Annotated in this window: 33 protein-coding genes, 17 tRNA genes, 3 rRNA genes and 2 riboswitches; of the genes, 4 read left to right on the top strand and 49 right to left on the bottom strand. The window is 37.8% G+C overall.

Features of this window, described 5'->3' with window-relative positions; translation table 11 throughout:
• The 14 genes from ACH6EI_RS27035 to ACH6EI_RS26970 all read right to left on the bottom strand — a co-directional run.
• Nucleotides 1-219: ribosomal RNA gene (locus ACH6EI_RS27035) — 16S ribosomal RNA — on the bottom strand; the annotation flags it as partial.
• 374 nt (nt 220-593) lie between these two features.
• Nucleotides 594-1,607 carry a C40 family peptidase gene (locus ACH6EI_RS27030; protein WP_028412667.1) on the bottom strand — a complete coding sequence of 338 codons (1,014 nt, stop codon included), beginning with the start codon at nt 1,605-1,607 and terminating at the stop codon, nt 594-596.
• A gap of 32 nt (nt 1,608-1,639) precedes the next feature.
• A complete protein-coding gene (locus tag ACH6EI_RS27025) occupies nt 1,640-2,713 on the bottom strand; it encodes a dipeptide epimerase (protein ID WP_028412668.1) in 1,074 nt (357 codons plus the stop codon).
• 59 nt (nt 2,714-2,772) lie between these two features.
• A complete protein-coding gene (locus ACH6EI_RS27020; RefSeq protein ID WP_028412669.1) occupies nt 2,773-3,939 on the bottom strand; it encodes a DUF819 family protein in 1,167 nt (388 codons plus the stop codon).
• Nucleotides 3,940-4,032: 93 nt separating this feature from the next.
• The gene (locus tag ACH6EI_RS27015) at nt 4,033-4,356 is read right to left on the bottom strand and encodes a DUF3870 domain-containing protein (protein WP_028412670.1); all 324 of its coding nucleotides are present in this window, start codon (nt 4,354-4,356) and stop codon (nt 4,033-4,035) included.
• A gap of 223 nt (nt 4,357-4,579) precedes the next feature.
• Nucleotides 4,580-5,317, bottom strand: coding sequence for a glycerophosphodiester phosphodiesterase (locus tag ACH6EI_RS27010; RefSeq protein ID WP_028412671.1), 738 nt, complete (start codon nt 5,315-5,317; stop codon nt 4,580-4,582).
• Between the two features lie 86 nt (nt 5,318-5,403).
• Nucleotides 5,404-6,744 (bottom strand): ABC transporter substrate-binding protein, encoded by a 1,341-nt coding sequence (locus tag ACH6EI_RS27005; protein WP_028412672.1) that lies wholly within the window; start codon nt 6,742-6,744, stop codon nt 5,404-5,406.
• A 13-nt stretch (nt 6,745-6,757) separates the two neighbouring features.
• Entirely contained in the window at nt 6,758-7,570 is an 813-nt protein-coding gene (locus ACH6EI_RS27000; protein WP_028412673.1) for a carbohydrate ABC transporter permease, read from the bottom strand.
• Nucleotides 7,567-8,502: a carbohydrate ABC transporter permease gene (locus ACH6EI_RS26995; RefSeq protein ID WP_028412674.1), complete on the bottom strand. Its 936-nt coding sequence runs from the start codon at nt 8,500-8,502 to the stop codon at nt 7,567-7,569. The genes ACH6EI_RS27000 and ACH6EI_RS26995 overlap by 4 nt, the downstream gene beginning before the upstream one ends.
• Entirely contained in the window at nt 8,499-9,614 is a 1,116-nt protein-coding gene (locus tag ACH6EI_RS26990; RefSeq protein WP_028412675.1) for an ABC transporter ATP-binding protein, read from the bottom strand. Before ACH6EI_RS26990 ends, ACH6EI_RS26995 begins: the two co-directional genes overlap by 4 nt.
• A gap of 20 nt (nt 9,615-9,634) precedes the next feature.
• On the bottom strand, nt 9,635-10,213 hold the full coding sequence (locus ACH6EI_RS26985) for a glycerol-3-phosphate responsive antiterminator (protein WP_028412676.1): 579 nt from the start codon (nt 10,211-10,213) through the stop codon (nt 9,635-9,637).
• A 244-nt stretch (nt 10,214-10,457) separates the two neighbouring features.
• Nucleotides 10,458-11,453, bottom strand: a complete 996-nt coding sequence (gene bioB / locus ACH6EI_RS26980) for a biotin synthase BioB (RefSeq protein ID WP_034264346.1) — start codon at nt 11,451-11,453, stop codon at nt 10,458-10,460.
• A gap of 412 nt (nt 11,454-11,865) precedes the next feature.
• Complete coding sequence (locus ACH6EI_RS26975; RefSeq protein WP_099330598.1) at nt 11,866-14,091, bottom strand: alpha-galactosidase; 2,226 nt, start codon at nt 14,089-14,091, stop codon at nt 11,866-11,868.
• A 19-nt stretch (nt 14,092-14,110) separates the two neighbouring features.
• On the bottom strand, nt 14,111-14,656 hold the full coding sequence (locus ACH6EI_RS26970) for a hypothetical protein (RefSeq protein ID WP_223546639.1): 546 nt from the start codon (nt 14,654-14,656) through the stop codon (nt 14,111-14,113).
• A gap of 321 nt (nt 14,657-14,977) precedes the next feature.
• Between ACH6EI_RS26970 and ACH6EI_RS26965 the strand changes: the two genes are divergently transcribed.
• Nucleotides 14,978-16,291 (top strand): APC family permease, encoded by a 1,314-nt coding sequence (locus tag ACH6EI_RS26965; RefSeq protein ID WP_028412680.1) that lies wholly within the window; start codon nt 14,978-14,980, stop codon nt 16,289-16,291.
• A 334-nt stretch (nt 16,292-16,625) separates the two neighbouring features.
• Here ACH6EI_RS26965 and ACH6EI_RS26960 read toward each other — a convergent pair whose 3' ends face one another.
• From ACH6EI_RS26960 to ACH6EI_RS26940, 5 genes are all read right to left on the bottom strand, one after another.
• On the bottom strand, nt 16,626-17,417 hold the full coding sequence (locus ACH6EI_RS26960; RefSeq protein ID WP_028412681.1) for an EcsC family protein: 792 nt from the start codon (nt 17,415-17,417) through the stop codon (nt 16,626-16,628).
• Nucleotides 17,418-17,441: 24 nt separating this feature from the next.
• On the bottom strand, nt 17,442-18,047 hold the full coding sequence (locus ACH6EI_RS26955; RefSeq protein ID WP_013055189.1) for a DedA family protein: 606 nt from the start codon (nt 18,045-18,047) through the stop codon (nt 17,442-17,444).
• 159 nt (nt 18,048-18,206) lie between these two features.
• Nucleotides 18,207-19,238, bottom strand: a complete 1,032-nt coding sequence (ytvI, locus tag ACH6EI_RS26950; RefSeq protein ID WP_013055188.1) for a sporulation integral membrane protein YtvI — start codon at nt 19,236-19,238, stop codon at nt 18,207-18,209.
• Nucleotides 19,239-19,451: 213 nt separating this feature from the next.
• Entirely contained in the window at nt 19,452-20,711 is a 1,260-nt protein-coding gene (locus tag ACH6EI_RS26945) for a glutamate/proton symporter GltT (protein WP_028412682.1), read from the bottom strand.
• A gap of 106 nt (nt 20,712-20,817) precedes the next feature.
• A riboswitch (cyclic di-AMP (ydaO/yuaA leader) is annotated at nt 20,818-20,957 on the bottom strand.
• A 273-nt stretch (nt 20,958-21,230) separates the two neighbouring features.
• On the bottom strand, nt 21,231-22,055 hold the full coding sequence (locus ACH6EI_RS26940; RefSeq protein WP_028412683.1) for an undecaprenyl-diphosphate phosphatase: 825 nt from the start codon (nt 22,053-22,055) through the stop codon (nt 21,231-21,233).
• Nucleotides 22,056-22,513: 458 nt separating this feature from the next.
• Between ACH6EI_RS26940 and ACH6EI_RS26935 the strand changes: the two genes are divergently transcribed.
• Entirely contained in the window at nt 22,514-22,804 is a 291-nt protein-coding gene (locus tag ACH6EI_RS26935) for a hypothetical protein (RefSeq protein WP_014461804.1), read from the top strand.
• A gap of 81 nt (nt 22,805-22,885) precedes the next feature.
• A riboswitch (TPP riboswitch) is annotated at nt 22,886-23,000 on the top strand.
• A 112-nt stretch (nt 23,001-23,112) separates the two neighbouring features.
• Complete coding sequence (gene thiC / locus ACH6EI_RS26930) at nt 23,113-24,882, top strand: phosphomethylpyrimidine synthase ThiC (RefSeq protein ID WP_028412684.1); 1,770 nt, start codon at nt 23,113-23,115, stop codon at nt 24,880-24,882.
• A 167-nt stretch (nt 24,883-25,049) separates the two neighbouring features.
• On the opposite strand, the gene ACH6EI_RS26925 is transcribed toward thiC, so the two are convergent.
• From ACH6EI_RS26925 to queG, 11 genes are all read right to left on the bottom strand, one after another.
• Nucleotides 25,050-25,505, bottom strand: a complete 456-nt coding sequence (locus ACH6EI_RS26925; protein WP_223546307.1) for a VanZ family protein — start codon at nt 25,503-25,505, stop codon at nt 25,050-25,052.
• 198 nt (nt 25,506-25,703) lie between these two features.
• Nucleotides 25,704-26,816, bottom strand: coding sequence for a Ger(x)C family spore germination protein (locus ACH6EI_RS26920; RefSeq protein WP_099330597.1), 1,113 nt, complete (start codon nt 26,814-26,816; stop codon nt 25,704-25,706).
• Nucleotides 26,806-27,897 carry a GerAB/ArcD/ProY family transporter gene (locus tag ACH6EI_RS26915; protein WP_099330596.1) on the bottom strand — a complete coding sequence of 364 codons (1,092 nt, stop codon included), beginning with the start codon at nt 27,895-27,897 and terminating at the stop codon, nt 26,806-26,808. Before ACH6EI_RS26915 ends, ACH6EI_RS26920 begins: the two co-directional genes overlap by 11 nt.
• Nucleotides 27,890-29,416: a spore germination protein gene (locus ACH6EI_RS26910; RefSeq protein WP_099330595.1), complete on the bottom strand. Its 1,527-nt coding sequence runs from the start codon at nt 29,414-29,416 to the stop codon at nt 27,890-27,892. The genes ACH6EI_RS26915 and ACH6EI_RS26910 overlap by 8 nt, the downstream gene beginning before the upstream one ends.
• Before the next feature lie 105 nt (nt 29,417-29,521).
• Complete coding sequence (locus ACH6EI_RS26905; RefSeq protein ID WP_226313313.1) at nt 29,522-30,418, bottom strand: cation diffusion facilitator family transporter; 897 nt, start codon at nt 30,416-30,418, stop codon at nt 29,522-29,524.
• A 143-nt stretch (nt 30,419-30,561) separates the two neighbouring features.
• A complete protein-coding gene (locus ACH6EI_RS26900; protein ID WP_028412690.1) occupies nt 30,562-31,593 on the bottom strand; it encodes a DUF3231 family protein in 1,032 nt (343 codons plus the stop codon).
• A 104-nt stretch (nt 31,594-31,697) separates the two neighbouring features.
• Nucleotides 31,698-32,876 carry a sporulation protein YhbH gene (gene yhbH, locus ACH6EI_RS26895; RefSeq protein ID WP_028412691.1) on the bottom strand — a complete coding sequence of 393 codons (1,179 nt, stop codon included), beginning with the start codon at nt 32,874-32,876 and terminating at the stop codon, nt 31,698-31,700.
• Nucleotides 32,877-33,200: 324 nt separating this feature from the next.
• Nucleotides 33,201-35,096 (bottom strand): PrkA family serine protein kinase, encoded by a 1,896-nt coding sequence (locus ACH6EI_RS26890; protein ID WP_013055179.1) that lies wholly within the window; start codon nt 35,094-35,096, stop codon nt 33,201-33,203.
• Nucleotides 35,097-35,554: 458 nt separating this feature from the next.
• Nucleotides 35,555-36,028, bottom strand: coding sequence for a tRNA (uridine(34)/cytosine(34)/5-carboxymethylaminomethyluridine(34)-2'-O)-methyltransferase TrmL (trmL, locus tag ACH6EI_RS26885; RefSeq protein ID WP_016762878.1), 474 nt, complete (start codon nt 36,026-36,028; stop codon nt 35,555-35,557).
• Between the two features lie 64 nt (nt 36,029-36,092).
• A complete protein-coding gene (locus ACH6EI_RS26880) occupies nt 36,093-36,980 on the bottom strand; it encodes an amidase domain-containing protein (RefSeq protein WP_028412692.1) in 888 nt (295 codons plus the stop codon).
• Between the two features lie 72 nt (nt 36,981-37,052).
• Nucleotides 37,053-38,189, bottom strand: coding sequence for a tRNA epoxyqueuosine(34) reductase QueG (gene queG, locus ACH6EI_RS26875; RefSeq protein ID WP_033580873.1), 1,137 nt, complete (start codon nt 38,187-38,189; stop codon nt 37,053-37,055).
• A gap of 129 nt (nt 38,190-38,318) precedes the next feature.
• Between queG and ACH6EI_RS26870 the strand changes: the two genes are divergently transcribed.
• Entirely contained in the window at nt 38,319-38,984 is a 666-nt protein-coding gene (locus tag ACH6EI_RS26870) for a B3/B4 domain-containing protein (RefSeq protein ID WP_028412694.1), read from the top strand.
• 115 nt (nt 38,985-39,099) lie between these two features.
• Here ACH6EI_RS26870 and ACH6EI_RS26865 read toward each other — a convergent pair.
• The 19 genes from ACH6EI_RS26865 to ACH6EI_RS26775 form a co-directional block, all read right to left on the bottom strand.
• A tRNA-Gly gene (locus ACH6EI_RS26865) sits at nt 39,100-39,173 on the bottom strand.
• Nucleotides 39,174-39,245: 72 nt separating this feature from the next.
• Nucleotides 39,246-39,327: transfer RNA gene (locus tag ACH6EI_RS26860), tRNA-Leu, on the bottom strand.
• Nucleotides 39,328-39,357: 30 nt separating this feature from the next.
• Nucleotides 39,358-39,446, bottom strand: a tRNA-Leu gene (locus ACH6EI_RS26855).
• Between the two features lie 14 nt (nt 39,447-39,460).
• Nucleotides 39,461-39,534, bottom strand: a tRNA-Cys gene (locus tag ACH6EI_RS26850).
• A gap of 37 nt (nt 39,535-39,571) precedes the next feature.
• Nucleotides 39,572-39,646, bottom strand: a tRNA-Gly gene (locus ACH6EI_RS26845).
• Nucleotides 39,647-39,651: 5 nt separating this feature from the next.
• Nucleotides 39,652-39,726 (bottom strand) — tRNA-Gln (locus ACH6EI_RS26840).
• Nucleotides 39,727-39,754: 28 nt separating this feature from the next.
• A tRNA-His gene (locus ACH6EI_RS26835) sits at nt 39,755-39,830 on the bottom strand.
• Between the two features lie 30 nt (nt 39,831-39,860).
• Nucleotides 39,861-39,934 (bottom strand) — tRNA-Trp (locus ACH6EI_RS26830).
• A gap of 5 nt (nt 39,935-39,939) precedes the next feature.
• Nucleotides 39,940-40,023 (bottom strand) — tRNA-Tyr (locus ACH6EI_RS26825).
• 10 nt (nt 40,024-40,033) lie between these two features.
• Nucleotides 40,034-40,109 (bottom strand) — tRNA-Thr (locus ACH6EI_RS26820).
• Nucleotides 40,110-40,134: 25 nt separating this feature from the next.
• Nucleotides 40,135-40,210, bottom strand: a tRNA-Phe gene (locus ACH6EI_RS26815).
• A gap of 15 nt (nt 40,211-40,225) precedes the next feature.
• A tRNA-Asp gene (locus tag ACH6EI_RS26810) sits at nt 40,226-40,301 on the bottom strand.
• 3 nt (nt 40,302-40,304) lie between these two features.
• Nucleotides 40,305-40,381 (bottom strand) — tRNA-Met (locus ACH6EI_RS26805).
• Between the two features lie 11 nt (nt 40,382-40,392).
• Nucleotides 40,393-40,468, bottom strand: a tRNA-Val gene (locus tag ACH6EI_RS26800).
• 23 nt (nt 40,469-40,491) lie between these two features.
• Nucleotides 40,492-40,566 (bottom strand) — tRNA-Glu (locus tag ACH6EI_RS26795).
• A 21-nt stretch (nt 40,567-40,587) separates the two neighbouring features.
• Nucleotides 40,588-40,679: transfer RNA gene (locus ACH6EI_RS26790), tRNA-Ser, on the bottom strand.
• Between the two features lie 3 nt (nt 40,680-40,682).
• Nucleotides 40,683-40,757, bottom strand: a tRNA-Asn gene (locus ACH6EI_RS26785).
• A gap of 9 nt (nt 40,758-40,766) precedes the next feature.
• A 5S ribosomal RNA gene (rrf, locus tag ACH6EI_RS26780) occupies nt 40,767-40,882 on the bottom strand.
• A gap of 110 nt (nt 40,883-40,992) precedes the next feature.
• Nucleotides 40,993-41,114 (bottom strand): 23S ribosomal RNA (locus tag ACH6EI_RS26775); the annotation flags it as partial.

Genomic DNA, 41,114 nt, shown 5'->3' with positions numbered 1-41,114 from the left:
AAACCATCTTTCAATCATCTCCCATGAAGGAGAAGATCCTATCCGGTATTAGCTTCGGTTTCCCGAAGTTATCCCAGTCTTACAGGCAGGTTGCCCACGTGTTACTCACCCGTCCGCCGCTAACGTCATAGAAGCAAGCTTCTAATCAGTTCGCTCGACTTGCATGTATTAGGCACGCCGCCAGCGTTCATCCTGAGCCAGGATCAAACTCTCCGAAGAAATGTTTGACTTGCTCAATTAAAAAATAAAAATTAACGTTGACGTTTGTCGCTTTGTTCAGTTTTCAAAGTTCAACCGCCGCTCTTAAGCGACTTTATTATCTTATCAAGTTACCGACGTAATGTCAACAACTTTTTAAAATTCTTTTTTTTAGCTTCATTGTTACTGTTATGTCTCAACGACGCTTTATAATAATATAATGCCCTGCACATAAAGTCAATATGTTTCGAGAAGAAAAACGTTTTTTTCTTACTTTACTTCTTCCCCTACTGAGAAGTAGTTAAACATAAATAATCTAAATTTTCTAATTTTTATTTATACCTATATTAAAAAAGAAGCCCTTCACAAAAAGAGCTTCTTTCTTATCTTACTAATTAAGGTAAATAACGACGTGCACCTGCATACTCTTCAATATACCCCTTCGTGTTTAAAGGAATAATCTCTACTGTCCGCTCGGAGTTCGGCGAATGAATCATCATACCATCTCCCGCATACATTGCTACATGGTGGACGCTTCCTTTTCCTTGGTTATAGGCAAAGAATAATAAGTCTCCGGGTTGAAGATTGTTCATCTCTACTGGTTTCCCTGCTCTAGACTGTGGGCCTGAGTCACGTGGAATTGTAATACCATGGGACTGGTACATCGTAAACGTAAATCCAGAGCAGTCAAATCCAAAACCACTCATGCCAGCCCATAAATATGGAAGGTTTAAAAATGCCTTTCCGCTTTCAACAAGCTCCGTGCCAGTTGGTACAGGAATATCTTTTTGAGAAGCGTAGATTTTTCCTGCTTTTGCAGAAACCCATGCTGTCTTTCCATTTGGTTTTAATACTTTATATGCACTCTTTGATTTTACCAAAAGAGGTAAGCGCGTATTATAGCTAACTTCAATACCTTTCTTTTTCAAAGAAGGCGAATGATATAAATAAGTAGTCGGAGCCGTCACCATTATAAAAGGCTTCTTTGCATACTGTTCGTACCTTTTGCTATAGGTTAATTGTTTAGTAGGCATCCACCCGGGATATCCTAATTCATTTCGAGAAGTAGGCTGTCCGTCTACAGCTACTTTGACCCAATCTCCTTGTCTCTCTAAAACCGTTACTTTGTTTCCATATAACGCTTGTGTCTCAAGCATCCCGTCACTAGATAACTGCTGCTTCTGTTTCAAATTCATCGATGTGGTCCACTTCTTCATATCTACAGGATTAGTAGCTGACGGAGCGTCCACTTCACGCAAGATGTTTGGTGCTGTCCAAAGAGTAGCTGCTGCGACATCTATATAAGCAGTTTCTTTTTCTTCAGAAGCATGAACAGAAGGAACTGCACTGACTCCAAATGTAGCTAAAATAACTGTTGTTACCGTCAAAAGCCAACGTTTTATATTCATCGTCTCTCTCCTTCTACTATATTACTATCTTTTTATTTTGAGATAGGAACGGTGATTTCTCCTATTCCAGGAAGATCTGATAAGAAAACCTCTTGACCGCTGTACTTTAACACATCCAGTTCAGTTGAAAGCCAAAGAGGAGCATCTAAGTCAAAATACGTGATATTTGGATGAGCGGCTGCCAGATGAGCAGCTGCTCCCACGGAAAGTGATGGTTCCATCATGCTTCCAATCATACACGCAACACCGTTCGCCTCAGCAATACTCGCGATTTTTCTTGCTTCATTAATGCCTCCGCACTTCATTAGCTTAATATTTAAAAGATCCACGTACCGCCCGCTTACAAGCCTTAATGCATCTTTGGCAGAAAATAGACTCTCATCTGCCATAATGGGTATGTTTACTCGTTCAGTCACAAACTTTAACCCTTCCCAATCATGAGCAACGACAGGCTGTTCTACCAGTTCAATACCGAAATTGAGAGCTTCCATTTCATTAATTAATTGCACTGCTTGTTTTGGAGTCCATCCTTGATTTGCATCCAACCGAAGTTTTACATGATCCGGAATGACAGATCGAATATGTTTAATACGCTCAAGGTCTAGCTCAGGAATTGAACCTACCTTCACTTTTAAAATGTCAAATCCGTCCGCTGCACTTTTTTGTGCGTCTTCAGCCATTTTTTCAGGTGTATCAACACTTATCGTCATACACGTAGAGATAGGCTGCTTATCGCCCAAGAAAGCATATAAAGGAATGTTGAGAAACTTTGTATAAGCATCATGCAAAGCGATATCAGCAGCCGCTTTAGCACTTGAATTGTGAATACAGCAGCTTTGAATTTTTTTTAAGAGTTTTTGAAACTGACGTATATCCTCCCCTATTAGCGCTAGTTTAATAGGTCCTTGAAGTGCAGCTTGAATGCCTTCTAAAGAATCGCCTGTAATAACATATGTTGGCGAAGCCGCTCCTTTTCCTTTTATTCCGTTTTCTAACTGAATCTCTACACTTATGCTGTCTATCTCTGTTGCTGTTCGAAGCGCTGTTTTAAACGGAACGAGCAGTGGAACGGTTTGATGCTTTACAGTTATGTCTTTAATTATCATTTCAATCGCTTCCTTTCGATTCAGCACACATGTTCTTTTATACCTATTTTGGTTTATTCTTAGATCGCCCCTAAAATTTTGGCGATCATCATACCAAAATAAGTACCTAAGAAGGAACCCATCAGAGCCATAATGACTCCTACCGGAATCAGTGCACGGTTATAAGCAGCTGCAAGCATTGGAGCAGACGCCATTCCGCCAATATTAGCTAAACTGGCTACCCCGAGCGTAAATAAATCATATTTAAATAGTTTAGCTAGCAACAGCATGATCACTAAGTGGACGAACATAATGAGAAAACCAGATACTAAGTAAATAGGAGCCTGAACTAAATTTGAAAAATCTGATTGAGAAGCAATTAACGCTACAACGATGTATAACATAACGTTTGATACATCGAGCGTACCTGGAATTTTTGCCGCTGGAGTTACAGCAAGCACTAAACCAACGACAGAAGCAATCATAATCGTCCAGCTCGTTGCATTAATAACGGCTCCCACTTCAGGCAAACGCCCTCCGATAAATGTAGACAATGCCGAAACGAACAAACCTAGCCCAAGCAAATAAAGAAGATGCTGAAACTGAGGACCTTCTTTTTCGCTTTCAGATGTTGCTGCGACTTCATCTATACTATTCTCAATAAAGCTGACGTCTGCTTTTGTCCATTTATTAAATTTAGATGCAAATGGTACAAGCCAAAACATAAACATAACCCATACGGCATAGTTAATCGTATCCATCATAAGAGCGTAGCCAAATATATTTTCTGGAACATCCAAAATCCCTTGAAGGGCAACCATGTTAGCTGACCCACCGGTCCAACTTCCTGATAAAGCACCAAAAGCTTTCCACGTATCCTCTACATAGAAATTCTTAAAGATGGCATAGACGAGGAAAAAGCCTATCATTATACTAAAAACCGCAACGATGAATCCTCCCAGCATTCTTGGACCAAGTTTAATTACACTTCGAACATCACACTTTAACAGCATAAGCATCAGCATAGCAGGAAGAAGTGCATTTTTAACGCCTGCATACATGGCGGCATTTGACTCGCTATCCCCAAATAATCCTGCCGTTTGCATAAGAGCCGCTCCTATATAAATAAGTACAATACCTGGAATAAACTTAAAAAATCCATTGGCTTTAAATCGTTTTTCAATCCCTACCATGAGCGCAGCAAAGGCAGTTAACACACTCACATACATAAATCCATCTTGAATCATTTATTCTTCCCCCTTCATCTCCCCGAAAATGTTTTTATGCAAAACAAAATCCAGCCCAACGTTTGAAAACGTCAGGCTGGATTTCGTCTAGGTCTATGTAGACAAAGCAGCTGTTATTTGCTGATATTTTTTCTGTGCATCATGAAACGCTACCACCAGCGCTTTTTGGGAAGACCCGAAGTAGCGGCTGTTAATGTCGTCTATAAGGGTGGGATCACTTATATGACGTCCAATAAAAATTGATTGAACAAATCGAACGGTTAACTCAATCGTCGCTGAGCATTCCACATCAATAATTTTTCCATTTGTTTTATCAACTACCAATCCTAGAAAATACTGATTGAACTTTTTAGTAATCGGATTGCTTTGAGGAGCTTTGGCATCTCCAATAATATAGATAGTATCTTGATCATACATGATTTTTTATTCCTCCTAAAAGAGATAACAGACGATGCTAGGGACCGGCAAATGAACGTTTGCGGAGCTACGCAACATGTATTCGCTTTCATAAGGAACATTATAATCTACTCTCAATATATCATCTATAAAACAATTTCACAATATAAATTTTATACTATTCAGAATAAAATAATATTTACTCTATAAAAAAGGCCGTACGAATACATACGGCCTTTCTTCGTCATCCTTTGAACATTGTAGAGGAAAAACGGTTAGGGTAATCTGTCATCACTACTTTTACTGAAGCCTGCTGGAGCTTCAAAAAGTCATTCAGTTCATTAATTGTATATACTCGTAAGTCTAATCCTTCTTGCTTTGCTTTTTTCCCGTACGAAGAAAGAGCAAACGACATATCACAGTGCAGGTGCGCACCTATCGATTTTGCTTTTCCAATCGCATCTTCACTCACCCCTTCAAATAAAAATCCTGTTGGGATATATGAATGGAGAGATCTCACTTTAGCCAAGCTATCATAGTTAAAAGATGACAAAATAACTTGATCTTCTAAATCAAACTCATCGATTAGACGAAGAACTTTTTCCTCAAGTTTTGGATAGTAAATTTGGTCATTTTTTAATTCAATGTTCACGGTCATTTCTGTCTTTTTGTCCATCATCCACTCAAACACTTCTATTAACGTGGGAATTGATTGTTTAGAAAAACGAGAATCATACCAGCTTCCAGCATCGAATAACCGCAGCTGTTTATATGAAAATTCTTGAACATATCCCATTCCATTCGTCGTTCTGTCAATTCGTTCATCGTGAATCACTACTATTTCTCCGTCTTTGGTTAGTTGTACATCCAATTCAATACCTGAAACTCGCATTTTTCTAGCTTCTTCAAATGCAATCATTGTATTTTCAGGATATCGTCCGCTAAAGCCGCGATGCGCATAAAGATCAATTGAATTATTCATTGTCCTCTATCTCCCCTAACTAGTCATTCACTAAATAAAAAGCTCGTCCTCAAAATAACTTGAAAGACGAGCTTCGTAATCATACGTTATTTTTGATTGGCTACTTCTAATGCTCTATTCGTTTCTTTTGCTGCTTGATCAAGTGCTTGTTTCGGCTTTACTCCCTGGTACAGGCTCTCCATTCCTGTTACTACCTTTTGGCGTGATTCCGGAAATACCGAAATTAAAGCGCCTTGTGTTGCCGGAGTTGATTTAGTTTTATGAAGCTGATCAACCGTCACTTTTAGTTGAGGATATTTTTTCCATTCTTTCTTTACGATTTCTTGATCATATGCTTTAGGATTAACCGCAAAATAGCCACTTTCCACGTGCCATTTTGCCTGAACTTCTGGTGTTGCTAAATATTTCATGAAGTCCCACGCCGCTTTAGATGTTTCATCACTAATTCCTTTAGACATCCATAAAGATGCTCCCCCGATAGCTACTCCTTGGCGATCCTCTTCTTTTGGCACAGGAAGATCTGATACACCCACATCAAATGGAGCATTGTCTACTAATGTTTTAATACCTGCTGATGAATCTAAAAACATTGCAATTTTTTTAGATTGAAATGCTGCGCGCATATCGTCCCAGTTTTGCCCTACATTGTAGAAAGTACCTTCTTTGTACATGTCATTGATTAAATTAAATGCGTTTTGTCCTTCTTTTCCATTAAATACTGCCTTCTCGGCATCCCCTTTACGACCGTTTTCGTGATCTACATACAAACCGCCTTGAGAAGCAACTAGCTCTTCAAAGAACCATCCGTAATTTAGAATTGAAAAACCGTATTGTGATGTTTTATTTCCTTGTTTCTCTGTTAGTTTCTTTGCAGCTGCCTTTAATTCATCATACGTTTTTGGTGGATTTTCAGGATCTAACCCTGCTTTTTTAAAGGCATCTTTGTTGTAAACTAACACAGGTGTTGAAGAGTTAAACGGCATTGAATATTGCTTTCCATCTACTTGGTAATAGCTTGAAATATTTTTCTCCCACTGTGAAGTATCGTAGTGGTCTTCATCAATGAATTTTTGAACAGGCTGAACCTTACCACTGTCTATCATGAATTTCGTTCCTACTTCGAACGTTTGCATGATAGCCGGTGCATCTTTAGTTCCTGCTACCGTATTAAATTTTGTTTGTGCTTCCTCATACGTTCCTTGGAAAACGGGCTTTACTTCAACTTTATCCTGAGATTTATTGTACTCATCGACTATTTTATTGAGTGATTTTTCAAGGTCACCGCTCATGGCGTGCCAAAAAACGACTTCTGTTTTACCTGATGCTGTTTTTTTAGTTTCTTGCGCTTCCGAAGAACCAGTTGAGTTTGAGCAAGCGCCTAGAATGACTAGCAAGCATGCCGTTACGATAGCCAATATCTTTTTCATCACATTCACTCTCCTATTTAATTGCACCTTGTGTTAATCCTTTTTGAAGACGTTTTTGACCTAGGAATAATAGTAATAATGTCGGTATAATAACAACTACGACAGCGGCCATAACCACTCCCCAATCAGTTGAAATCTCCTGCGTTTGCATTTGTTTTAAACCAATCTGAACGGTACGAACATCTTCTGTATTTGTAACTAACAGTGGCCATAAATACATATTCCATGTTGTTAAAAAGCTATATACGCCAAGCGTAACTAGACTTGTTTTAGAAACAGGAAGCACAACATTCCAAAAGAAACGAAAGCGGCTGATCCCTGCGACTTGAGAAGCTTCATACAGCTCGCCCGGAATGGTTTTAAACTGTTGACGCAATAAAAATGTTCCAAATGCTAAGGCGAAAAAAGGAATTGTTAATCCCAAATAGTTATTAATCCAGCCTAGCTTTTGTGCTGTTAAAAAGTTAGGAACCATCGTTGCTTCCCATGGAATCATCATCGTAGAAATAAAGAGAAAGAAAATAGCATCTCTTCCTTTAAATTTAATAAATACAAATGCAAAAGCAGCCAAACTTGAAACTAACAGCTGCCCAGCCATGACAAAAATAGATACAGCAAAACTATTAATTAAATAATGAAGCAGCGGAACTTTTTCAAAAGCATCCCGATAGTTTTCAAATGAAAAAGATGATGGCCAAATCTTCCCTTCCAACACTTCCGCTCCACTCATAAAACTAATGGAAAAAGCGTATAGAATAGGAAACATCAATACTAAAGTAGCTGCAATGAGTAACAAATAAGTTGTCCATTTTCTCGTGATGCTCATTGATAATGTACCTTCCTTTCTCCAAGCTTAAATTGAAGAGCCGTAACCAGTAGAATACAGAAAAACAAAATTGTAGCTTGAGCACTTGCAGAGCCAACATTATAGTTTACAAATGCATCTTTGTAGATTGAATAAACAATGACATTTGTGGAATCTGTAGGCCCGCCTTTTGTTAAAATGTCAATTTGTCCAAACGTTTGAAACGCGTTAATAAACGAAACGGTGATAATAAAAAACAGCGTTGGCGAAAGCATAGGAAGCGTAATTTTACGGAGCTGATACCAATAGCTAACTCCAGCAATACGCGCGTTTTCATACAGCTTTTCATCAATATTTTGTAACCCGCCAAGTAAAATTAAAAAGGTAAACCCAATGTTCATCCAAATCGTAGAGATGGACACAGCAATCAGCGCATACTTAGGATCTAATAACCACTGCACATCATGAATGCCTACAAGATTTAATACTTTATTAATAACACCGATTGTCGGGTTATACATAAACATCCAAATTACAGAAGAAGCCGCTACGCTCATTCCCATCGTAGATGAAAACATTGTTCTGAAAAAACCAATTCCTTTTAGCTTTTCATTTGCGATTAGCGCTAGGAATAATGCAATAATTAAGCCAATAGGCACCGTGTATAGTACAAATAAAAAAGTGGCTTTCATACTTTGTAAAAAGTTTGGATCTGTAAATAGATAAAAGAAATTTTGTAATCCTACAAATTTCAAGGGATTTCCCTGTGTGTCTGTAATAAAAAGACTTAAATATAAGGTCTTAATCATTGGGTAGAAAAGAAATACACCAAATAACAATAATGATGGCAGCAAGTAAGATAATCCTACCAATAGGTTAGGCATTGACTTCTTTTCTTGTGGATTTGATGAAACAGAAACAGGCGAGTTTGCTGTTTTGGTAACAGCACTCATACAAATGCCCCCTTTACAGTTAAATCTTCCGTTGATGGTTCATAGTGCAAGCATGAACCTGTATCACTATCAAATAAAAACAGGTGTTTTGGATCGATAAAAATAGGGACGCGCTCTCCCACTTTTATATTCCATTGACCGTTCCACTTAGCCATCCACTGTTTGTCTCCCATTTGAAATGTAAGCAGTGTTTCCGTTCCTAGAATTTCGACATTATCTACCTCTACGATAAAGCTGGTGTTGTCGTTTGTCGCAAGCTGAACGTGCTCAGGTCTTACTCCAACCACAACTTCCTTTTTACCGCTAAGGTTGTTGTATGATGCACTCATAGAAATAGCTCTTCTATCTTCAAAAACGAGTAAGTTATTTTCTATAGAAACGTTTGATAAGTTCATAGGGGGAGAACCTATAAACGACGCTACGAACGTGTTTGCCGGTGCATTGTAAATATCGAGCGGACGCCCAACCTGCTGAATATTACCTCCATTTAAAATCATCATTCGATCCGCCATCGTCATCGCTTCCGTTTGATCATGCGTGACATAAATCATCGTAATACCTAACTTACGCTGAATCTGGCGAATTTCTGATCTCATCTTTGCTCGCAGCTTCGCATCCAAGTTGGATAACGGCTCATCCATCAGGCAAATAGGTGAATGAGTAACTATAGCACGTGCGAGTGCTACACGCTGACGCTGTCCTCCCGAAAGCTGTCTAGGCTTTCGTTTTAAATATTCACTTAAACCAAGCATTTCTGCTGCTTCCCTGCAGCGCTTGTGCTGTTCTTGCTTTGAAATCTTCTTTGTATGCAGACCAAAAAGAATATTTTGTTCTACTGTCAAATGCGGATATAAAGCATAGTTTTGAAACACCATGGACAAATCGCGCTGACTTGGAAGCAGTTTATTTGCTTTTACATCCCCGATTAGCAACTCTCCCTGTGTGACTTCTTCTAATCCGGCAATCATTCGCAGCATTGTACTTTTCCCGCACCCTGAAGGACCTACTAATACGAAGAATTCTCCAGGTTCAATTGTGACATTAATATCTTGAATGACATTTGTTTTTTGATCGTATGACTTTCCAACGTTAACTAACTCTACTTTTTTCATTAAAAACGCTCCTTTCTCGCTCATTCATATTTTTTCCATAGCCATGATTTTCCTGTAGAAACTGCCGTAGCCCCTGCTTTTAAAGCAGCTTGGATATGGCTTTCATTTTGAATGAGTCCACCTGTAATAATAGGGATACTTGTTTTTTTAACGATTTTCTCTATCATCTCCGGAATCAATCCTGGCATTAGTTCTAATGCATCCGGTTTAATATCTTGAACGGTTTTTAACCCCTGTGCTACTGCGTCTGTATCCACTAAAAACAGCCGCTGAATAGCAACCAGCCCTTCCTGTTTTGCGTAATTAATGAGTGAACTTTTAGTGGTTACGATACCTGTGGGCTTTACAAACTTAGCGAGAAATTTAAGCCCTTCCCGGTCATAGCTAATTCCCGGAATTTTTTCAATGTGTAAGAAAACCGTTCGATTATGCTGTTTGAGTAAATCTACATAGCGTTTAATTACACTGATGTTTCCCGTTAATAAAAAGGCGGCCTGGATCTCTGTTTCTAAAAATTGCTCTAAATTTTTCGGACTTTTAATGGATGCAATTAAACGATCTTGTCCAAGCTGTTGTAAGAAATCTGCTTCCTTATTCAAAACGATTCCTTCCTTTCATTTATAAAAAAACCACAAAAAACGCATAGGATGTTTATATAGACCTATTGTTTTTTGTGGTTTCTCAATTTCATAACCTTAGTAACTATTCACTTATCGTTCACATGTTTTATAATAATGGTTATTTGTGAAGGCAATATAAAGAAGCTGTTGAGTTTTGTAAAGTAAACGTATAGTTCCTGTAAATCTGCTGAAGATAAAAAAAGCCGTTGATTTCTCAACGGCTTCACAGTGCACATTCTTCGATTTCAAATCCTAAATCTTCAATTAATCCCCAGTCAGCTGTAGGTTCTTGACCTTGAGTCGTTAAATAATCGCCTACAAAAATTGAGTTTGCAGCAAACAAACCAAGCGGCTGAAGTGATCTGAGGTTAACTTCTCTGCCTCCTGAAATTCGAATTTCTTTGGTTGGATTTACAAAACGCATCATCGCTAACAGCTTTAAGCATTGCATTGGCTTTAACGCCTTTTTGTCTTCTAGAGGCGTTCCTGGAACGGCAACAAGAAAATTGCATGGAATAGAATCTGCATCTAACTTTTTAATTTGAAAAGCTAATTCAACGGCTTGTTCATTTGTCTCGCCCATTCCAAAAATTGCACCGGAACAAGGTGACAAACCTGCTTTTTTAGATGTAGTAACCGTATCGACTCGATCTTCATAGCCATGCGTAGAACAAATATTGTCATAGTTATCAGCGTGAGTATTTAAATTATGATTATAGCGATGAACACCCGCCTCGACTAGTTCGTGTGCTTGATCATCTGTTAAAAATCCTAGACAGGCACAGATTTTCAAGTCTGTCTTTTGACGAATTTCCTTTACCGCTCCAACTACGTGCGCTACTTCTTTATCAGTAGGGCGGCGGCCTGACGCTACGATGCAATATGTACCTGCTTTTCTTTTTTGAGCTTCAAAAGCACCTTCTACAATTTTCTCTTTTGTTAACCACGCATACTTATCAATCGGCGCTTCTGATACAATCGACTGCGAACAATATCCACAGTCTTCTGGGCATAAACCCGATTTAGTATTAATAATCATATTAAGCTTTACTTTTTTTCCATAATGATGATGACGAATTAAGTACGCGGCATTCATGACCTCTAACACTTCTTCATCCGGTACATAAAGAAGTTGAAGCGCTTCTTTATATGTAATTTCTTTCCCTTTAATAATAGACTGAGCAAGTGCTTTCCAATCTCTTAAACTTGTGGTTTCCATCGATTCCCCTCCACTTTAGTAAACTAAAAAAATATAAAGTTAACAATTATAACTAAAAGTTACCATTATCACGCCTTTTATGTCAACACTTCATAAATAATAGTTAACTTAAAGAGGCTGGGACAAAAGTAGTTGAGCCCAAGTAAAAAACGAACCATTCATCAACCTGTTTGATGAGTGGTTCGTTTTTTTTTGATGATGCATATCGTTTTATTTGTTTCGTTCCTTCTAGCAGTTGATTGGAGGGCAAGGCGAAGACTCCTGCGGGAAAAGCGGAACAGGTGAGACCCCGCAGGAGCGAAAGCGAAGCCTTGCACGGAAATCAATTGCGGTGTCATAAGCAGTCCAGCTCATGTATCTCATTTGTTCATCTTTCGATTGGATTTATTTCGTTATGTCCCAGCCTCTTTGCTTATTGCGCTTGCAGTGTGTAAATAACCGATACAAAGTCTCCAGATTTTTTATCGTATGCTTCAACACCCGGATATTCATGAGTTAGAGCAATTCCTGCGTACATGAGCTCATCTCCATAAGCTGTTTGGTCTGTTTCCATCACTGTATATTCATAATCAGGATGAAGCCCTTTTAGCTCAATGCGTTCATAAGAAGGATTTGATCTAGCTAATACTTGATAATAACCGATGATTGCCTGCTTTTGATCGGATGAAACAACCATCCAGCTCGTCACATTTCCATCTTGTTCAAACGGACTTTTTAATCGATAGAATCTTCCATTTTGAATAAGAGATCGGTATTTTTTATAATACTGAATTTGTTTTTTTACCGTTTCTTTTTCATCTTCTGTCATCAGCGTAACATCTAACTCATAACCGAATGCGCCAAAATACGCAACGTCTCCTCTTGTTTCTAGACTTGTTACTCTGCGTACTTGATGATTTGGTACGGCTGATACGTGTGCTCCCATTGAACTGATTGGATAAGCAAAAGAAGTGCCGTACTGAATTTTTAGACGTTCAATCGCGTCCGTGTTATCGCTCGTCCAAGCTTGAGGAGCATAATAAAGCATTCCCGGATCAAATCTAGCGCCCCCGCTTGCACACGATTCAAATAAAATATCCGGAAACTTCTTTGTTAGTCGCTCATACAAATCATATACTCCTAAAATGTAGCGATGTACTACTTCAAACTGGCGATTCGCGGGTAGCCCAACAGATCCAATCTCCGTTATATTTCGGTTCATATCCCATTTTATATACGAGATAGGTGCTTCACTTAAAATAGCTTCCATTCGTTCATAAATATAATTCACTACTTCTTCTCGTGAAAAATCAAGCACATATTGATTTCGTCCATGAGACTGATGACGATTTGGCACATGAATCAACCAATCTGGATGCTTTTCATACAAGTTGCTTTGCTTTGAAATCATTTCAGGTTCAAACCATAATCCAAAGTCCATACCTAAATCCGTTACTTTTTGAGCCAATGATTTCATACCGCCCGGAAGCTTTTTTTCATCTACAAACCAGTCTCCAAGAGAAGTTGTATCATCATTACGTTTACCAAACCAGCCGTCATCCAATACAAAAAGTTCAACGCCCAGCTTTTGTGCTTCTTTGGCAATGTGTACAATTTTCTCTTCGTTAAAATCAAAATACGTCGCTTCCCAGTTATTAATTAAAACTGGTCGCTCTAAATCCCGCCATTTTCCTCTAGCGAGACGCTTGCGATAAAGCTCATGATACTCTTGGCTAAGACCGTTTAGCCCGTTATTTGAATAAGCCAATACTAGTTCTGGTGATTGAAAAGTTTGTCCACTTTCTAGTCGCCACTGAAAATCAAAAGGATGAATACCCATCGTTATTCTTGATACATTATAGTGATCTACTTCCACTTGTCCAAGAAAGTTTCCGCTGTATACAAGACTAAAACCGTACGCTTCTCCACTGTGTTCAGTTGCAGCTGGATTCTTTAAAATTAAAAATGGGTTTTGCTGACTGCTGCTTGTACCTCTCGCACTAGAAATACTTTGAATACCCGGCTGAAGCATTCTTGTTTTCACGTGTCTCTCTCGAATCCAAGCACCGGAAAGCTGAACCATTTCATAGTTTGATGTGGGCAAATCAATGCTGCCGCTCATGATACGCAAAATATCGACTGGTTCTTCTCCTCTATGTTCAAATCGTGCGTGACGCGTAATAATATTTCGGTCTTCGTAAACGGTATACGTTAAAATAAGTGATGCATTGAGCAATTTATCAATCAGTTCAACTTCTACACTCGTGGCTTCACTCTCTTCTTCTACGTATGTAGCAGGTAAGCCGTTTAATGACTTCTTGCCCTTGTAAATTTTATGGTTATCGTATTCAAAATTGGTGACTCGGCTTCCGTTTTGCTGAAGAAGTTGGTAGGCTGGCTCTCTGAAGTCTGTTGTCCCATAAGAAGGATACTCTTGTTTGATTGTTTCAAGAGAAAATGCTAGTTCTCCTTCATAGACCGAAGCGCTAGCTCCTCTTGTTTCCACACGTAAAAAATGCTGAAAAGACGGACGGTGCTTAAGCTTTTTTCCATAGTATAAGTGACCAAGCTGCTCGTTTCTCAACACTGAAAAGATATAACTTACATCGCGGCCCTGCAGGTGAAACTCCTTTGTACGTTCATTAAATAAGATCCCCACTTTATCTCTCTCCTCACCATCAAATATCTAACGAGACATTTCCTTTTTCATCTATTGCCGTTGCATGCTCAACAGCAGATGCTAGATTAATCTCTTTTCTTTCATACCATTTCGCTAAATCTTTGAATAACTCTTCTGTTTCAATCATTCTTGTATCTACTCGCAGTTCAGTTTCGTAGCTATGAAGAGACCAAGTGCTTTCACTAAATAAGTTCATCTCCACATCTAGACACATTTCCTTCCAATTGGGGGCACACCGAATAGGGTGAAGTATGTCTGAACATGCAATAGTGTAGCGGTTAGAGCCATTTTTATTCATAAAACAATGAACAGAAGAGGTACTCACATCTCCCTGACTAGTTTGTATAGATTTATATAGCTGGATATCTAACAACGGAACGCTCCATTTTAACGCCATTTTTGGAAGACTTCTTTTTTTAATCGACTTGACCGTTAATTTAATAAAATAAACACCATCTTTTTTTGTTTCATCCAATACAACATGCACACCTGGTCCCTTGTTTATCTCCAAGTTTATATAGGGTGTAGCAATCACTTCCTTCATCTCCTTTATCATCATTATAAGTTTATACACCCGCAAAAATGTAACCGCATTCAAAAGTTTGTTTTCGTATTTATTACAAGTAGATCATACTAATCGAAAGCTTTTTTACTTTCTTTCATTTTATGTAAAATGCTTTCTAGACTCAATGGTAAAAATCAAAGTGAAAAAAAGCATTTTTTTGCTTTATCTAGTAATTAACTAAACGCTCTTTATCTCTTAGCGCGCAATTTTCTCTTCTTTTTCAAAAAAAGATGACAAATCTAACAATATAGTATAATAATAAATATTGCAGAATGATTATACACAGAAAGGATGACAAATATGAATCATGGACCTTCTCTTCTTAAACAACTAAAATTATGGCATATCGTCGTGATAGGATTAGGCTACATGGCACCCATGGCCGTTTTCGATACATTTGGCATTGTAACTGAATCCACAGATGGACATGTTTCAGGTGCTTATGCATTCACGTTGATTGCTATTTTATTCACAGCCATTAGTTATGGAAAAATGGTAAAAGCTTTTCCCGGAGCTGGTTCTTCTTATACATACGCACAGCAAGTAATGAATCCAAGCATTGGTTTTTTGGTAGGATGGACGGCTCTTCTTGATTATCTATTTCTACCGATGATTAATGCACTTTTGACAAATATTTACCTAAGCTCTCTGTTTCCAGGTGTTCCAAAAGCCGTATGGATTATCAGCTTTGTGGTCATCATGACCATAATGAATATTTTTAGCGTTCATTTAACCGTTTCTTTTGGTACGCTATTAGTTGCTTTTCAAATTTTAGTAGCTATCATCTTTATTATTTTAAGTGCTACAACTCAAGGGCAAGAGCTATCATTTAAACCGTTTATAAGTGAATCGGCTTCTATATCTCTTTTATTAAACGGAGCAGCTATTTTATGCTTTTCTTTTTTAGGGTTTGATGCTGTAACCACCATGGCTGAAGAAACACTTAAGCCTGAGAAAACCATTCCCAAAGGGATTCTCATTATTGCATGTACGGGAGGCGCCTTATTTATTACGGTTTCTTACTTTGCTCAGCTTCTTTTCCCTTCAGCCTCTTTGTTTCATGATTTAGAAGGTGCATCGGCTGAAATCGCTTATAAAATTGGCGGCCAGCTGTTTCAATCTATTTTTGTAGCAGCAGCCTTAACATCAACTATTGCTTCTGGACTTGTCTCACATATGAGTGCATCAAGACTTCTCTACGCAATTGGGAAAGATGGTTATCTGCCGCGGAGAATTTTTGGCTATATTCACCCTAAAACAAAGACGCCTGTTTGGAACGTAGTCATTATTGGTGGTCTCTCTTTAATTTCACTAAGTCTGTCTCTTGAAAAAGCTACCTCTTTAATTAATTTTGGTGCTTTAATTGCGTTCAGTTCAGTTAACATAGCGGTTTTTATCCATTATTTTATTCAACAAAACAAACGATCTCTCAGTGGATATATTTCATATGTACTTATGCCTTTACTCGGCAGTTTATTTTTATTTTTTATGTGGCTTAACTTAGAAAAAACATCCTTATTTATCGGTATTGTATGGAGTATAATTGGCATTATTTATTTACTGATTGCCAGACGAAAAAATACTATTACCATTCCTACTTTTCATTTTGATTAAGGAAATAGGCTTAACACACCTCGACATATTTCCCCAGAAATAATGTCGAAAAAAAGTAATTGAGACATAAACAAATCAATCCCATCTACACACGAACAAAAAGGTAAACGATCTAATATAAATCGCTCGTTACACCGCTTTTGATTTCCGTGCAAGGCTTTGCTTTCCGCGGGAGTCTTCGCCTTGCCCTCCAATCAACACCTAGAGGCAACTAAATACATGAAAGCTACATTTACTATATCAATAAAAAAATCCGAACGTATTTGATTCTCAACTAAGAATCAAACTCGTTCGGATTTTTCTTCAACTAAAATACTTTCATACCAGCCTATTTTTATTTTTTAGATTGTGAGACTTTTTCTAAAATGCGTCTTTTACGGTAAAGCATCATTCCAACTTCTCCTATATCGCTAATCGCTTGTTTGTTAATATACGCCCCAAACACCATCCCTGCTATAGGAATCATTTGAAATAGCTTTTTCCATCCCAAGTTGTCTCTATAGGTTAGAAACACTTCTCTCCAACCTTGGAGCTGCTGCAAGCTCTGCGTTCGATTGCCGCTTGCTAATTCTTCTAAAATCGCACGCTTTCCTACAATATCAGAGGATGAAAACTGCATGCATTTGACCATAAAAATGCGTTCCTCTTGCTCAGTGGGATCGTAACCATAAGAAACAGCCACTTCTTGCAGTGTCTTAAGCGTAAGTCCCAATACAAAAGGAATATCAATCGCCAGTGTAAAAATTCCACCTACTCCGGTTGTAGCTCCTTGCAGCTGCGCATTCTTTTTTCGAACTTCAATAAAATACTCCGCCAACTCATCCATTTCCTGCAGAGATAAATGCTGAACATCCTCTATTGACAGCTGCTTATTTTCTTGTAATTGGGCTGATGCTTTCTCTAGCGTGGCAGACGTATTAGCTAAATACTGGCCTCCATTATCAACATACTTAGCAATTTCATCTAATAATTTTTCTATTTTTTGATGAATGAACTTTGGCGTTACTTTATCTAAAGCTGAAAAAGGCAAGCGAGCCAGCCGCTCCCAGAAAAAAAGTCCTTTTTGGTCTTTCTCCCACTTTTCAATTTTTCGTAATTCTATTCTCAATTGTTCATGCTCTGACATATCCTCACTCTTTTCCTCGATTTATCAGCTCTGTCCTACTTGTTTATTCCGCACATATTTAATGATAAAAAACAACGCAATTAAAACAACAATTCCGATTCCAATAGGCTGCATGTATTGAGATACAATCGGACCCACCTCTTTCCACTTAGGTCCTAACTTATATCCTAAATATACGTAAATAGCCGTTACTGGAAGCATCGCAACAAATGTGTAAATAGAAAACAGCCATACATTCATTTTTGCCATCCCGCATGGAAAAGAGATAGCCGTACGCACTCCTGGAATAAACCGTCCAAAAAAAGCGACCCCGCTGCCGTACTTATTAAAAAAGCGATCGGCAGCGTCAATTTCTTTTTCTTTCACCAAAAAATATTTTCCATATTTTAAAACTAGCGGTCGTCCACCGTAACGTCCCAGTGCATAAAGAGTCAACGGTCCACACACACCGCCTACTGTACCTGCAAGGATAGCCAGATACAAGTTCATATCACCTTGGTACACCCAATACCCTACTAAAGGTAAAACAAGCTCTGCGGGGACAAACTCAAACGTTAATGCTAAAATTACGCCAAAATAAGAGAGCTGTTTTAGCGCTTCAATTAAAGAAAGTAAAACCGACTCTAACAAAAATTCTCCTCCTCATGTCATTAAATCTAAGACTGCAAAACTATAATTTAGCCGATTGATAGATAAAAACCAACGCGACATAGTTTTTTCCTTTCCCTCTTTACGTATGACGTACTACAAAAGTTTCAATAAAAAAAGCGCTAGTTTTATCCAGCGCTTTTATAGTTTAAAGTTAATTTGAATAATACCTACTTTACGAAGAGCATCGTATAAAATAACTAAAGCCGGTCCTAAAAACAACCCGACAAAACCTAAAAGTTTAAATCCAATGTACAAACTAACTAATGCAGCCAAAGGTGAAATACCCATATTTGTAGAAAATACTTTTGGTTCTACTACACGTCTTACTACCGTAATGACTCCAAATAGAATAAATAAGCCGATTGCTAATGAGTCATGTCCTTGCGTAAGAGCAAAAATCCCCCATGGAACGAGCACCGAGCCTGTCCCAAGGATTGGTAAGATATCGACAATTACAATTAATAAACTAAGCAGCGCGGTATACGGAACATCTAATAGCCAAAGCCCTACATAAGCCATTACAAACGTCATGACACTTAAAATAATTTGTGCCTTAATAAAACCAACCCCCGCTTGGATAAGCTGAGTGATGACAACTTGTAGCTTATATTTCGTTTCTTCTGTTAAAAATGACTTAATTTTATTTTTAATAGCAGGCAGCTCAAGGCTGATAAATACAAGCGCTACTAAATAAATAAGAAACTCTAGTAGAAACCCAGGAACAGTAGCAGCAAAGCTAATGATGATTTCCACGGTACTTTTTAATAGAGAATCTAATGAATTTACGGTTTTTTCAAGCGTGCGCTCGATAGAAGAAATCACTTCTGTAGGAAGAGCGTTTGAATAGTATTTCCACTTGATAATAGTTGGATAAATCGCGGTTTCATAGATTTCTTTTACAAATGAAGGCGCTATCTTTGAAAGAGCAACCACTTGCGTAACGATTGTCCGAACAATAAAAAATCCAATAAGTATGAGCGAAACAACATATAAAATGAAGGTCATAAGCACTGCGTAGACTCTCTTCATTTTAAAAGATTGATGCAATTTTTGAACAATACCCTCAAGCGCTAATGCTGTTAATAAAGCAAACACAATCGGTAAACTGTAAGGGATTAACAAACATACGATTACTATCGAGGCGATGACCCATATTCGCTTTTTCCACATACTCTACTATCCCCCAACTAGCTAAGCTATCTCTATATTTACTGATAAAGAAAGGAACCAGTGACTGCTTTTATGTAAGAATAAAATTTGGATATATTTATACCTGATGTTACATATTATAGGGTCAATTTCCATAATAATAAAGGAATTATTATGAAAAAAGCTACTTATTCTAATTTTTTGAATAGAATAAGTAGCTTTTTAATTTATAAATTAGCCGGCTCTCATGACCTCTGTACCTTTTTTAGGGTCAAATTTGCCTTCAGATTTAGACATTACAATTGCTGCTAGTGTGTTTCCTACTAAGTTAACAACCGTACGTGCCATATCCATGATTCTGTCTACTCCCGCAATGAAGGCTAATCCTTCTGCCGGAACGCCGATTGTTCCAAGAGTAGCCAGTAATACAACAAATGATGTTCCTGGCACCGCAGCCATTCCTTTAGATGTAACCATCAATACCAGAATGAGCGTCAGCTGTTGAACGATCGTTAAATCAATACCATACACCTGCGCTAAGAATAACGCTGCAATCGCTTGATAGAGAACAGAACCATCTAGGTTAAATGTATAACCAATTGGTACAACGAACGATACGATAGCTTTTGGACAGCCCATCTTTTCAAGTTTTTCCATAATTCGCGGAAGAACTGTCTCAGAACTAGATGTACTGTATGCTAACAACAGTTCATCTTTCATATAGCGGAATAAGTGGAAAATGTTAATTCCTGCCCATTTCGCAATTCCTCCTAATACAACAAGTAGGAAGAAAATTAACGCTAAGTAAACTAAGATAACAAGCTTTCCTAATGAAAGGAGTGACTCTAAACCGAATTTCGAAACTGTTACACCAATTAAAGCAAATACTCCAATCGGAGCCACTTTCATTACTAGGTTTACCACGTGAAACATTGCGTGAGAAACGCCGTCAAAGAATTGAACAACAGGCTTTCCTCTTTCTCCAATTGCCGCTACTCCAAGTGCGAACAATACTGTAAAGAAGATAATTGCTAGCATGTCTCCTTCAACAATTGACTGGAAAAAGTTTGTCGGAACAATGTGTAAGAACGTTTCAGCCACTGACTTTCCTTCTTGCTGTTCGGATGTTTCAACGTATTGTGAAATATCACTCTTCTGTGCTGAATGAATGTCTACACCTTGTCCAGGATGAAAAATATTAGCAATCAATACACCGATTACAATTGCGAAAGTTGTAATAATTTCAAAATAGAGAATGGTTTTAACGCCCAGCTTTCCGACCTGTTTACCGCTACCTGCTCCTGCAACTCCAACGACTAAACTTGAGATAACAATTGGAATAACAATCATCTTAATCAATCTTAAGAACAAGTCTCCCAGCGGCTGCAGGTATGTTACTACACGCGGATCGTTAAACCAAATTACTCCTACAAGAACACCGAGGATTAAACCGGTAAAAATCTGCGTAGCCAAACCAAAACGAATTTTTTTCATAGATGTACCTCCCCAAAGATGTATGACATTTGTATATACTTTTCTGAAAAAACAAAAAAAGACTATTCTTAAGAAAGAACAGCCTTTTACTTACGCTATTTTGGGCTCTTTCTCTCAATAAAGCAAACGAGGTTAACTGTCGGATTCGGAATTGAGAGTTTCCTACCTTTTGTAAGGATTCACCCCAAGGCAGCTTTACTGCCGATAATGATTCCCCCGCTCTATACGATTAAGCTTATTATTCAATTTTTATAAAATTAAAACGATCTATACGTTGTCATACGTTTTTTACAGTCAATAAAACTAAACAGAAGTCTTACTTTTACTTAACTTTATACTGCACAAATATTAATTTACTATTTTTCGACACGTTTTGTCAATACCCATGTTTATAAAACGCTTTCAAAAGACAATAATATATATTTATGCAAAAAAGCTATTGCAATGTTGCAATAGCTTTTTCTTGCTTTTTAAGTCTTTATCAGAAGTTTAAATGGCTATAAAATACGCTTATTTATTTTATAAAAATACAAAATATAGAATAGCCGCTAAGACAATTCGATAAATGGCAAACGGAACTAATTTAATGCGGTTGATTAATTTTAAGAAAAAGCGAATCGATATAAGCGCAAAAATAAAGGCGCTGATAAAACCAGCAATAAAAAACGGTAGTGCATCTGATGTGAAATACTGCCAGTTTTTAACCAATGAAAGTCCACTTGCTCCTGCCATAATTGGCACTGCCATAATAAATGTAAAATCTGCGGCTGCCTTATGGCTCATTCCAAGAAGAACCCCTCCTGAAATCGTTGAGCCTGAACGAGAAAAACCTGGCCAAAGAGCAATACATTGAAACAGTCCTATACCTAGTGCTTGTCCATAAGACATTTGGTCCACCGTCTCTACACGCGGACGTTTAGGTCCAAACAAATCTGCTAGAATCATTAATACAGCTCCGACCACTAAGCCAATTAGCACCGTATTTAAAGAAAACAAATGTTCATCAATGTAATCATCAAACAAAAGTCCTAACACTCCTGCGGGTAACAAACCAACAATTACCTGCATTAAATTTAAGCGATTTGTCGGTCCAATTGCAGCAGCTGGTTTTTTTCCCAATCCTAATAAATTAATAAAACGATCTTTAAAAATAACAACTACTGCTAAGATCGACCCTAGCTGAATAACAATCTTAAATGTATTAGCTACTGGAGATGAAAATAATTCTTTTGAATTTAACCACAGGTCATCCACAATAATCATATGCCCAGTTGACGAAACAGGAGCAAACTCTGTTAAACCTTCTACAATCCCTAAAATGATTGCTACAATAATTTCCCACATAAAGCTATGTACCTTGCCTTTCTTTCAAATTAATAAGCTTATCGCTTCGTTTTACATGCTCAACTATTTTCCTATTTTGACACTTGCTTTTTTATCATAATTGTTAAAACTATGAAATACAATGTGTATTTGCAAAAAGATAAGAATCTTTAATAATTTGTAATAAAAAGCTTACATGCTACAACCAAAAAACACGATATCAGCTTTTATTTATTTTAAAAAGCAGTCACTATGTTCAGTATAAATTCTGGTTCCTTAGCTAAAAATGAATCATCTAGACTATTTTTCTTTAGTGTGAAAAAATGACTAAATCATTATGTTTTTTCCATCCCCCTTTACTGTCATCTATCATTTTAATCCAATAGGGCTGAATTATACGACATATCCCCTAAGTAATTTGAAACTTTTTTCTCTCTTTTCTCGTATATAGTAGTATCTTTTTTAGGAGGCTTTTTACTATGAATGGAAATGTACGTACAATGAAATGGGTCACTGCTGGGTATGAAGCCTTGCTGGGAATTCCTTTAATTGGCGCGGGGATTGTTATGGGCTTTAGCTATACTCCTCTTTTTATTGGATTTATTCTTCATGCTATCACACTCATTTTAGCTAATAGACGAGGGTTATCTGCTTATGGAAACATACTAGGGCTTGTTACCTCACTGGTTGCTTGGATTCCATTTTTGGGATTTATCATGCATATTATTACAGCTATTGTGATTGCAATCGATGCTGCTAGACAACGCTAATTGTCTAGCTTTTTTTATTTAAGGGTTGATTTTTTACCGAATGATGGTAAACTTAAGCCGTAAATTGAATAATTTGAATGTTATTTCTACTAGGGGTGTCTGATAGCTCAGACTGAGAGAAGAGTGCAATAAAACTCTTTAACCCTTTGAACCTGATTTGGGTTATACCAGCGGAGGGAAGTAGTCTTGAGAAGAATAGTATAGTTTTATTCTTTTTTTGCCTATTCCATCGGGTTCTGTCTATCACAGAACCCGATTTTTTATGGTTCGGTATAGCTACACTTTATGCGAAACCGGAGGAATATGTAATGTCAAAACAAAATGTATCAGTTTCTATGAAAAAGCCTTTTCCAAACAGTCACAAAGTATATGTCCAAGGATCCAGACAAGACCTTAAAGTACCTATGCGTGAAATTCATCAGTCTCCTACTACAGGGTCTTTTGGTGAAGAAGAAAATAGTCCCGTACGTGTATACGACACGAGCGGTGTTTATACAGATCCCTCTTATGAAATTAATTTACAAAAAGGATTACCGGCTCTGCGCGAAAAGTGGATTGCAGAACGAAACGATGTAGAAACATATCAAGGCCGTACGGTTCAGCCACAGGATAACGGTTATTATGACGGTGATCCAAGAGATCAGTACGAGCGCTTTATCACTAAACGTTTACCTTTGCGCGCGAAAAAAAATCAAAATGTAACGCAAATGCACTATGCGAAAAAAGGAGTCATCACGCCCGAAATGGAATTTATCGCTATTCGTGAACAGATGAATCCTGAAATTGTGCGTGAAGAAGTAGCAAGAGGACGTGCGATTATCCCTAATAATATCAATCACCCTGAGAGCGAACCGATGATTATCGGCCGCAAATTCCATGTGAAAATTAATGCTAATATCGGAAATTCAGCTATTCGTTCAGCTATTGAAGATGAAGTAGAAAAAATGACATGGGCAACGCGTTGGGGAGCCGATACAATTATGGATCTATCAACAGGAAAGGATATCCACACAACACGCGAATGGATTATCCGCAACTCGCCTGTTCCTGTAGGGACCGTTCCTATTTACCAAGCGCTTGAAAAAGTAAAAGGCGTAGCAGAAGATCTAACGTGGGAAGCATACCGCGATACATTAATTGAACAAGCAGAACAAGGTGTTGATTACTTTACTATTCACGCAGGTGTTCTTTTACGTTATATTCCTCTGACAGCGAAACGTACGACAGGTATTGTTTCACGCGGAGGATCCATCTTGGCGCAGTGGTGTTTAGCTCATCATGAAGAGAACTTTTTATATACTCGCTTTGAAGAAATCTGTGAAATCTGTAAAGCATACGATATTGCTATTTCGCTTGGCGATGGGCTACGTCCTGGTTCCATTGCAGATGCTAATGATGAGGCACAGTTCGGTGAATTAGAAACGCTTGGTGAATTAACTAAAATTGCTTGGAAACACGATGTTCAAGTTATGATTGAAGGTCCTGGACATGTTCCAATGCATCTCATCAAAGAAAACGTAGATAAACAAATGGAAATATGCCAGGAAGCTCCCTTCTATACTCTTGGACCGCTTACAACCGACATCGCTCCAGGCTATGACCATATTACATCAGGTATTGGTGCTGCAATGATTGGCTGGTTTGGGACAGCTATGCTTTGCTACGTAACGCCAAAAGAACATTTAGGACTCCCGAATAAAGAAGACGTTCGCGAAGGCGTTATCACCTATAAAATTGCTGCGCATGCTGCTGACCTAGCAAAAGGCCATCCAGGAGCACAAAAACGCGATAATGCTCTGTCTAAAGCAAGATTTGAATTTAGATGGAATGATCAATTTAACCTGTCACTAGATCCAGAGCGCGCAAAAGAATATCACGATGAAACACTTCCCGCTGAAGGTGCTAAAACAGCCCATTTCTGTTCAATGTGTGGACCTAAATTCTGTTCGATGCGTATTTCTCAAGATATTCGTAACATGGCTCAAGAAAATGAAAAAGATGTAAACGAAGTAAGAAAAGAAGGAATGAAAGAAAAAGCTAAAGAGTTTGTTAACAGTGGTTCAAATATCTATCAATAATGAAGTAGAACAGCTAAAAAAACAAATTAAGCAGCTTGAAGGAAAGTTATTATTTGTTCAGCAAAATTGTCAGCATATTATCGTTGAATCCTCACATTCTTCCGTAAGACGCTGCATTAAGTGTTTCTATCAACAAGATGCAAAAAGGACTTCGTAAAGAAGTCCTTTCATCTTTTTTTGAAACGTGCTTTCAGCACGTTCTTGATCCAATATAGTATTTTAATAATAACCCAGCCTATAAATGTACCTAGCGTATTCAAAAAGATATCATCAATATCAAATACTCGTTCCGTTAGCTTGTACTGTAAAATTTCAATCAGAAAACTGATTAAGAAACCAGTCGTAAAGACTTGAATAAAACCGTCAAACCACTTCATAAACAACGGAATAAACATTCCAAGCGGCGCAAACATTACGATATTTCCCAGTATATTTGTCAGAGTGAGCATTATATTACCGCTATCCCACATCAGACGGATCGTACTAAATAAATCCAAGTTCATTGCTTTTCCGTAAACATGTTCGTTTTCCCGTATGAGCGTAGCATAAATGACCACTGCCCCGTACGCAATAAATAGAATGAACATGACTTTTTTAACAATTGACCTGATGCTTACATTCACTTCAACATCACCTTCTTTGACTCCCCAAACCATTTATTATTATCTATATGTATATGTCCACTGCTTTCATTCGTAGTGAATGGATTTACATGCTTTTTTTATCCTATCACATCAATAAATAAATACAATTCCCTTTTTGTTATTTTGTAAACTAAAATTTTTTCAATTAAAAAAGCCACGCTTTTCGCATGACTTTTGTTAATTAATAACTCCACGATGGATAATTTCCACTTGTACTTTCGGATTAATCGAGATGTTTTTATAGTCTTGTCTCCATTTAAGCCTTTTCCATATACTCGGATGATAAGCAGCTACTTCTCTTCCTATTTCAAGAAAATCACAGTTAGCTTTTTGCAGCTTTTCAACTACTTTTTCAGCTTTCTTTTGTAGAATCTTTTCAATTTCTTTCTGTACGTTTTTTGTTAATGCAGGAGATGACATTTCATTTTTAGTAAATTCATTAATACTTACTTTTATATTTAGCGGTATGATTACTTTTGCTCCGTGCACCGCATCAGGTTTAACGTGCATTTTTGCTTTAGCATCTGACACATCATACGATACTACATACTGTTGATCATGTATGGTAATTTTGTGACTCATAATCATATATTTGTCTTTTTGATTTCCTAATAAAAGAAGCGCCTTAGATTCATCGGAATTTAATGTAATACCTGAAAATTTATCTTCATTAAACAAAGCTGTACCGATTACATCAACGGTCTTATTTTCAGTATTTAATTTCATATAAGGAAGAGCTAGCCCTTTTCCTTCATCAAACAACACGGTACAAAGTGACTGAAGAGTTTCAATTGGCACTAAGGAATTGACTTCAGCCGTATGGACAACTCCGTCTAAATATTCTCCAATTAGCTCTTCTCCTACTTGCTGTAATTCAACTATGGTACTCGGCTTTCCTTCTACAATGACATACTTAGCTGTCAAAGGACTTTCTGATGTGCGATATAAAACGTCGGATAATTCTAATACACCCTCCTTAGCTAATTGATTTTCAAATAAAACAATTCTTTTTTTAGCAGACATAACAATTCCAGAAACCTGCTGGTTAATTTTTGTACGATCGTCTCGAGGTGAATCCCCTGCTACATGATAAGTTTTATTTACTAAAGTCCCTTCTTTAGACGTATATGAGCGGATAGCAATAGTAGAAAGCACCTTATTTCCTTTCTTTTTTTCATAAGCTACCGTAGACAAAAACATCGTATCTTTTAACATTTTTTGATCCCAGCATCCTGTTAGAAAACTTAAAATTAAACATATGCTCAATACCTTGATAAGTTTATACTTCATTTTTTACTGTTCCTTTTCTTATCCATGATAGAATTAACAAACAAATAGGAATACAGAAAATGAATACGTAAATTAAGTAGTTAGTTGCCTGTGACAAAGCTGCCACAAGATTATCCGTTCTTGAAAAATAAATGGAAAGACCTGTTACAAATATCAATACAATTGGAACAAATGGACGGTGAGTTTTCTTTTTGAAGATTTCCTGCATGCCTACACTTGAAATATATACATATATAATAAGGGACGTAATAACAGAAATGATCCAAAAAGTAATAAAAACCAAATCGATTCGTTCGATAACTGAGTTTTGCGTCGCCTTCAAAATATATAAAACCGGTTCTGGTACAATTAAAATTTCATCTGGGCTAAAAAACATATAACAAGCAATGATAATATACACATATAAAATCGTAACGATACAATTACTAAGCATGACCATTTTTAAAGTCGTCGTAGACTTTGCTTTTACAAACGGTGCTAAAATTAAAATAGCTTCAAAACCTAACATTGAGATACTTCCTTCTTTTGACGCCAGCAAAATATTTTGAATACCGCTGTGCCCAATCGGAAATAGATACCGGACATCGGCCTCTTTATAAGCATTTGACACCAGTAAGACTAAAATGATTAAAAATACAGATACAATTGTAAAAAAACGCCCTATGTTTCGAACATTCTCTTTTGCAAAATATAGGGCAATAACAACTAATAAAAGGACCAAAACATATGCTGGGGTTAAGTGGTACAGCCAGCGCTTTAACACGTTTACATATAAAACCGTAATGACACTTGAGACAATAATGTAATAAAACACGTATCCTATATTCAAAAAATTACCTAACCACTTACCAAGCAGCTTGCTAGTCATCTGATACAGCGTTAAACCTGGCAAACGATGCGTTAATCCCCAGTGGAACAATGTAATGACTTGAATTATACACCCGCTAATTAACATGGAAATCCAGCCGTCCGTATGCGCCGTCTTAAATAAGTTATAAGGTAACCCTAAAACACCAATACCAATTTGAGTTTGCAAAATGATAAAGAACAGCTGGCTGGCTGAAATACTATTTTTATTCATTTGAATCCCAATTCCTTATCGCTTTTTGACGTTTACGTTTTTGAGGCTTAGCATTAGCAGGCCTTTCATTCAAATAGAGCTGATGCATCCTTATAAAAACATCCTTTAAGCCAGAAAATTTAAATGGCGCAAAAGGGATTAAGTAAGGCATCGTAATAGACTCTAAAATAACTAAATGCATAACAATAAGAACTAGTACAAAAACAATACCCAAATAGCCAAAAGCGGCTGCTCCAATCATCATAGGAAAACTTAAAATCCGCAGCGTGGTACTCATTTCGTTTGACGGCACAACAAAGGAAGAAACGGCTGTTAGAGCAATAACAATAATCATCATATTTGAAACTAAACTCGCCTCAACAATGGCCGTGCCGATAACTAATCCCCCAACGACTCCAATTGTTTGAGCAATTGATGAAGGTAGCCTGAGCGACGCCTCTTTTAGTAACTCTAATATTAAAACCATAATAAACGCTTCTACTATCGGAGGAAACGGAACGTTCTCAAGAGAGCCTTTTACGGTAAAAACTAAGTCTAGAGGAATTAACTCGTAATGAAAAGAAATCGTTGCTATATAAATTGCAGGTAAACTCATCGCAACAAAAAAACTAAATACGCGTAAAAGCCGGAAAAATGAGCCATAAAGTGCACGCGTATTATAATCTTCGGGTGATTGATAAAAAGTAAAAAAGTTAACAGGGGCAATCAATGCAGAACTATTACCATTTGTTAAAACTGCCATTCTTCCTTCTAACAAGTTACCCATTACTCGATCCGGCCTTTCTGTATTCAGCAGCTGAGGAAATGGTGACAGAGGTGAATCTTCTAGAGCCTCTTCAATGACACTCCCACTATCCACTCCATCCACTTCAATTTGTTTGATACGATCAATAATCATATTACAAATTTCTATGTTCGCTATATTTTTCAGATATAAAACTGCTACTCGAGTGCGTGAAATACTGCCTACTTCGATGTAGCGTACAATAAGGCTTCCATCTAAAAATTTTTGACGCATCATGTTTAGATTTTTGTCCAAACTCTCAACAAAACTTTCCTGTGAACCTCTAACCACTTTTTCGTTCAGTGCTTGATTAACTTCTCTTGTAGCCGTTTTGGTAGAGTCAATTGCATAAACAAACGAATCATTCTCAATTAGTAGAATAGACGCACCTCGGCTCATTAAACTAATCATTTCATCCAAATCTTTTGTAGGAGTAATCGAAGCGGCCTGTATGACTTCTTTTATCTCTCCTTCTTTTTCTATTAATAAAGGTTTGATAACATGATCGTTTAGCTTCATTGAATCCATAAGAGGGACAAAATAGACTAAAAGTGCACTCTCGTGATTAAATTTCAGCTGTCTTTTCCCTATATCGTTTGAATAATCTAACCGTTCTTCAAGTTCTTTTACAATTTCTTCTATGTTTTTACCAGGTTCAATTTCTGCTTTTTCTTCTGCTTCAAGGGAGATAGGACTTTTTTTCCATTTAGATCTTCGTTTGATTAACAGTGCCACTCACCTGCCTCGATGTCTCTTGTTATTATTCATTGTTTCTAAAAAAAATGAATAGTATGTAAAAAATGCAAAAAGACGCAGCGGAAATTTTTTCGCTGCGTCTTTTTAATCTGGAAAATACGGATTCAAATGAATCAGTACTTCTTGAATATTATCATGCTTTTTCATAAGTGTAGCTTTGATTTCTCGTCCTAAATCATGACCTTCCTTAATTGTTTTAAAGTGGTCAATTGAAATACGTACATCCACTAATATGTAATGGCCATGTTCTCTTGCTCGGACGCGATCAATCCGCTTCACATCTTCAAATTCATAAATACTTTCTTCAAGTTCTTTCAGTAGCTCTTCATCAATATTGCCTTCCATTAAGATTTGAAAAGACTCTCCCATCATTTGTCTGGCAATGTTAAAAATTAAATAAGCAACAAAGATACTTGCTATTTTATCTCCGTATAACAGCAGTTGAACATCCATTTTATCACCAATAATGGATAATAAAACACCAATTGCCGCTGCAATAGAAGCAACAATATCTGCTTTATGATCAAATGCAATTGCCTCAATTGCCTTACTGTGGTGCTGCTTGGCTACGTTTAAAGAATAACGGTACAATAATACCTTTGCTATGTATGAAATAACAGCAATCCACATGGCTAAAATATTTGGAGATTCAACCGGATGGAATAAACCAACGACTCCTTCAAATACCACATAAAATGATACAAGCAATAAAATAATTCCTACAATTCCTGAGACAATTACTTCTGCTTTTCCATGCCCGTATGGATGATCATCATCTGCTGGCTTATTTGCTACTCGTATAACCAACAAGACAATAATAGAGGCAAATACGTCCGCTGCAGAGTGAATACCATCAGCAAATACGGCATCACTATTTCCAATCCATCCTACTATTACTTTTCCTAGCGTAAGGGCAATATTGCTCCATACGCTAATCCATGCTACTTTTTTCGCAATGGACTCCCTTATACTATTATTCATTTGCACACCTCGACTTACTTCTTGAAAAATCAGCTTTTTTATCTTATCACTGTTCATTCAAGTGGGTCTAGAGCAACCTATTTTCATTTAGCTATATATGTTTCAGCACCGCAAAATTACTGATAATCCACAACATATCTTTCTTATTTCTCTGCCAACTTCTTACGATCAGTTGCCATTGGAGGTTCTTCCATCCACCCTTGCTCAATCATAATTCGAATTCCATCTTTTCCGTACTTCCCTATACGCCCAATTAGCTGAGAAAATTCTACTGCTACATCCGAACGGAAGGCCATAGACAAACCAGCACCGCAGTTATCAATAGCGATCGTCACCGCTGTAGAAGTATGATACATCATCAGCTTATCTGAAAACGGTGAAATCGTTGAGTTGGTTACATATGCATCAAGCAACCTCGGACTTGGTAAATCAGCTTCAGACAGTAATTCGGTGAAGTGCTTGATTTGCTTACTTGCAAGCTTGACTCCATCAAAAAAATAAGAGCGTAATTTTTGTGTGGTAGCTACTTGACTAAAGGCCAGCATCAGCGTTTTACCTAATACATTTGTATTAACAATTTCTTGAATAGCGGTAACCTCTAAAGAAGTTAAAGGATGCATTTGAGAGAAAAATGGTGATATAAATGTTTTTTCGTCCACAAAATTCACTTTTACAGGATAAGGAATAACCGGAGGTCTCATCAGCATGCTTTTTCTTAAAATAACGTGGTTAGAATTCTCTAAAAGAATGTCGCTTTCTTTTACACATCGAGATAGGTGGTCATAAATATCTTGCCTTCTCACTGCGCTTAGCGCTCTGGCATATTTCTTCATACCTCCAATGGCCATTTCGTTTACATAAATAGCCATAAAAATATCATCGAATAAAGCAGGAACTCCTTTGTTCACATCTTGTTCCCCAAACCCTACTGGAATTGGAATTTTTTCTGAACTGAATAATTCCGTCAATTCGTCTACATGAGTTTGTGAAAACTGATGTGCTTTTTTTAAAAGTTCCTTAATCTCTGGATCTTTTACAACAGATAGAAAATATCCAAGAACGCATACATACAGCGTATCGCCTAAATATTGCGCCCATAAGTAACCTAACTCGGCTGCATTCAACCGCTGATTTTGTTGATGTTTTTGCATTTCACTCTTTATATTTTCGTTCATTCACTTATTCTCCTTTTGGATAAAGTCGTACTTTTACTATCTCCAAAGAAGCGCTGAATAAACCGCATAAAAAAGACCTAGATAACAAGTCTAGGCCTTTTAGGTTATGCATATTTTTGGTCTTCGGTCTCTTTTCTAAAAAAGCTTTTCATCGCATGAAAAACGTCTGATTTTTGTTTTAAAATAAAGTGTCTAAAGCTTTCGTCTTGAATGTTTTTGTACGCAGACATTAAAGTGGAATGTCGATTGTACTGATTTACTTCCCCATACCCAAACATATTTGACACTTTCATTAATTCATTTACTAACTTTACACACCTTGCGTTATCTGAAGTTAAGTTATCACCATCTGAAAAATGAAACGGGTAAATATTGTAACGGCTCGGATCATACTTTTGGTTAATTAATTCAAGCGCTTTTCGGTAAGCAGATGAGCAGATGGTTCCTCCACTTTCTCCTTTGGAGAAGAAGTCTTCTTCTGACACTACTTTTGCCTCTGTATGATGCGCAATAAATTCAATTTCCACCGTTTCGTATTTCGTACGTAAAAAGCGTGTCATCCAAAAGAAAAAGCTTCGTGCCATATATTTTTCCCATATGCCCATCGAACCGCTCGTATCCATCATAGCTAAAACGACTGCTTTCGATTCTGGCTTTATAACTTCATTCCACGTTTTAAATTTTAAATCCTCCGGATAAATAGGATGAAAAGCAGGCTTTCCTGTCATTGCGTTTCGCTTATAAGCGCTCATCATCGTTCGTTTTTTATCAATATTCCCCATCAAACCTGTACGTCGTATATCATTAAATTCAATGTGTTCCACAACAATTTGATCAGATTCTTTTCGCTGAAGATTAGGCAGTTCTAATTGAGCAAATAAAGCCTCTTGAAGCTCCATGAGGGACACTTCCGCTTCAAAGTAGTCTTCTCCAGCCTGATCACCTGCTCCTTGACCTTTTCCTGCTCCTTTTTGACCATCTCCAGCAGATCCGTCACGTGCTACTACATCCCCAACTTTACTGTCTCCATCACCTTGACCCACATGTTTGTTTTTATCATAATTGTACCGAATTCGATATTCATCCAATGATTTGATCGGGATTTTAACAACTTCTCTTCCATTGGACATCACGATATTTTCTTCTGTAATTAAGTCCGGTAAATTATTTTTAATGGCTTCTTTAATTTTTTCTTGATGTCTTTTTTGATCATCGTGGCCTTTACGATGGAGGGACCAGTCTTCTTTTGAGACAGCAAAACTTTTATCTACTTCTTTTCCCACGCTATTCCCCTCCTTATTTAAAAAACACCTGCACGTTTTTACTCGGCATGCATAAGCTATACCGAAAGTTTCTGACAAATACCTTTAGTTCAAAGGTTGGTTACTCTTATCCTATGCGCAAGAATGGTATACTTGCTAACTAATTCTTTTACTATTAACTATTCATTTTATAGTGTCTAGTGTCATGTATATGTTTATGACTTATCATATGATGGTTAAGTGCAATGCGTACTACACACTAGCCTAATTATGCAGAGTTTATTTTAAGAGATAAGAAAAACATGGCACAGATCGGAAGTGCCATGTTTTCTTGTTAGTACTGAGTTATCGATTTAACAAACTTCCTACATAGCGCAGCAGTTCATTAGCAGATACTGAATTGTACCCATGCTCATCAATCAATCGAGCCACTACTTCATTTACTTTCTTCAGCTGCTGCTCATCTGGTGTTTTAGTGGACGTTGTAATTTTCACTACGTCTTTTAAATCTGCAAACAGTTTTTTCTGAATCGCTTCACGTAAGCGTTCATGAGAATTATAGTCAAATCGTTTTCCTTTACGTGCATAAGCGGAAATACGAATTAAGATTTCTTCGCGGAATGCTTTTTTCGCATTTTCTGAAATACCAATTTGTTCTTCAATTGAACGCATTAATTTATCATCTGGATTTAGCTCTTCTCCTGTTAGCGGATCACGAAGCTTATTTTTGTTGCAGTATGCTTCGACATTATCTAAATAATTATCCATTAATGTTTTAGCAGACTCTTCGTAAGAATAAACGAACGCTTTTTGCACTTCTTTTTTAGCAATTTCATCATATTCTTTACGCGCCAGAGAAATATAATTCAGGTAACGCTCTCGGTCCTCAGCAGAAATAGACGCATGCTGTGCTAATCCTTCCTTCAATGAACGCAGTACATCTAATGCATTGATTGATTTAATATCTTTTCGAATGATGGTAGATGAAATGCGGTTAATGACATAACGAGGATCAATACCGCTCATTCCTTCATCCGTATATTCTTTTTGTAACTCTTCTACGTCTGCATCATTATAGCCTTCTACAGATTGACCGTCGTATAAGCGCATTTTCTTTAACAAATCGATATCGCCTTTTTTAGGCTCTTTTAATCTTGTTAACGTAGTAAAAATAGACGCAATACGTAGTGTATGAGGGGCAATATGAACATCTGATACGTCACTTTCACGAATCATTTTGTCATAAATTTTTTCCTCATCACTCACTTTTAAGTTATATGGAACAGGCATTACAATAATTCGTGAATGCAAAGCTTCATTTTTCTTATTGGAAATAAACGAGCGATACTCTGTTTCATTTGTATGCGCTACGATTAATTCATCTGCACTAATTAAAGCAAATCTTCCTGCTTTAAAGTTTCCTTCTTGGGTTAAAGAGAGTAAATGCCATAAAAATTTCTCGTCACATTTTAACATCTCCTGGAACTCCATCATTCCCCGGTTTGCTTTATTAAGCTCTCCGTCAAAGCGGTAAGCGCGCGGATCTGACTCAGATCCATACTCTGCAATTGTTGAAAAGTCAATGCTTCCTGTTAGGTCAGCAATGTCTTGAGATTTCGGATCAGAAGGACTGAACGTTCCAATTCCAGTTCGTTTGTCCTCTGAGAAGAAAATGCGTTCGATGATGACGTCTTCAATTCTGCCTCCATACTCTTCCTCTAATCGCATTGTATTTAAAGGAGATAAGTTTCCTTCAATTCGGATACCATACTCTTCAAAGAAGTCTTTACGTAAATGATGTGGAATTAAATGCAGCGGATCTTCATGCATTGGGCATCCTTTAATAGCGTAAACAGCTCCTCGATCAGTAAGCGAATAAGCTTCAAGCCCTCTTTTTAACATGGTCACTAGCGTCGATTTACCACCACTTACTGGACCCATTAAAAGTAAAATACGTTTACGAACATCTAAACGCTTTGCAGCTGGGTGAAAATATTCTTCCACCAAGCGTTCTAGCGAATCTTCAAGTCCAAACATTTGTCCACTGAAAAATTTATAATGTCTTTTACCATTTACCTCTTCAATTCCTGCATCCTTTATCATGTTGTATACTCTAGAGTGTGCAGGCTGAGCAATTAAAGGCTCATCTTTAATCAGCTTTAGGTACTCTTCAAATGTCCCTTCCCACTTAAGACGATTCTCTTCTTCGCGGTATCTTTCAACTTTCTTTAATATATCCATTAAAGGACCTCCCCTACTAGTTATGGTGCTAGTGAACAAGATTAATACAATCTATGCAGCAAAATGTTTGAACATGCTTTTTAAATTGTAAAATTCAGAAATTTGTCCTTGCTAGGCATTCACAGTGAAGTATTTATTAGCTATAATAAAAGAGTAAGAAGGAACGGTTAAATTTTATTAGAGAACTTACGTCTCTAGAAGAGTTATTTTGTCATTATTATCATCATGAGATATGGGAAGTCGGTTTTAACTGCAGTAGCTGTATAATCCTTTTAATTAGATTGAGGAGGAAAATCAATGCGCTTACTTTTAGTATTAGGAGTAACAATTGCTTTTTTAGCATCCATCTTCAGAGCGGGATACAATGATAAACCGGGCGTTAAAAAATAACCACTACATATCATCGTCGACATAAATAAAAAAGCGAGGTTCAAATTTTATTGAACCTCGCTTTTTATTTAAGATAAACCAGCGTAATTTTGTTGACGCAGCGCTTCATAGATTAAAATAGCTGCTGTATTAGATAAATTTAAAGAACGAACATTTTCTGTCATCGGTAAACGAAGACATCTTTCCATGTTCTCTTCAATAATGTGCTTTGGCAGACCCTTTGTTTCTCTCCCAAATACGAAGAAATGATCCTGCTCTAAGTCACTATAATCAAATGTTGTATGTGGCTGTTGACCAAATTTTGTGATGAAGTAAAAGCCTGCTTCAGGATACTTTTCAAATACTTCTTCTAATGAATCATGATACACCACATTTACAAATTCCCAGTAATCCAATCCAGCTCGCTTTAACATTTTATCATCTGTTGAAAAGCCTAACGGCCGAACTAAATGCAGCGTCGTATTTGTTGCTGCACATGTTCGCGCAATATTTCCTGTATTTGCTGGAATTTCTGGTTGAAATAACACTACGTGTACTCCCACAAATTTTCACCTCTGCTAACAAATCTATTCATCATTATACCACTAACTTGCTAAAACGAAAGACTTACCGATCAACGATATGGAAAAAATCATACTTAATCTTTGGCGTGTAAGCCGTTGAATCTTCATAAGCCCAATATCTCATTCGACTATTATACGTGTTCGCATTCACAAGAGGCATACCGTGACCGTCTTTTGCTACAACAATCGTCGTATGATTCCATCTTCCATCTCCTTCAAAATCGTAGCAGATAACGTCTCCCGGGACAAGTTCGCTTGCTGAAGATTTCCTCACAGCCCGAAGTCCTGATTTGGAGTTACTTAAATAGCTGTGCATGGAATGAGCAACGGCCCAGCTATAGCTCCAGGCGTTCCCTCTCATCCACCATCCGTTTGCTTTTTTAGGATACCCCCGCATCGGCGCCTTTCCTGCATGCAAACACTGTGAGATATAGTTGGTGCAGTTTACCTCAAACTGCTTATAACTTTCATTAGGTTTATCCCAATGTTTTTCTGCATACTGAACAGCTGCAAGACGATCATAATAAGAGGCTCTTTCTTCGTCTTCCTCTACTTCTTCTACATCCATTTCAACCTCATCTTCAGAAAAATCCTTTACCAGCAGCTCATCTTGAATAAGTGTATCTTTATAAAAAAGAGCTAAACGATCTTCAATTTCTTCTTCTATATAGAAAAAATCGTTTTGTTTTAAAAATGCCTGAATGTGCACCTTATATAATACTCTTGTTTCTTCCTGATCCGTATGAGCAGATTGAATAGAACCTTTCATATTACATTTTAAAACATCAACTTCTCTTTTTTTTACAAGAGACCGCTTTAGCTCACACTGCTGTTCAATGAAAGGCTTAAAGTCTTCATGAAGCTCACCTTTTACATAGCTGTCCGCACGCGCTTTAATTAAAGTATATAATACATTCCTTTTTGTTAGCATAATGTCACCACTTTTCTAAGCGTTTATTATACGCTATGACTCATTAGCTAACTTTATCAATAAAAATACGGTTTAGATCTCTTGAAGCATCTCTATACCTTTTGACATTTCTTCAATTACTTCTTGATCCTTTTCTTTTTCTCTTAAGTTCATAAGTGTATCTAATGCTTCTTTATCACCAATTTTGCCTAACGCCCATGCCGCCGTTCCTCTAATGACAGGGCGAACGTCATTTTTAATTAACTCAATTAAATCTGGAACAGCGGTTTGGTCTTTAAAATGGGCAAGTGCAATAATGGCATTACGCTGAATTGGCTTTTTCCCTCTCCATGACCCTGAAACATGTCCAAATTTCTCTTTGAACTCACGATTACTCATCGTTAAAAGCGGTTTTAATTTAGGCTTCGCAAGTTCTGGGTCAGGCTCCATCTCAGGGTGAAAATGAAAGTCTTTGCCTTTATTTTCAGGACACACAGTTTGACATGTATCACAGCCATATAAACGATTGCCTAATTTACTTCGAAATTCTTCAGCTAAAAATCCTTTTGTTTGGGTTAAAAAGGCAATACATCGCTGCGAATTCAGCTGACCGCCTGTTACAAGCGCACCGGTAGGGCACACATCCACGCACTTATTACAAGTACCACAGCCGTCTTCTATCGGTTTATCAGGAGGAAACGGGATATCTGTAATCATTTCCCCTAAATACACGTAGGAACCGAATTCAGGTGTGATAATGGCACAGTTCTTACCGCTCCAGCCAATACCAGCTCTTTCTGCTACAGCTCGGTCCGACAGCTCGCCTGTATCTACCATCGATTGAAGGATAGCTGCAGGTACTTTTTCTTTTATGAAAGCTTCAAGCTTTTGAAGCCTATCACGTAAAACCGTATGATAATCTTGTCCCCAAGAAGCACGGCAAAAGATCCCTCGGCGATCTTCCTTTGTGCTCTTTGGTGCATCCTTTAATTTAGAAGGATACGCAAGTGCAATTGAAATAATGGATCTAGCTTTTGGAACAACTAATGTGGGATCTACTCTTTTTTCAATATCAGGTTCCTCAAAGCCTGAAGCATAACCTAACTCTTGCTGTGCTAACAATCGATTCTTTAACTCATCAAACATAGAAGCACTCGCAAATCCAATCTTATCGATTCCAATCTCTTTGCTGTATGAAATAATTTCTTCCTTCAACTGATACGCATTCATAGTGAGTAATAGCCTCCTTTCTAAGAAATTCTATATATTCATGCATTGAACTGTTTTCTCACTCAATGAAATGATAGGATGGTATCTATAAACGAACAAATACTAATTATAATAGAAAGGATCAAAAAAATGAACTTTACATTATCACCCGCTATTAAACAGCTTTGCCCTTCTTTTAAAATGGGAATCATTCAGTATAAAAATATTGAAGTTGGCGATTCTCCTCAAATGCTAAAAGGACGTCTGCGCCTTTTTCAAGAATCCATTTATTTTGACCTTGAGTCAAAAAAAGTAACAGAATTTGAAGGTGTTAGCGAGTGGAGAAAGCTTTTCAAAACATTTGGAACGGATCCAAGTAAATACCGTCCTTCTATAGAAGCTTTAATTCGACGGATAGGAAAACAAACGTATCTTCCTTCTATCAATTCTGCTGTGGACATTAATAACTTTTTTTCATTGCAATATGAAGTACCAATTGGAATTTATGATTCTTCTAATTTAGAGGGCCACGTTGAATTTACTATCGGTAAAAAAGAAGAGTCTTACGAAGCTCTAAATGAACGTAACATTTCTTTAGAAAATAAAATCATTTCAAAAGATGCCCTAGGAGCTTTCGGAAGCCCTTATGTGGATTCTAACCGAGCGTACGTAACTGAAAAGACAACACAAGCTGTACAGTTCATCTATTTAAAACCTTCACTTTCAGAAGAACAGGCTTATAAACTAACTAAATCCTTAAGTGACATGTTCATTCAAATTCACGGCGGCGAAGCAACCTATCAAGTCATTAACTGATGTACGTAAATATAGCGTCTATCTTTTCAAGATAGACGCTATATTTACGCTAAAAATAAAAAACGCAACATCTCAGCTTTGAAAGCGAGACACTGCGTTGTGATAACAATATGTATGGAGCGGGTGATGAGAATCGAACTCACGACATCAGCTTGGAAGGCTGAGGTTTTACCACTAAACTACACCCGCAAATATTATCAAAATTTGTCGACCAATAAGTAAAAATAAAAACAGGAATCATCCTGTCAAGTAAAGCTAAAGTACCGATGGTCGGGGTCGAACCGACACTCCCGAAGGAACACGATTTTGAGTCGTGCGCGTCTGCCAATTCCGCCACATCGGCAAAATAAAAAAGGCAAGTTAAAATTATAAATGGTGCCGAGGGCCGGACTTGAACCGGCACGGTAGTCACCTACCGCAGGATTTTAAGTCCTGTGTGTCTGCCAATTCCACCACCCCGGCAGCTTGTAAATAAATGGAGGCGGCAACCGGATTTGAACCGGTGATAAAGGTTTTGCAGACCTCTGCCTTACCACTTGGCTATGCCGCCATTTACTCAAGACTAAATAACTTTATTAAAATTAAATTGGAGCGGAAGACGAGGTTCGAACTCGCGACCCCCACCTTGGCAAGGTGGTGTTCTACCACTGAACTACTTCCGCAAATATGGCTGGGCTAGCTGGATTCGAACCAACGCATGACGGAATCAAAATCCGTTGCCTTACCGCTTGGCGATAGCCCAATATTGGAATATGCATATCGTTTATAAATGGGGCGACTGATGGGAATCGAACCCACGAATGCCGGAACCACAATCCGGTGCGTTAACCACTTCGCCACAATCGCCACGTATATATGCAATGTTAATTTTATAATTGGCAGGGGCAGTAGGAATCGAACCCACACTGACGGTTTTGGAGACCGTAGTTCTACCTTTAAACTATGCCCCTGTAAATGGTGGAGGGGGGCAGATTCGAACTGCCGAACCCGAAGGAGCGGATTTACAGTCCGCCGCGTTTAGCCACTTCGCTACCCCTCCACAATAACTGTGGTGCCGGCAAGAGGACTTGAACCCCCAACCTACTGATTACAAGTCAGTTGCTCTACCAGTTGAGCTACACCGGCATTTTAAAAACAAATGTTTTTAAAATGGTGGCTCGGGACGGAATCGAACCGCCGACACAAGGATTTTCAGTCCTTTGCTCTACCAACTGAGCTACCGAGCCTTATTAAATTTAAAATGGCGGTCCCGACGGGAATCGAACCCGCGATCTCCTGCGTGACAGGCAGGCATGTTAACCGCTACACCACGGGACCACTTGGTTGCGGGGACAGGATTTGAACCTGCGACCTTCGGGTTATGAGCCCGACGAGCTACCGAACTGCTCCACCCCGCGATGATAATATATGGTGGAGGATGACGGGATCGAACCGCCGACCCCCTGCTTGTAAGGCAGGTGCTCTCCCAGCTGAGCTAATCCTCCACTATTATGTAGATAAAAATAAATGGTGACCCGTACGGGATTCGAACCCGTGTTACCGCCGTGAAAGGGCGGTGTCTTAACCGCTTGACCAACGGGCCACTGTGCTAATTGAATAAAAATGGCGGAGAGCAAGGGATTTGAACCCTTGAGACAGCGTTAACCGCCTACACGATTTCCAATCGTGCTCCTTCGGCCACTCGGACAGCTCTCCAAATGGCTCCACAGGTAGGACTCGAACCTACGACCGATCGGTTAACAGCCGATAGCTCTACCACTGAGCTACTGTGGAAGAATAACAGCCTGGCAACGTCCTACTCTCACAGGGACAAAGTCCCAACTACCATTGGCGCTAAAGAGCTTAACTTCCGTGTTCGGTATGGGAACGGGTGTGACCTCTTCGCTATCGCCACCAGACATATTATATTATACATGATTTAAAAAAGAAAGCAAGACTTTTTTTAAAAAGTTTTGTTCTTTCAAAACTAGATAACAGGTTGCTGAGTAAAGCTTACGCTTTTAAAAGTTTGGTTAAGTCCTCGATCGATTAGTATCAGTCAGCTACACATGTCGCCACGCTTCCACCTCTGACCTATCAACCTGATCATCTTTCAGGGATCTTACTAGCTTGCGCTATGGGAAATCTCAT

The organism is Priestia sp. JSM ZJ58, assembly GCF_044383985.1.
Classification (GTDB): Bacteria; Bacillota; Bacilli; order Bacillales; family Bacillaceae_H; genus Priestia; species Priestia zanthoxyli.
This window is presented reverse-complemented; position numbering and strand designations above follow the sequence as displayed.

Excerpts from the sequence above, each read along its gene's own strand:
- ACH6EI_RS26920 (WP_099330597.1), bottom strand. The coding sequence starts at position 26,816 with ATGAAGTATAAACTTATCAAGGTATTGAGCATATGTTTAATTTTAAGT.
- ACH6EI_RS26935 (WP_014461804.1), top strand. The coding sequence starts at position 22,514 with ATGAATGGAAATGTACGTACAATGAAATGGGTCACTGCTGGGTATGAA.
- ACH6EI_RS26995 (WP_028412674.1), bottom strand. The coding sequence starts at position 8,502 with ATGAGTGCTGTTACCAAAACAGCAAACTCGCCTGTTTCTGTTTCATCA.
- ACH6EI_RS26905 (WP_226313313.1), bottom strand. The coding sequence starts at position 30,418 with ATGAATAATAGTATAAGGGAGTCCATTGCGAAAAAAGTAGCATGGATT.
- ACH6EI_RS26870 (WP_028412694.1), top strand. The coding sequence starts at position 38,319 with ATGAACTTTACATTATCACCCGCTATTAAACAGCTTTGCCCTTCTTTT.
- ACH6EI_RS26990 (WP_028412675.1), bottom strand. The coding sequence starts at position 9,614 with ATGAAAAAAGTAGAGTTAGTTAACGTTGGAAAGTCATACGATCAAAAA.
- ACH6EI_RS26970 (WP_223546639.1), bottom strand. The coding sequence starts at position 14,656 with ATGAAGGAAGTGATTGCTACACCCTATATAAACTTGGAGATAAACAAG.
- ACH6EI_RS26965 (WP_028412680.1), top strand. The coding sequence starts at position 14,978 with ATGAATCATGGACCTTCTCTTCTTAAACAACTAAAATTATGGCATATC.
- ACH6EI_RS26880 (WP_028412692.1), bottom strand. The coding sequence starts at position 36,980 with ATGCTAACAAAAAGGAATGTATTATATACTTTAATTAAAGCGCGTGCG.
- ACH6EI_RS27000 (WP_028412673.1), bottom strand. The coding sequence starts at position 7,570 with ATGAGCATCACGAGAAAATGGACAACTTATTTGTTACTCATTGCAGCT.
- ACH6EI_RS26945 (WP_028412682.1), bottom strand. The coding sequence starts at position 20,711 with ATGAAAAAAATTCGTTTTGGTTTGGCTACGCAGATTTTTACCGGTTTA.
- ACH6EI_RS26960 (WP_028412681.1), bottom strand. The coding sequence starts at position 17,417 with ATGTCAGAGCATGAACAATTGAGAATAGAATTACGAAAAATTGAAAAG.
- ACH6EI_RS27005 (WP_028412672.1), bottom strand. The coding sequence starts at position 6,744 with ATGAAAAAGATATTGGCTATCGTAACGGCATGCTTGCTAGTCATTCTA.
- ACH6EI_RS27025 (WP_028412668.1), bottom strand. The coding sequence starts at position 2,713 with ATGATAATTAAAGACATAACTGTAAAGCATCAAACCGTTCCACTGCTC.
- thiC (WP_028412684.1), top strand. The coding sequence starts at position 23,113 with ATGTCAAAACAAAATGTATCAGTTTCTATGAAAAAGCCTTTTCCAAAC.
- ACH6EI_RS26890 (WP_013055179.1), bottom strand. The coding sequence starts at position 35,096 with ATGGATATATTAAAGAAAGTTGAAAGATACCGCGAAGAAGAGAATCGT.
- ACH6EI_RS26915 (WP_099330596.1), bottom strand. The coding sequence starts at position 27,897 with ATGAATAAAAATAGTATTTCAGCCAGCCAGCTGTTCTTTATCATTTTG.
- ytvI (WP_013055188.1), bottom strand. The coding sequence starts at position 19,238 with ATGTGGAAAAAGCGAATATGGGTCATCGCCTCGATAGTAATCGTATGT.
- ACH6EI_RS26900 (WP_028412690.1), bottom strand. The coding sequence starts at position 31,593 with ATGAACGAAAATATAAAGAGTGAAATGCAAAAACATCAACAAAATCAG.
- ACH6EI_RS26940 (WP_028412683.1), bottom strand. The coding sequence starts at position 22,055 with ATGTGGGAAATTATTGTAGCAATCATTTTAGGGATTGTAGAAGGTTTA.
- bioB (WP_034264346.1), bottom strand. The coding sequence starts at position 11,453 with ATGGAAACCACAAGTTTAAGAGATTGGAAAGCACTTGCTCAGTCTATT.
- ACH6EI_RS27010 (WP_028412671.1), bottom strand. The coding sequence starts at position 5,317 with ATGAATAATTCAATTGATCTTTATGCGCATCGCGGCTTTAGCGGACGA.
- ACH6EI_RS27015 (WP_028412670.1), bottom strand. The coding sequence starts at position 4,356 with ATGTATGATCAAGATACTATCTATATTATTGGAGATGCCAAAGCTCCT.
- ACH6EI_RS27030 (WP_028412667.1), bottom strand. The coding sequence starts at position 1,607 with ATGAATATAAAACGTTGGCTTTTGACGGTAACAACAGTTATTTTAGCT.
- queG (WP_033580873.1), bottom strand. The coding sequence starts at position 38,189 with ATGAATGCGTATCAGTTGAAGGAAGAAATTATTTCATACAGCAAAGAG.
- ACH6EI_RS27020 (WP_028412669.1), bottom strand. The coding sequence starts at position 3,939 with ATGATTCAAGATGGATTTATGTATGTGAGTGTGTTAACTGCCTTTGCT.